The 57,671-nt window shown below is 41.6% G+C and carries 52 protein-coding genes and 1 other annotated feature (1 of these 53 running past the window's edge); of the genes, 9 read left to right on the forward strand and 43 right to left on the reverse strand.

What is annotated here, in order from left to right:
- Window positions 1–494: 494 nt before the first annotated feature.
- The 17 genes from ACWJAF_RS08115 to ACWJAF_RS08195 all read right to left on the reverse strand — a co-directional run bounded on the left by ACWJAF_RS08115 (window position 495) and on the right by ACWJAF_RS08195 (window position 16,400).
- Complete coding sequence (locus ACWJAF_RS08115; RefSeq protein ID WP_448863171.1) at window positions 495–695, reverse strand: hypothetical protein; 201 nt, start codon at window positions 693–695, stop codon at window positions 495–497.
- A gap of 48 nt (window positions 696–743) precedes the next feature.
- A complete protein-coding gene (locus ACWJAF_RS08120; protein WP_448863172.1) occupies window positions 744–1,670 on the reverse strand; it encodes a CvpA family protein in 927 nt (308 codons plus the stop codon).
- A 9-nt stretch (window positions 1,671–1,679) separates the two neighbouring features.
- Window positions 1,680–2,930 (reverse strand): DUF5711 family protein, encoded by a 1,251-nt coding sequence (locus ACWJAF_RS08125; RefSeq protein WP_448863173.1) that lies wholly within the window; start codon window positions 2,928–2,930, stop codon window positions 1,680–1,682.
- A gap of 80 nt (window positions 2,931–3,010) precedes the next feature.
- Window positions 3,011–4,072, reverse strand: a complete 1,062-nt coding sequence (locus tag ACWJAF_RS08130) for a LysM peptidoglycan-binding domain-containing protein (RefSeq protein WP_448863174.1) — start codon at window positions 4,070–4,072, stop codon at window positions 3,011–3,013.
- A gap of 162 nt (window positions 4,073–4,234) precedes the next feature.
- Window positions 4,235–4,303 (reverse strand): DUF6783 domain-containing protein, encoded by a 69-nt coding sequence (locus ACWJAF_RS08135; RefSeq protein ID WP_448863230.1) that lies wholly within the window; start codon window positions 4,301–4,303, stop codon window positions 4,235–4,237.
- Between the two features lie 52 nt (window positions 4,304–4,355).
- Window positions 4,356–5,099 carry a DeoR/GlpR family DNA-binding transcription regulator gene (locus ACWJAF_RS08140; protein ID WP_448863175.1) on the reverse strand — a complete coding sequence of 248 codons (744 nt, stop codon included), beginning with the start codon at window positions 5,097–5,099 and terminating at the stop codon, window positions 4,356–4,358.
- A gap of 8 nt (window positions 5,100–5,107) precedes the next feature.
- The gene (locus tag ACWJAF_RS08145; protein WP_296030119.1) at window positions 5,108–5,365 is read right to left on the reverse strand and encodes an HPr family phosphocarrier protein; all 258 of its coding nucleotides are present in this window, start codon (window positions 5,363–5,365) and stop codon (window positions 5,108–5,110) included.
- Between the two features lie 170 nt (window positions 5,366–5,535).
- The gene (locus ACWJAF_RS08150; RefSeq protein WP_448863176.1) at window positions 5,536–7,461 is read right to left on the reverse strand and encodes a PTS fructose transporter subunit IIABC; all 1,926 of its coding nucleotides are present in this window, start codon (window positions 7,459–7,461) and stop codon (window positions 5,536–5,538) included.
- A gap of 46 nt (window positions 7,462–7,507) precedes the next feature.
- Window positions 7,508–8,413 (reverse strand): 1-phosphofructokinase, encoded by a 906-nt coding sequence (pfkB, locus tag ACWJAF_RS08155; RefSeq protein ID WP_448863177.1) that lies wholly within the window; start codon window positions 8,411–8,413, stop codon window positions 7,508–7,510.
- A 375-nt stretch (window positions 8,414–8,788) separates the two neighbouring features.
- Entirely contained in the window at window positions 8,789–9,730 is a 942-nt protein-coding gene (locus ACWJAF_RS08160) for a transketolase family protein (RefSeq protein WP_296092420.1), read from the reverse strand.
- Window positions 9,718–10,554 carry a transketolase gene (locus ACWJAF_RS08165; protein WP_296030128.1) on the reverse strand — a complete coding sequence of 279 codons (837 nt, stop codon included), beginning with the start codon at window positions 10,552–10,554 and terminating at the stop codon, window positions 9,718–9,720. Before ACWJAF_RS08165 ends, ACWJAF_RS08160 begins: the two co-directional genes overlap by 13 nt.
- Before the next feature lie 39 nt (window positions 10,555–10,593).
- Window positions 10,594–11,247: a fructose-6-phosphate aldolase gene (gene fsa / locus ACWJAF_RS08170; protein ID WP_296030131.1), complete on the reverse strand. Its 654-nt coding sequence runs from the start codon at window positions 11,245–11,247 to the stop codon at window positions 10,594–10,596.
- Between the two features lie 293 nt (window positions 11,248–11,540).
- Window positions 11,541–12,641 (reverse strand): LacI family DNA-binding transcriptional regulator, encoded by a 1,101-nt coding sequence (locus ACWJAF_RS08175; protein WP_448863178.1) that lies wholly within the window; start codon window positions 12,639–12,641, stop codon window positions 11,541–11,543.
- 91 nt (window positions 12,642–12,732) lie between these two features.
- Window positions 12,733–13,329 carry a recombination mediator RecR gene (recR, locus tag ACWJAF_RS08180; RefSeq protein ID WP_296030136.1) on the reverse strand — a complete coding sequence of 199 codons (597 nt, stop codon included), beginning with the start codon at window positions 13,327–13,329 and terminating at the stop codon, window positions 12,733–12,735.
- 16 nt (window positions 13,330–13,345) lie between these two features.
- On the reverse strand, window positions 13,346–13,699 hold the full coding sequence (locus ACWJAF_RS08185; protein ID WP_296030138.1) for a YbaB/EbfC family nucleoid-associated protein: 354 nt from the start codon (window positions 13,697–13,699) through the stop codon (window positions 13,346–13,348).
- Window positions 13,700–13,711: 12 nt separating this feature from the next.
- Complete coding sequence (gene dnaX, locus ACWJAF_RS08190; RefSeq protein ID WP_448863179.1) at window positions 13,712–15,283, reverse strand: DNA polymerase III subunit gamma/tau; 1,572 nt, start codon at window positions 15,281–15,283, stop codon at window positions 13,712–13,714.
- Window positions 15,284–15,323: 40 nt separating this feature from the next.
- Entirely contained in the window at window positions 15,324–16,400 is a 1,077-nt protein-coding gene (locus tag ACWJAF_RS08195; protein WP_296030143.1) for a 6-phosphofructokinase, read from the reverse strand.
- Between the two features lie 267 nt (window positions 16,401–16,667).
- On the opposite strand from ACWJAF_RS08195, the gene map reads away from it, so the two are divergent.
- The gene (gene map, locus ACWJAF_RS08200) at window positions 16,668–17,477 is read left to right on the forward strand and encodes a type I methionyl aminopeptidase (protein ID WP_296030146.1); all 810 of its coding nucleotides are present in this window, start codon (window positions 16,668–16,670) and stop codon (window positions 17,475–17,477) included.
- A gap of 186 nt (window positions 17,478–17,663) precedes the next feature.
- Here map and ACWJAF_RS08205 read toward each other — a convergent pair whose 3' ends face one another.
- The 14 genes from ACWJAF_RS08205 to proS all read right to left on the reverse strand — a co-directional run bounded on the left by ACWJAF_RS08205 (window position 17,664) and on the right by proS (window position 31,990).
- Window positions 17,664–19,733: an alpha amylase N-terminal ig-like domain-containing protein gene (locus tag ACWJAF_RS08205; protein WP_448863180.1), complete on the reverse strand. Its 2,070-nt coding sequence runs from the start codon at window positions 19,731–19,733 to the stop codon at window positions 17,664–17,666.
- Window positions 19,734–19,781: 48 nt separating this feature from the next.
- Window positions 19,782–21,626 carry an ATP-dependent zinc metalloprotease FtsH gene (ftsH, locus tag ACWJAF_RS08210; RefSeq protein ID WP_296030151.1) on the reverse strand — a complete coding sequence of 615 codons (1,845 nt, stop codon included), beginning with the start codon at window positions 21,624–21,626 and terminating at the stop codon, window positions 19,782–19,784.
- A 27-nt stretch (window positions 21,627–21,653) separates the two neighbouring features.
- A complete protein-coding gene (gene hpt, locus ACWJAF_RS08215) occupies window positions 21,654–22,181 on the reverse strand; it encodes a hypoxanthine phosphoribosyltransferase (protein ID WP_448863181.1) in 528 nt (175 codons plus the stop codon).
- Complete coding sequence (gene tilS, locus ACWJAF_RS08220) at window positions 22,165–23,532, reverse strand: tRNA lysidine(34) synthetase TilS (RefSeq protein ID WP_448863182.1); 1,368 nt, start codon at window positions 23,530–23,532, stop codon at window positions 22,165–22,167. Before tilS ends, hpt begins: the two co-directional genes overlap by 17 nt.
- Before the next feature lie 107 nt (window positions 23,533–23,639).
- On the reverse strand, window positions 23,640–25,043 hold the full coding sequence (locus ACWJAF_RS08225; RefSeq protein WP_296030159.1) for a SpoIIE family protein phosphatase: 1,404 nt from the start codon (window positions 25,041–25,043) through the stop codon (window positions 23,640–23,642).
- 152 nt (window positions 25,044–25,195) lie between these two features.
- The gene (locus ACWJAF_RS08230; RefSeq protein ID WP_296030162.1) at window positions 25,196–25,519 is read right to left on the reverse strand and encodes a septum formation initiator family protein; all 324 of its coding nucleotides are present in this window, start codon (window positions 25,517–25,519) and stop codon (window positions 25,196–25,198) included.
- A 119-nt stretch (window positions 25,520–25,638) separates the two neighbouring features.
- The gene (yabQ, locus tag ACWJAF_RS08235) at window positions 25,639–25,929 is read right to left on the reverse strand and encodes a spore cortex biosynthesis protein YabQ (protein ID WP_448863184.1); all 291 of its coding nucleotides are present in this window, start codon (window positions 25,927–25,929) and stop codon (window positions 25,639–25,641) included.
- 32 nt (window positions 25,930–25,961) lie between these two features.
- Window positions 25,962–26,252 carry a sporulation protein YabP gene (yabP, locus tag ACWJAF_RS08240; protein ID WP_296030166.1) on the reverse strand — a complete coding sequence of 97 codons (291 nt, stop codon included), beginning with the start codon at window positions 26,250–26,252 and terminating at the stop codon, window positions 25,962–25,964.
- A 66-nt stretch (window positions 26,253–26,318) separates the two neighbouring features.
- The gene (locus ACWJAF_RS08245) at window positions 26,319–26,558 is read right to left on the reverse strand and encodes an RNA-binding S4 domain-containing protein (RefSeq protein ID WP_448863185.1); all 240 of its coding nucleotides are present in this window, start codon (window positions 26,556–26,558) and stop codon (window positions 26,319–26,321) included.
- A 99-nt stretch (window positions 26,559–26,657) separates the two neighbouring features.
- The gene (locus ACWJAF_RS08250; RefSeq protein ID WP_296030172.1) at window positions 26,658–26,933 is read right to left on the reverse strand and encodes an HU family DNA-binding protein; all 276 of its coding nucleotides are present in this window, start codon (window positions 26,931–26,933) and stop codon (window positions 26,658–26,660) included.
- Between the two features lie 178 nt (window positions 26,934–27,111).
- Window positions 27,112–28,125 carry a CotS family spore coat protein gene (locus ACWJAF_RS08255; protein ID WP_448863186.1) on the reverse strand — a complete coding sequence of 338 codons (1,014 nt, stop codon included), beginning with the start codon at window positions 28,123–28,125 and terminating at the stop codon, window positions 27,112–27,114.
- A 110-nt stretch (window positions 28,126–28,235) separates the two neighbouring features.
- Window positions 28,236–29,582, reverse strand: coding sequence for a CCA tRNA nucleotidyltransferase (locus tag ACWJAF_RS08260; RefSeq protein ID WP_296030178.1), 1,347 nt, complete (start codon window positions 29,580–29,582; stop codon window positions 28,236–28,238).
- A gap of 110 nt (window positions 29,583–29,692) precedes the next feature.
- Window positions 29,693–30,463 carry a transposase gene (locus ACWJAF_RS08265; protein ID WP_296030181.1) on the reverse strand — a complete coding sequence of 257 codons (771 nt, stop codon included), beginning with the start codon at window positions 30,461–30,463 and terminating at the stop codon, window positions 29,693–29,695.
- Between the two features lie 87 nt (window positions 30,464–30,550).
- The gene (gene proS / locus ACWJAF_RS08270) at window positions 30,551–31,990 is read right to left on the reverse strand and encodes a proline--tRNA ligase (RefSeq protein ID WP_448863187.1); all 1,440 of its coding nucleotides are present in this window, start codon (window positions 31,988–31,990) and stop codon (window positions 30,551–30,553) included.
- A gap of 154 nt (window positions 31,991–32,144) precedes the next feature.
- Window positions 32,145–32,355 (reverse strand) — a binding site (T-box leader).
- A 292-nt stretch (window positions 32,356–32,647) separates the two neighbouring features.
- Between proS and ACWJAF_RS08275 the strand changes: the two genes are divergently transcribed.
- Complete coding sequence (locus ACWJAF_RS08275; RefSeq protein WP_448863188.1) at window positions 32,648–33,430, forward strand: RluA family pseudouridine synthase; 783 nt, start codon at window positions 32,648–32,650, stop codon at window positions 33,428–33,430.
- A 345-nt stretch (window positions 33,431–33,775) separates the two neighbouring features.
- Here ACWJAF_RS08275 and spoVG read toward each other — a convergent pair whose 3' ends face one another.
- From spoVG to ACWJAF_RS08290, 3 genes are read right to left on the reverse strand one after another with little or no spacing between them, the layout of a single operon-like run.
- The gene (spoVG, locus tag ACWJAF_RS08280) at window positions 33,776–34,051 is read right to left on the reverse strand and encodes a septation regulator SpoVG (protein ID WP_296030196.1); all 276 of its coding nucleotides are present in this window, start codon (window positions 34,049–34,051) and stop codon (window positions 33,776–33,778) included.
- A 45-nt stretch (window positions 34,052–34,096) separates the two neighbouring features.
- Entirely contained in the window at window positions 34,097–35,215 is a 1,119-nt protein-coding gene (gene glgD / locus ACWJAF_RS08285; RefSeq protein WP_296030198.1) for a glucose-1-phosphate adenylyltransferase subunit GlgD, read from the reverse strand.
- Complete coding sequence (locus tag ACWJAF_RS08290) at window positions 35,212–36,486, reverse strand: glucose-1-phosphate adenylyltransferase (RefSeq protein ID WP_448863190.1); 1,275 nt, start codon at window positions 36,484–36,486, stop codon at window positions 35,212–35,214. Before ACWJAF_RS08290 ends, glgD begins: the two co-directional genes overlap by 4 nt.
- A gap of 292 nt (window positions 36,487–36,778) precedes the next feature.
- Between ACWJAF_RS08290 and murC the strand changes: the two genes are divergently transcribed.
- From murC to ACWJAF_RS08310, 4 genes are all read left to right on the forward strand, one after another.
- The gene (gene murC, locus ACWJAF_RS08295) at window positions 36,779–38,158 is read left to right on the forward strand and encodes a UDP-N-acetylmuramate--L-alanine ligase (protein WP_296030201.1); all 1,380 of its coding nucleotides are present in this window, start codon (window positions 36,779–36,781) and stop codon (window positions 38,156–38,158) included.
- A 137-nt stretch (window positions 38,159–38,295) separates the two neighbouring features.
- Window positions 38,296–39,417, forward strand: a complete 1,122-nt coding sequence (locus ACWJAF_RS08300; RefSeq protein WP_448863191.1) for a DnaD domain protein — start codon at window positions 38,296–38,298, stop codon at window positions 39,415–39,417.
- A 92-nt stretch (window positions 39,418–39,509) separates the two neighbouring features.
- Window positions 39,510–40,523, forward strand: a complete 1,014-nt coding sequence (locus ACWJAF_RS08305) for an ATP-binding protein (RefSeq protein WP_296030208.1) — start codon at window positions 39,510–39,512, stop codon at window positions 40,521–40,523.
- The gene (locus ACWJAF_RS08310; protein WP_448863192.1) at window positions 40,510–41,694 is read left to right on the forward strand and encodes a ribose-phosphate pyrophosphokinase; all 1,185 of its coding nucleotides are present in this window, start codon (window positions 40,510–40,512) and stop codon (window positions 41,692–41,694) included. Before ACWJAF_RS08305 ends, ACWJAF_RS08310 begins: the two co-directional genes overlap by 14 nt.
- Window positions 41,695–41,864: 170 nt before the next feature.
- On the opposite strand, the gene ACWJAF_RS08315 is transcribed toward ACWJAF_RS08310, so the two are convergent.
- From ACWJAF_RS08315 to asnS, 5 genes are all read right to left on the reverse strand, one after another.
- Window positions 41,865–43,421, reverse strand: a complete 1,557-nt coding sequence (locus ACWJAF_RS08315; RefSeq protein WP_448863193.1) for an ATP-binding protein — start codon at window positions 43,419–43,421, stop codon at window positions 41,865–41,867.
- A gap of 2 nt (window positions 43,422–43,423) precedes the next feature.
- Entirely contained in the window at window positions 43,424–44,479 is a 1,056-nt protein-coding gene (locus ACWJAF_RS08320; protein WP_448863194.1) for a metallophosphoesterase family protein, read from the reverse strand.
- Window positions 44,415–45,629 carry a sensor histidine kinase gene (locus ACWJAF_RS08325; protein ID WP_296030213.1) on the reverse strand — a complete coding sequence of 405 codons (1,215 nt, stop codon included), beginning with the start codon at window positions 45,627–45,629 and terminating at the stop codon, window positions 44,415–44,417. The genes ACWJAF_RS08320 and ACWJAF_RS08325 overlap by 65 nt, the downstream gene beginning before the upstream one ends.
- The gene (vanR, locus tag ACWJAF_RS08330; RefSeq protein WP_296030215.1) at window positions 45,619–46,308 is read right to left on the reverse strand and encodes a VanR-ABDEGLN family response regulator transcription factor; all 690 of its coding nucleotides are present in this window, start codon (window positions 46,306–46,308) and stop codon (window positions 45,619–45,621) included. Before vanR ends, ACWJAF_RS08325 begins: the two co-directional genes overlap by 11 nt.
- A 77-nt stretch (window positions 46,309–46,385) precedes the next feature.
- A complete protein-coding gene (gene asnS / locus ACWJAF_RS08335) occupies window positions 46,386–47,777 on the reverse strand; it encodes an asparagine--tRNA ligase (RefSeq protein WP_296030216.1) in 1,392 nt (463 codons plus the stop codon).
- A 127-nt stretch (window positions 47,778–47,904) separates the two neighbouring features.
- On the opposite strand from asnS, the gene ACWJAF_RS08340 reads away from it, so the two are divergent.
- Window positions 47,905–49,128, forward strand: a complete 1,224-nt coding sequence (locus tag ACWJAF_RS08340; RefSeq protein WP_296030218.1) for a 6-phosphofructokinase — start codon at window positions 47,905–47,907, stop codon at window positions 49,126–49,128.
- A gap of 270 nt (window positions 49,129–49,398) precedes the next feature.
- Complete coding sequence (locus ACWJAF_RS08345; protein ID WP_296030219.1) at window positions 49,399–49,887, forward strand: QueT transporter family protein; 489 nt, start codon at window positions 49,399–49,401, stop codon at window positions 49,885–49,887.
- 218 nt (window positions 49,888–50,105) lie between these two features.
- On the opposite strand, the gene ACWJAF_RS08350 is transcribed toward ACWJAF_RS08345, so the two are convergent.
- From ACWJAF_RS08350 to ACWJAF_RS08365, 4 genes are all read right to left on the reverse strand, one after another.
- Window positions 50,106–52,547 carry a hypothetical protein gene (locus ACWJAF_RS08350; protein WP_448863196.1) on the reverse strand — a complete coding sequence of 814 codons (2,442 nt, stop codon included), beginning with the start codon at window positions 52,545–52,547 and terminating at the stop codon, window positions 50,106–50,108.
- A gap of 16 nt (window positions 52,548–52,563) precedes the next feature.
- Complete coding sequence (locus tag ACWJAF_RS08355) at window positions 52,564–53,736, reverse strand: class I SAM-dependent methyltransferase (protein ID WP_448863197.1); 1,173 nt, start codon at window positions 53,734–53,736, stop codon at window positions 52,564–52,566.
- 190 nt (window positions 53,737–53,926) lie between these two features.
- Window positions 53,927–56,551, reverse strand: a complete 2,625-nt coding sequence (locus ACWJAF_RS08360; protein ID WP_448863198.1) for a histidine kinase dimerization/phospho-acceptor domain-containing protein — start codon at window positions 56,549–56,551, stop codon at window positions 53,927–53,929.
- A gap of 30 nt (window positions 56,552–56,581) precedes the next feature.
- Window positions 56,582–57,277, reverse strand: a complete 696-nt coding sequence (locus tag ACWJAF_RS08365) for a response regulator transcription factor (RefSeq protein ID WP_296030227.1) — start codon at window positions 57,275–57,277, stop codon at window positions 56,582–56,584.
- Window positions 57,278–57,543: 266 nt separating this feature from the next.
- Between ACWJAF_RS08365 and ACWJAF_RS08370 the strand changes: the two genes are divergently transcribed.
- A protein-coding gene (locus ACWJAF_RS08370) for a sporulation initiation factor Spo0A C-terminal domain-containing protein (protein WP_296030230.1) crosses the window boundary here: on the forward strand, window positions 57,544–57,671 show its 5' portion. Its footprint extends 241 nt past the window's final position; the window shows 128 of its 369 coding nt (coding positions 1–128); it begins with the start codon at window positions 57,544–57,546; the stop codon falls past the right edge of the window.

Here is a 57,671-nt window from a genome sequence, read left to right on the forward strand (position 1 = left end):
CTTTAACACGAATCCAAAATCAAGTTCGTTCCAGTTCAAGAAAACTACTAGCTTTCTTATCCCCTTTACTGTTTTAAGGTTCGACATCTAAATGTCTGTTCTGAATAATTCTCTTTGGAATTTTCAGGGTTGTTGTCTATTGTTTAATTATCAAGGTTCTTTTTTTGTTTCGCCGTTTAAAATCAGCTTATTTAGTTTATCATATTCATTGATGTTTGTCAAGAACTTTTTAAACTTTTTTTCGATCAGCTTTTCAACCGATCATCGCTATCTTTGTTTCAAACATTCGTTTGCCTCAGCGACAGCTTATTTAGAATATCATACTCAGTTGTGTTTGTCAACTGTTATTTTATTCTTTTTTCAAAATTGTTTTTCATCTATTTTGAAAGATGTATGTTGCCGTCTTCTGCGTTGACTCTGTTGCCTCACGGCCTTGTCTCTCGCGACAGCTAGATTAATATATCACAACAGCGCGCAAATTGTCAATATTATTTTTATATTTTCTGCAATTTAGACATCTTTGACAATTCATCTTGTATTTTCTCTTTTTTCACATCATTTTGCACAATACAGGAAACTGGCGATGATATTTTCTCTCGCATACTTTGACATCTGCGGAATCCACCACCGACAGCTGCTTTCAAATGCATAGCGATTCGATACATAGAACCTGTCACTGGCAATTTCTCTTTCATACTATAGTAACGTAAAAAAGCCAGGACTCCCATCCTGACTTTTTTACATTACATACTTACCGCAATCTTCATAAGCGGATTGTAATCATATATTAATTTCAACCAGGTATTATCCTGTATCATTGCATAGACGCTCCGTCCTATTGTTGTTGTATAGAGCAGCGTAAAGATTATGAATATCACCCACACAATGATCAGCGCAATCACAATACCAAGTCCTGCTCCTGCGATACGGTTGAGACATCCCAGCACCGGAAGTTCTGTTACAACATCCAGGGCAAATATAATCGCCCTTAAGATTAACGTCACTATAATAAATGTAATAAGAAAGGCTATTACATTCACAATCATACGGGCCAGGTATGCACCTACATACTGTGTAAATGTCGTAACACCCAGTTCTTTATACATTGCTTCTGTATTATTTTTTAACAGCAATGTCTTAAAAATTTCCGGAATATCGGCTGACTTTATTGCTGTTTCCTGTAGTTCTTTCGGAATATCTACATTTTCGATTACTTTTTCGATTTCACTGCTGTCTCCACTTGTCAGACCATCCAGTATATTTTCTGATATTCCATATTTTGCAAGATCAGCGCTGCTGATCTTACCATTTACGATATCTGCAACCGAGATTCCCAACTTACTCAGTGTATCTTCATCAATCCCGGCTGCTTTTAATACCTTTTTCACCGCTTCTTCTGTCAGGCCGCTGCTATTTTGCGAACTTTCTTCACCAGTTATAGCCGAAGCTGCTGCATCTGCTATCCCGCTGGCCACTTTTTCTGTGATCACATCATCTATCGGCGTATATTTTTCAATCACCTGCGCAACATACGGCGTTGCAAAAAATACGACAACCACTGTTATCACTGTTGCAAGCAGGGATACAATAAGCTTTACTGCTCCTTTTACCATTCCCGCTATCACGCATATCAGAAAAATAACCCCCACAGATATTTCCAACCAATTCATAGAATCTCCTTATTTTACAAGCCGGACTTTTTCCATGCCATTTGCACTCATTATAATATACCGGTTCACTCCTTCGACTGGGAATATCTCCAATATATTACTGTCCGTCTCGCCCTTAAACTTTTGTATACCATTTTTCATATATATGTTGCAATTCTTTCCGTCATACATGATTACCTGATTATTACAGATTTTCACATGCTTATAATCACCTTTAAAATCTTTTGACAATACGACTTTTCCGGTTTTGTCATACAGCCGGAGTTCGTACCCACTTTTCCCCTGATTTTTCAGGATCAGCCCCACATATTTTTCACTGTGAAATACATTTTTTATTTCTTTATCAAGCTTGATATTTGCAACCTGTTCCGGGGTGTCTTTTCCTTCATATATAACAACGCGGTTATCTCCAACCGCTGCCGATGTCTCTGCATTCATGAAAAATCCACTTGCCAGGATGGTATCTTTATAATTTTCTGCTGTTACCTGATGATCCGTTTTTCCTTCTCCCGCATCACCAAAATTATAATAATGCAGCCTTGATACAATCTGCCCCTTTTGTGTATAGAGATACAATACCTGCATAAGGTTGCCGTCTGCAGACAACGCAATATCTATCGGATAGCCGGTTCCTGCCAGTGTCGTCTTATGCTCTACCAGTACATTTCCCTTAATGTCATAACACATAATCTTCATGGCAGATTCGTTTTTTAATATCGCACTTACGATTCCCTGTTCTGATACGCTGATGCGTTCAACTGGCATCGTAGTGTGTACTTCTCCCTTTAATCCCTCTTCTTGAAAGATCAGTATGTCATTTCCATCTTTATCTGCCACAGCCACGGACTTGTTATTTACATCCAGCATCGGATTCTTGATCTGGTAGGATTGATTCCAGACTTCTTTTCCCGTCTGGTCCATATATGCAATTCCGTCTTTGCTGTATTTTATCACTCCGTCTAGAAACTGAACATATGAATTATCAGAAGCTCCTTTTCCGGGATACGTATCACTTACCCTCACTTTTGTATAGGTCTGAAGGCTCACCAGCAGATATGTCATCACAGATACGATTACAATGATAATACATACGATTGCAATTCTCTGCTGCCTTTTCCTGCTTTGCCGGATCAGTTCTGCACGTATCTCTCTTTCTGTTACTTCGACTTCTGCCTGTCCATACAGTCTGCCTGCTCTTTTATCTGTCAGATCTTCCGATTCTCTTACAACATGGAGGTTTCTGTTCTTCCGCTGTTTCATTCATCGGTCTTCCTTTCAATGTTCCTTTCTTGCACCACCTCCCGGAGGTACTATGTACCTTAGTATACCATATTTCCCTTTTATGGGAGTAATAATTTTTGCCCGATATAAATCAGGTTCCCGTCAGACAATCCATTCATTTTGCAAATAGCTTTTACATGCGTTGTATCTCCATATAATTTCTTACTGATTCCAGCCAGCGTCTCACCTTTTTGTACGACATAGTAATCCTGATCGCTAAGCTGTGCTTCTGCCTTGTCTGATGTCTTTGTTGCCTCGCTCTTTTTTACAGCTTCCGAGGCACTCTTTTCATTTTCCTGTGTTTTATCTACCGTTGCAGTCTCTGTTGTTCCTTTTTTCTGACCATTTTCGACGGTCTTCGACAAGTTTTCAACCGACGTCTGCATCGCCTTCATTTTCCCGAAATTATTTACCGTCGTGATTCCGGCCGCAAAGACGACCAGCACCAATAGTGCACTCGTGATATAAGCGATTCCTGGTCTTCTGCCCTGCTGGCTTCTGTTCTCCATCTTCTCTTTTACTGCACTACGAAAATCCTTTGCAGCTCGATCTTCAACCACCTCACTGGGTGTCACACCATTTGCCCTCCGGTTATTGATCATATAATTTTGCATCTGCGGATTCTTTTCATAGTAAATGTAATGACCGCCCATCTGCATCAGCTCTCCGAATTTATAGGCATAGAATATCTCTTCCGGCTCCCTTGCATTTTTCCACAAAAACAGGCTCATTTCACTTGCGAATTCTTTTTCCTGGATCCTTTTCACTTCCCGGTTACGGCTAAGCGGGCTTCCATCTTCTACAATCCCCCATCCCACAACCTCACACTCCGGGAAAAATTCCTTTACCTCTTCTCTTGCGGCAGTTAAGACTTCTTCCGTAATTTCCAGCGTTGTTCCTTTTATCTGTAATTCTTTTAACTGTACAGCTCCTGATACGAATACTGCTTTCTCATCTCCAAGATCAAGCATCTCTCCGGCAAGAATGATGCCTGCCGGCTGGTCTTTTGCTTTTTCTTTTAGCTGGTTCAAATAGGTATCCACATAATCCTCTACATAGACTTTTGGAGTATCACTTACATTCCCTATCTGTCTGACGTTTTTCGGAAGTTGTCTTTCCATTATACACTCACCTCATTTTAAATATTCTGACTGCCAGTGGCAGGTTCTGTAGGTTATCATAGCATGAGGTTTTTGCATATTTTATCGGTTGGTGGAGCTTGTCTTAATAATATATTGCTATTTTCTGTCTTTCTTCGACAAGATGAATCATCTTCAGAAACATCAGACTCTGGAACGTGTCTGAAAAATCATTCCTGCAAGATACATGTCACACTCTAGAGTATAAAAAATAGAGACACCTTTTACAGCATCTCTATCTTTATCTGTTCAGATATATGATAATCTATTCTATAACAATAATATTATCACAGTCCTGATATCCTTCTGTCTGAAGATCCGTAATAACCTTCGCTCCTGTAAAAGGTGCAAATGTTACTGAACTTACCTCTCCAAATTTCGAATGATCACACAATATATACTTGTCCTGGCATTGTCCCAGTGCTGCCTTTTTCACCATCGCTTCATTCGCATCCGGTGTTGTGAATCCTGCTTTCTTAGTTATGCCATTTGTTCCAAAGAATCCTTTGGTAAAATGATACTTCCGAAGTGTCTCTATCGCTTCACTTCCAACTACTGCTTCTGTGGAACTTTTCAGCTCGCCTCCTACCAGATGGACTTTTACGCCCTCTGCCGCCAGCGTCTGTGCATGCACAACCGCATTTGTCACAACTGTTGCGTCTTTGTCTTTTAAGAATTCCAGCATATATCCGGTCGTAGTTCCTGCATCCAGATATATGAATTCACCCTGCCTGATCATCTCAGATGCATATGCAGCAATCCGCTGCTTTTCTGATACATGAACAGTTATTTTCTGCGCCACTGTTGGTTCCTGAGGCGTTACCACATGATCCGATGCAATTGCACCTCCAAATACTTTTACCAGTTTTCCCGCATTATGAAGCGCCGTGATATCTCTCCGCACAGTTGACTCCGATGTATTCAGAAGTTCTTTGACTTCCGTCACGGTTATGCTGCCTTCTTTTTCAAGAAGCTTCAATATCTGTTCATAACGCTGTTCTGTAAGCATACTGCCTCCTACAGGTTCTCCTGCATGAATTTGCTTACTGCTTCACAAGCTGCTTCTTCATCTGCACCTTCGAATGTAAATGTTACTTCGTGACCTTTCTTTGCTCCAAGTCCCATCAGGCCAAAGATTTTCTTGCAGTCAGCTTTTTTTCCTTCTTTTTCGATCATTACTGTAGACTCGAAAGATTTAGCAAGTTTTACTAATTCTCCTGCCGGACGAGCGTGGATTCCTTCATTGTCTGTGATTACATACTTAAATTCTTTCATTTTACTTACCTCCATAAAATATTCATTTTGTGATTTTCATTCTATTCATTTTTTCGCAGTCTGTCAATATCCCTATAGACAAACTGCTTTGTATGATTCTTGTTACTATTCACTTTGCAGCAAAACCGTTTGCTGTTTTGCTGCATAAGCAAGTCAGCTATAAATGATTTTTACGCTGCTTTTTTCTTCAGTACACCGAGTAATACTGCTGAAATTACAGTTCCTACTACCAGTGCCACCAGATACATCAATGCATTTCCAACTACCGGGAATACGAAGATTCCACCGTGTGGTGCCATCAGTGTACATCCAAATGCCATGGATAATGCGCCGGCTACTGCTGAACCTGCGATGCAGGATGGAAGTACACGGATTGGATCTGCTGCCGCAAACGGGATCGCACCTTCTGTAATAAATGCAAGTCCCATAATAAAGTTTGTTGGTCCTGCTTCTCTTTCGGATTTTGTAAATTTGTCTTTGAATAACAGTGTTGCAAGTGCGATTGCACATGGAGGAGTCATTCCTCCGATCATTACTGCTGCCATGATATCATAGTTACCTGCTGCAATTGCTGCTGTTCCAAATACATAAGCTGCTTTGTTGAACGGGCCACCCATATCAATTGCCATCATTCCACCAAGGATCAGGCCAAGAACGATCTTACTTGAACCACCCATTCCTGTCAGTCCACTATTGAGTGCTGTATTAATCCCACCCATGATCGGCTCTATTACGAATGTCATAAGCAGTCCCATGGATAAAATACCAACTACAGGATAAATCAGTACCGGAGCAATCTTTTCAATTGCTTCCGGAAGTTTTTCACATAATTTTCTAAGAAGGAGAATCAGATATCCGGATACGAATCCTGCAACAAGTGCTCCGAGGAATCCTGATTTTCCATTGTATGCCATCAATCCGCCTACAAAACCTACGGCCAGTGCCGGTCTGTCTCCGATTGCCTCACCGATATATCCGGCCAGAACCGGGAGCATCAGTCCGAATGCGATACCACCGATCGTCTTAAGCTGTTCTGCCACCGGTGTAATTGTACCAAAGTTTGCTCTGTCCGCAGGTGCAAGTGCATTCATATCTACGCAAAGTCCGTCAATCAAGAATGCCAGTGCAATCAGAATACCGCCGCCTACTACGAACGGAAGCATATGGGATACCCCATTCATAAGCTGTGTATAGATCTGATGGCCTACACCACCGGATTTGCTGCTTTTACTTTCCTGTGCTGCGCCGCCATTTGCTGCATGATATACCGGAACATCTCCACTGATCACGCGGTCTACCAGCTCTCCGGCTTTGCTGATACCATCGGATACCTGACAGATAACTACTTTCTTTCCATCAAAACGGTCCATTGGCACCTGTGCATCCGCTGCTACAATGATTCCGTCTGCTTCTTCGATTTCTTTTGCAGTCAGTACATTTTTCGCCCCACCGGATCCTCTTGTCTCAACTTTTACTGCACAGTCTTTGGCTTTTGCTGCTTTTTCGATTCCTTCAGCTGCCATATAAGTATGTGCGATTCCTGTCGGGCAGGATGTAACTGCAAGAATCTTTACTTTTCCTTTTGCTTCTTCTACAACTTCTGATCCTTCTCCGGCAAGTCTTTCATCAATACTTGCTTCTTTTTCATCTGCCTCATTGATGATTGACATAAATTCTTCGACGGATGATGCATTTCTTAATGACTCTGTAAATTCTTCATTCATAAGAAGAACTGATAATTTACTTAATACATCCAGATGAATGTTGTCTTCTGTATTCGGTGCTGCGATCAGGAACATCAGCGTTACCGGCTCGCCGTCCAGCGAATCGAACTCCACTCCGTCTTTTACTACCATTGCTGCAAGCCCTGGCTTTGTGACCGCATCACATTTTCCATGTGGAATGGCAATTCCTTCTCCGATTCCTGTAGTACTTTCTTCTTCTCTTGCATATACCTGTTTTCTATACGCTTCTTTGTCATTAATCTTCTCACTTTTTACCATGAGATCAACGATCTGGTCAAGTGCCTCGCTCTTGCTTTTTGGCGCCCCGTCCAGAGAAATACTTCTTGCATCCAGCAAATCTGTGATTCTCATACTATTTTCCCTCCTGATTTATAATGTATCATTCTCTTTTTATGTCTTACACCAGCTGCTTATATACTTCTTCGACTTCCTGCTTTGTTGCAAGATATTCAGAAAATGCACTTGCGCTTCCCGTTGCAACTCCCATATGAAATGCATGTTCGTAATCTTCTTTTTCCATCCATCCGGTCATGAATCCGGCTACCATGGAGTCTCCTGCTCCTACACCATTTACCAATGTTCCCTTTGGCGCCGGTGCACTGTAGATTTCTCCGTTTTCTGCGATCAGAACTGCTCCTTCTCCTGCCATGGAGATCAGTACATTTCTTGCACCCTTTTCCTGAAGTTTCTTTCCATAAGGAACAACTTCTTCTCTTGTAGAAAGTGTTACTCCAAAGATCTCTCCTAATTCATGATTATTCGGTTTGACGAGAAATGGATGATACTCCAGCACATTCATCAGTAGATCTTTTGTTGCATCCACTACGATCATCACACCTTTCTCTTTCAGCTCTCTCATGATTCTGCTGTAGATGTCATCAGGCATCGACGCCGGAATGCTTCCAGCCAGGAAAAGCACATCGCCTTCTTTCATTGTGTTCAGGCGGGCCATGAGTTCTTCTACTTTTTCTTTTGGAATCTCCGGTCCGCTTCCGTTGATTTCTGTTCCGTCGATTGACTTTAACTTTAAGTTAATTCTTGATATTCCATTTTCAATCTGTATGAAGTCAGAACTAATTCCGTCCTCTTCCAGTCTTCTTTCAATCTCTTTTCCGGTAAAACCAGCCATAAATCCAAGTGCTGTACTCTCAATTCCGAGATTCTTAAGTACTATAGAAACGTTGATTCCTTTTCCGCCCGGAAGCATAAGTTCTGAGCTTGTACGGTTCGTAAGTCCGAGTTTAAAATCTTCCACTGAAACGATGTAATCCAGTGATGGATTAAACGTTACTGTATAAATCATATCTCTTACCCCTTTCAACTTGTTGAGATCATTATAACGTCAAATTCGGTCAATTTCAATCACATTAGTTCACAAATATTTTGGCTGATTTTGGTTGAATTTGCACAAAGAACTTATTTTTCATAAAAGGGGACGGGGGATTTTTAAAAATCCCCCGTCCCCTTTTCATTCTTTTTCATTTTTAATCAATTTCGTTCATCCTATGCTCTCATCTGCCAGCAGCACTTCCTGTCAGAGGCACATTTTCTTGCATGCTTTGGCATCTACAGGACCTGCCACTGGCAGCTCCTTACGAATGCATGGCAATATAAAAAGACTGCCGCCTTCACGAAATCTCTTTCGTCAAAGCGACAGCCTTTCACTATCCATTTTATATTATTTTACAAATTCTTTTACTTTTGCATAGATACTGTCTGCATCAAGGCCATATTTCTTAATCAGTTCTACAGCCGGGCCAGACTCGCCAAATGTATCATTTACACCAATCTTCATAACTTTTGCTGGTGCTTTTTCTGCAACTACATCACATACAGCACTTCCAAGTCCGCCGATAATAGAATGTTCTTCTACTGTCACAATCTTTCCTGTCTTAGCTGCTGCTGCAACAACTGCTGCTTCATCCAGTGGTTTGATTGTATGCATGTTGATAACTTCTGCACTGATTCCGTCTGCTGCAAGCTTCTCAGCTGCTGCGAGGGATTCAGATACTTCAAGACCTGTTGCGATGATTGTCACATCTGTACCTTCACGAAGTGTGATGGCTTTTCCGATCTCGAATTTGTAATCATCATTATCATTGATAACCGGAACTGCAAGTCTTCCGAAACGGAGATATACAGGACCTACATGCTCATAAGCTGCCTTTACAGCTGCTTTTGCTTCTACATCATCAGAAGGATTGATTACGATCATTCCAGGGATAGTTCTCATAAGTGCGATATCTTCGTTACACTGATGTGTAGCTCCGTCTTCTCCAACAGAGATACCAGCATGTGTAGCTCCGATCTTAACATTTAATTTTGGATATCCAACTGAGTTACGAACCTGCTCAAATGCACGTCCTGCTGCGAACATAGCAAATGAACTTGCAAATGGGACTTTTCCTGTTGCTGCAATACCAGCTGCAACTCCGATCATGTTACACTCAGCGATTCCACAGTCAATGTGACGTTCTGGGAAAGCTTTTTTGAACATTCCTGTCTTGGTAGCTTCTGCAAGGTCAGCGTCTAATACTACCAGATCTTCGTGTTCTTTTCCTAATTCTACTAAAGCATTACCGTAGCTTTCTCTTGTTGCGATTTTCTTTACTTCTGACATAATGCTTCACCTGCTTTCTCTAATTCTTCCATTGCCTGTGCATACTGCTCATCATTAGGAGCTTTTCCATGCCATCCAGCCTGGTCTTCCATGAAGGAAACTCCTTTTCCTTTGATTGTCTTTGCAATAATTGCAGTTGGCATTCCCTTTGTCTCACGAGCCTCTTTGAAAGCTGCTTCGATCTGATCAAAGTCATTTCCATCGATATTGATTACGTGGAAGTTAAATGCCTCGAATTTTTTATCGATTGGGTATGGAGAGTTAACATCTGTAATCTTTCCATCAATCTGAAGGTTATTATTATCAACGATTACTACCAGGTTGTCCAGTTTTCTATGTCCTGCTAACATAGAAGCTTCCCAAACCTGTCCTTCCTGAATCTCTCCATCTCCAAGAAGTGTATATACTCTGTAATCATCATTTGAAAGCTTGGCAGAAATAGCCATTCCTACTGCAGCAGAGATTCCCTGTCCAAGAGATCCACTTGACATATCAACACCTGGAATGTGTTTCATATCTGGATGTCCCTGAAGGTATGATCCAACTTTACGAAGAGTTGTCAGATCCTCAACCGGGAAGAATCCTCTGTTAGCCAGTGTAGAATAATATCCTGGTGCTGTGTGTCCTTTTGATAATACAAAACGGTCACGATCTGCTTTCTTAGGATCCTTAGGATCGATATTCATCTCTTCAAAATACAGATATGTATAAATGTCTGCTGCTGACAGTGATCCACCCGGATGTCCGGATTTTGCGCTGTGAACTGCAGTAACGATACCCTTACGGACCTCGTTGGCTGTCTTCATAAGCTCTAATTTGTTCATGTTGTTCCTCCTGAATCATTTATATGATAGCGTTACTTCTTATTCTCCGAATACTGCTTTGTAATCAGCCTGGAATTTTGCGATTCCTGCATCTGTCAGAGGATGATGTGTCATCTGCTCGATTACTTTGTAAGGTACTGTTGCGATATCAGCTCCTGCTAAAGCACAGTCTGTTACATGAATTGGGTTACGTACACTTGCTGCGATGATCTCTGTATCGATTCCTGCAACTTCGAAGATTTGAGCGATCTCTGAGATTAAGTCTACTCCTCTTGTAGAGATGTCATCCAGACGTCCAAGGAATGGAGATACGAATGATGCACCAGCTCTTGCTGCAAGAAGTGCCTGGTTTGCATTAAAGATCAGAGTTACATTTGTCTTAATTCCCTCTGCTGAAAGAACTTTTACTGCTTTTAATCCTTCTACTGTCATAGGAATCTTAACTACCATGTTAGGATGGATCTTAGCGATTTCTCTACCTTCTGCGATCATTCCTTCTGCATCTGTTGTTGTTGCTTTTACTTCTCCACTGATTGGTCCATCTACGATAGATGCGATCTCAGCAATAACTTCTTCAAATACTTTTCCTTCTTTTGCGATCAGAGATGGGTTGGTTGTTACTCCGCAGATAACTCCCATATCGTTTGCTTTCTTAATATCTTCTACATTCGCTGTGTCAATGAAAAATTTCATGTCGTTCTTCCTCCTTAAATTTGGTGATTTTTGCTCACCATTCCCTTGTTATCGTTTGATTGAATTATACTCTACAAGCGGAGGTCTGGTCAATAGCCTCTGTTTTTTATTAATAATTTTTCTTATTAATAATTGCGAATTATTAATAATTTTTTTGGATTTTTTTGTGAACAAGTTCACAATATCTCCTCATTTTCACTAAATAATTCACGTATTTTAGAGCACTTCCCTATTTTTCATAATCTGTATATGATATAAGCACATTTTTATTACTAATAATTTTTCAAAATAAATTAATTTTTCTTTTTTCGCGTCGTTCTTGCATACGTTGTCGTGCCCCGGACGATCAGCTGCGGCTCATATTCTACATGATATGTACTGATCGGCACAGTGTCCGCGTTCGTCGAATGATGTGTCGCTATCTTCTTCATTATAATATCACATGCATCCCTGCCTTTGAAAGTGACAAAATGCTCAATTGTAGTCAGATTCATCGTATGCATCCGTGCAAATAGTGTATTATCACATCCCATAACGGATATTTCCGCCGGAACTTTTATCTTTGCCTCATGAAGTGCATCCATAACACCAAATGCGATCATGTCATTCAGTCCCACAATTGCCGTCACATCCGGCGCTTCTTTTAAGACTTCTTTTGTCAGTTCATAACCAATCTTATATTCCGAATCGATATCTGCCACATCCAGATCGATCTCTTCTTTTGCCGCCTTGATGATAACATGATCCCGCAAACCGGCTTTATCATATTCTTTTAAAAATCCTTCTACACGTTTGGAACGCTGCTTCTGTCTTGCAGTAAGCGGCGGTGCAATGTATGCAACTTTCCGGTGTCCAAGTCCGAGCAAATGTTTTGCCATAACTCTTCCAAGCTTTGAATTATCCAGCTCCACTGCATCTACATTCATTTTCTCATTCTGGTTATTCACAATCGCTACCGGAATCTGTTCTGCCAGTTCTCCAACCAGATCCATAAAACAATGACTTGGATTACAGGTATAGATGATCCCCAGCGGCCTCAGATGCCACATCATCTTAAGATAACGCTCTTCCATCCGGAGATCTCTCTGCGTATTGCATACAAAAAGTCCGTATCCCTGATCTTTTGCATGTGCTTCTATCCCCTGCAATAACATGACATAGTATGGATTGGTCAGGTTCGGGCAGAAGACTACCAGTAATTTTTCTCTCTTGGTATCTTTCCTGGTTTTCCGCTTTGGTGGAACGTATCCCAGTTCTTTTGCCGCATTTTCAACTTTTTCTATCGTATCTTTCGAAAATGATACGTCGTATTTTTTATTCAGGATCATGGATACGGTAGACTGTGACACACCTGCTGCATGTGCTATGTCTGTTGATGTAACTTTTTTCTTCATAACTTTCACCTCCCTGGAGATAAAATCTTTCGCGGGGGACGGGGGATTTTTAAAAAAACTCCGTCCCCGGTGGGTCAAAAAAGGGACAGGGCTACAGCTCTGTCCTTCCTTCCAACGCTCTTAAAAGCGTCACTTCATCAATGTACTCCAGATCTCCTCCGACCGGAACACCGCTTGCAATCCTGCTTACTTTGATTCCCGTCGGTTTGATCAGCTTACTGATATACATTGCCGTCGTCTCTCCCTCCAGACTGGAGTTCGTTGCGATGATGACTTCTTTGACATCTCCCTGCAGACGTTCGATCAGTTCTTTTAACTTGATATCCTCCGGACCGATTCCAAGCATCGGTGAGATAGCTCCGTGCAGTACGTGATACACCCCGTTATATTTTCCGGTTTTTTCATATGCCGCCAGATCTCTGGTATTTTCCACTACCATAATCGTCTCGTGATCCCGCTTACTATTGCTGCAGATTGGGCATAAATCCTGATCGGTAAGTGTATAGCATTCTTTACAATACCGGATATTTTCCCTGGCTTCCACCATTGTCGATGCAAGTCTCTTTACATCATCCACCGGCATATGGATCAGATGAAATGCAAGTCTTGCCGCAGATTTCGCCCCAATTCCCGGAAGACACGACAGTTCTTCTATCAGTTTGCTCATCTGGTTGCTATAATAGTCCATATGTTCAGGCTCCCCGTTAGAATAATCCCGGCATTCCGCTGCCCATTCCGCCAGTCAGTCTAGACATTGCAGATGTTGTCTCTGAATCCACTTTTTCAAGTGCTTCGTTAACTGCTGCTACCAGTAAGTCTTCCAGCATCTCTACATCATCAGGATCTACAACTTCTTCATCTAATTTTACTTTCAGAACTTTCTTGCTTCCGGATACAGTTACCTCAACAGCTCCGCCACCTGCAGTTGCGCTGAATTCTTTTGTCTCCATTTCCTTTGCCTGTTCTTCCATCTGACGCTGCATCTTCTGTGCCTGCTTCATCAGATTTGCCATATTTCCCGGCATTCCGCCACCTGGGAATCCTCCTCTTTTTGCCATTATAATTTCCTCCTATTCATCTTCTACTGTTATTTCCATATTAATAATATTTTCCAGATCTACAAAATGATCCTCGAACCTGCGCCCGGCTTCCATCTGCCGGACATCAATCTCTACTTTTTTTCCGATTTTCTGCTCGATCAGTGTCTGGATTTCTTCTTTGTGCTCCGGTGTTGCTACCGCACTTGCACTAAGCTCATCCGGCAGTACAACCAGAAGTCTGTTCCCTTCCCCCGCACTTAATCTTGCCTTCTTAAGATAAGTACGAAGAAGCGGGGAAGCTTCATTGATAATCATCCGGAAATCTTTTGCCACTGCTTTTACATCTTCATTCAGTGCCTGCGGTAGTTCCGGTTTTGGCTTCGGCGCACTTCTTTCCTGTGGTCCGGCTTCATATACAATCCGTTCTCTTACAGGCGCCTCGAAAGCACCTTCTTCCAGCTGCTTTTCAATTGCGCGGATACGATCCAGCAATGCATCACGATTCTGATCCATAGCCGGACGGCACAATTTGATCAGCGTCACTTCCAGAAGCACTCTCTTTTGGGTCGCATACTTCAACTGATTTGTCAGATCTGAAAATATGCGGATGTAACGGATCAGCGTGTCGCTGTCGATCATCTGTGCTTCTTCTTTTAACAGTGCCAGGTTTTCTGTCGATACATCCAGCACGTCTTCCATGTTATCGGAACTCTTTACCAGCAATAGGTTACGCAGGTACCAGGTAAAATCTGCCGCAAGCTGCGACAGCTCCCTTCCCTGCATCACCAGTTCATCGACCGTCTCGATCACCTGATGCACATCCATAGCAAGGAGCTGCCTTAACAGTCTGCTAAACACCTCTGTATCAACAGCTCCAAGTACTTCCAGCACATGGTCATACGTCAGAGTCTCATTCATATAGAATGCTGCACACTGATCCAGAAGACTTAAGGAATCTCTCATAGAACCATCCGCCATCTTCGCGATGTAACGGACCGCTTTATCTTCCACATCCCAGCCTTCTTTATCGATCAGTTCCCGCAGCCTTGCTGCAATCGTCTCAATGGAAATTCTTTTAAAATCATATCTCTGACAACGGCTTAAGATTGTAATCGGAATCTTATGTGCTTCCGTTGTCGCAAGAATAAATATAACATATTCCGGCGGTTCTTCCAAGGTTTTCAACAATGCATTAAACGCTCCTATAGAAAGCATATGCACCTCGTCGATGATATACACTTTGTATTTTCCCTCAGTCGGACGATACGTTACCTCTTCGCGGATCTCACGGATGTTATCTACACCGTTATTCGATGCTGCATCAATCTCTATTACATTCATGGAAGTTCCTGCAGCGATCGATCTGCACATCGCACATTCCCCGCATGGACTTCCATCTACCGGATGCTCGCAGTTGACCGCCTTTGCAAATATCTTTGCAACCGTTGTTTTTCCAGTTCCCCTGGTTCCACAAAAAAGATATGCATGCCCGATCCTGTCTGCGTTGATCTGATTCTTTAAAGTTCTGACAATTGCATCCTGTCCCTTTACGTCTTCGAATTCATCCGGACGGAACTTTCGGTACAATGCCGTATATGACATATTTTACACTCCTTGTCTTAACGCAGATTCCTCTGATGTCTTATTTATCGCCAAAGCTGATACCAATTGTTCTGGCCTCTTCGATGATTGACGATTTTGGATCTACGTATTTTAATTTTCCGGCAACTTCAGACAGTGGTACACGGATGATATCCTGATTCTTTGTACCCACCATACATCCATAATCCTCTTCCAGAATCGCTCTTGCTGCTTCTGCTCCAAGTCTTGTTGCAAGCACTCTGTCATATGCACACGGAGAGCCACCTCTTTGTGTATGTCCCGGAACAGTAATTCTTACTTCTTTATCCGTTTTCTTCTGGATTCTCTCTGCAAGTTCGTATGCAACGGAAGGATATTTCTTCTTTGCCTTTTTCTCTTTTAATTCTTTTTTGGAAAGCGCTGCATCTTCTTTGGAGATTGCTCCTTCTGCAACCGCAATAATGGTAAATCTCTTGCCTGCTTTTCCTCGTTTTTCAATTGCCTCTACCACTGCATCAATATCATACGGCATCTCCGGAAGCAGGATAATATCTGCTCCTCCTGCAATTCCTGCATGCAATGTTACCCAGCCGACTTTGTGTCCCATAACCTCTACAATAAATACACGGCTGTGTGATGTAGCAGTTGTATGAATCCTGTCAATTGTATCTGTTGCGATATCTACCGCACTCTGAAAACCAAATGTCATGTCCGTTCCCCAGAGATCATTATCAATCGTCTTAGGAAGTGTTACTACATTCAGTCCTTCTTCTCTTAACATGTTTGCTGATTTGTGTGTACCGTTACCGCCAAGGATCACCAGACAATCCAGATTCAGCTTATGGTACGTATGCTTCATCGCCTCTACTTTATCAAGGCCATCCTCGCCCGGAACGCGCATTAATTTGAACGGCTGTCTGGATGTCCCCAGAATCGTTCCGCCAAGTGTCAATATTCCTGAAAAATCTTTCGAAGTCAGCATCTGAAAATTCGAATAAATCAGTCCTTTATATCCATCCTGGAATCCATAAATCTCCACATCGTCACGTTTTGAAAAAAGTCCTTTTACTACACCCCGCATAGCTGCGTTCAGTGCCTGACAATCACCACCACTTGTAAGCATTCCAATTCTTAACATATACCTGCTCCTTTCTATGTTGCATGTGTATAAGTTTATCGTTACAGTGAACAATAATAGTTTACCCATTTTCTGTATACAATACCAGTAAAATTATAACTTATTTTTTGATACGGCACAATATGGGACAGGGGAATTTTCATTGGGGACGGGGGATTCTTAAAAAACCCCCGTCCCCAAACCATAATTGACAAAAATTCCCCTGTCCGTTTTTCCAAAACGTGCTATAATATTTGTGGAAAATTTGTGTAGAAAGCAGGTATTATTGTGGATAAGTTAGATATAAAATTATGGACACTTGCATCCAAAGGCCAGATTGTTCCTGACCGCTCATTATTAAAAACACCAGAACAGATCGAAGCAATCAAAAAAAGTGCAGAGCTTAACACTGCTGTTCTTGATCATGTAGCCGCTCACATTCACGCAGGTATGAGTACTGCTGAGATTGATAAGCTTGTATATGATTTTACAACCGAGCACGGTGGTATCCCGGCTCCACTGAACTATGAAGGATTTCCGAAAAGCGTATGCACTTCCATCAACAACGTGATCTGCCATGGTATTCCAAGTGAAAATGAGATCATTATCGATGGGGATATCATCAATGTAGATGTATCGACTATTCTGAACGGATATTTTTCAGATGCTTCCCGTATGTTCATGATCGGCAATGTATCTCCGGAGGCTGAGCGCATCGTACGTGTCACAAAAGAGTGTGTAGAGCTTGGATTAAAAGCAGCCAAACCATGGGGACACCTTGGAGACATTGCTTATGCGATCAATACACACGCAAAAGAAAATGGTTACTCTGTCGTAGAAGAAATCGGTGGACACGGAATTGGTCTTGAATTCCACGAAGAACCGTTCGTAAGTTATGTAACTCCAAAGGGAAGCGAGATGGTTCTGGTTCCTGGTATGATGTTCACAATTGAACCTATGATCAACCAGGGAACGCCTGAATTCTATGTTGACGCTGATAATGGCTGGACCGTTTATACAGATGACGATGGCCTTTCTGCCCAGATCGAATATATGGTTCTGGTTACAGAGCATGGTGTAGAAGTTCTTACAAAATAATCCGAAAGCGCTCCTTTCGGATGCCTGACGAATGCAAGAGAACTTGCCAGCGGCAACTTCTCACGCACACTTTTATATACAAAAAAGATTACCGGACGAAAAACGAATTCCGGTAATCTTTTTTATTTTTCAATCGATTCACAGCTTTCCGGTATCTCCGGAGCTGATTATCATTCATATTTCACTTTATAAAATATACAGCCAGTCATGATCTTCATCATTTCTCATACCAAGTATCAGTGCAGAATGCGGACCCATGTTAGCAACCACTTCGCCGTCTTCTACAATGTACTCTTCGTACTCTGTCGTGTATCCTTCTTTGTAAGAATACAGAAGACGTTTCATACGGCATTTTGCCGGAATCTCAGCTTCCCATACCGGAACCTTTACTTCCGTACGTTCACTTCCGTTATTGATCACAACCACTACACGGTCATGTTCTTTGAATCTTGCATAAGATAAGATATTTTCCTCTCCTCCAAGGATCTTAAGCGAACCTGTCCGAAGCGCCGGATGTTCTTTGTGGATACGGATTGCATCTTTGTGGAATGCGATCAGTTCTTTATCTTCATGGCCCCACGGATAAGTTCTTCTGTTATCCGGATCCGTGAATCCACAGACACCGGCTTCATCACCATAATATACCGTCGGAGCTCCTACCCATGTCATCTGCATAACAACGGCTTCTCTCATAACCGCCTTGTTCACATATGCGTTCGCAGCCTCTGATCCGAGATGTTCCACACGTCCCACCATATGATTGGTTCTTGTCAGGAATCGCGAGTGATCATGGTTCGAAAGTTCATTCATCGCAACCTGCAGAGACGGTGTCAGCATATTCGACATATGATGTGCCATCGATCCGATAAAATTATCAACATTGCCAAGAAGTTCTTCTCTTGCTTCATCGCTGTGCTTTTCCATGCCCGTAAGGAACCAGGTCACCGGCTCCATGAATGCATCATAGTTCATAACCGTATCCCACTCATCACCGCGCAGCCAGTCACTTGGATCACCGTAATGTTCTGCAAGGATCAGTGCATTTGGATTGGCATGTTTTACTGCTCTTCGGAAATCTTTCCAGAAGTTGTGGTTGTAAGAATTACTGCGTCCCAGGTCTGCTGCCACATCCAGACGCCATCCGTCTACATTATACGGCGGGGATACCCATTTTCGTCCGATGTAGAGAATATAATTTTCCAGTTTTACCGAATCTTCGTAATTCAGCTTCGGCAGTGTATCATGCCCCCACCATCCGTCGTAATTGCCGTTGTACGGCCAGTCCTGCGGGTTCTCTTTGAAGAACCGGAAGTAACTTCTATATGGGCTGTCCGCCGATACATATGCACCCGGCTCATAATCTTTCTCACCTTCATAGATTCTCTCACGGTCCATCCATTTGTTAAAGGAACCACAATGATTGAAGACTCCATCCAGAATAATCTTCATACCACGGCGGTGCAATTCTTCTACCAGCTTAATGAACAACTGATTACTTGCTTCCAGATTCTTAAGTCCGGTTGTACGTTTTTTGTACATCGTTGCCTGACTGTTATCAGTCACGCCCTGCGGAAGTACTTCTCCTCCATCATCTACGATTTTTCCATAATGCGGATCAATATAATCATAATCCTGTATATCATACTTGTGATTTGACGGCGACACAAATAATGGATTAAAGTACAGGACTTCCACACCAAGATCCTGCAGGTAGTCCAGTTTGTCGATAACTCCCTGTAAGTCTCCTCCGTAGAATTCCCTCACACCCATATTGGCCGGATATTTATCCCAGTTTGTTACTTTCTGTGAATAATCCCCGATGTAAAAATATTCATTCGTCTCTACATCATTGGACTTATCCCCGTTATAAAAGCGGTCTGTAAATATCTGATACATAACCGCTCCTTTTGCCCAGTCCGGTGTGGAAAATCCCGGTACTACAACAAAGTCATAGTACTCAAGGATCTCACGTGATACTCCGCACCGTCCATAATAATATTTTTCTTTTCCAGACTGTACTTCAAAACAATATCTGAAAGGATCTGTTCCCAGACGTGTCTCATAGATGTAATAATCAAACTCTCCCTGTGTGCGTTCTTTTTCCATTATCTGTGTGCCAGTTGATGTCACAAGCCCTACTCTGTCTACATCATCCTTCGCCGTTCTGAACCGGAATGTTACCAGTTCGTTTTCCTTCGGTTCCGGGGGGTATACATACCCTTCTGTTCCATCGCAAAATAAAGCTGCTTTATTCATATAACTAACACCTCTCTCATTTTTTGCCCCCGGAAGGGAGCGTTTCTTCTAGTCTTCCGATACATCTTCCGGGAACAGCGCTTCAAATTCTTCTCTGGAAATCTTCTCTTTTTCCAGCAGAAGATCTGCGCATGCATGCAGTACATCATCATATTTTCTAATAATATGCCGTGCTCTGTCATAACATTCATCAATAATTCTTTTTACTTCCTGGTCAATGACTGTGGCTACACCTTCACCATAACCTCTTGCCGTATGTGCCAGGTCTCTTCCGATAAACACCTCATTATTGTCATCATCATAGTTGATAAGTCCAACTGCTTCTGACATACCAAACTTCGTAACCATGGATTTTGCAAGTCCGGTTGCCTGTTTGATATCCTGGGATGCTCCGGTCGTAATATCATCAAACACTTCCTCTTCGGCTACACGTCCGCCAAGCGATACCGTAATATCCTGAAGCATTTTTCCTTTTGTATTAAACATTTCGTCTTTTTCCGGAAGCGGCATTGTATATCCACCTGCACTTCCTGTCGGAATGATAGATACACTGTACACAGGTCCTACATCCGGAAGCACATGGAATAAAATTGCGTGTCCTGCTTCGTGGAATGCCGTGATCCGTCTTTCTTTTTCGGAAATCACACGACTCTTCTTCTCTGCACCAATTCCGACTTTTACAAATGCTTTCTTAATATCATCCTGTTTTAAGAAAACTCTGTTATCTTTTGCCGCAAGAATTGCCGCCTCATTCAGAAGGTTCTCAAGATCCGCTCCTGTGAATCCTGCTGTTGTCTGTGCAATCTGCTGAAGATCAATCTCTTCACTTAATGGTTTACCTTTTGCATGAACCTTAAGGATCTCTTCACGGCCTTTGATATCCGGTCTTCCAACCATAACTTTACGGTCGAATCGTCCCGGACGTAAGATCGCCGGATCGAGGATATCTACACGGTTCGTTGCTGCCATTACGATGATTCCTTCGTTAACACCGAATCCATCCATCTCTACCAGTAACTGATTGAGTGTCTGCTCTCGTTCATCATGGCCACCGCCCATTCCGGTTCCACGGCGTCTTGCAACTGCATCAATCTCATCGATGAAGATGATACATGGTGCGTTCTTCTTCGCTTCCTCGAACAGGTCTCTGACACGTGATGCTCCGACACCGACAAACATTTCCACAAAGTCAGATCCGGAAATCGTAAAGAACGGAACTCCTGCTTCGCCGGCTACTGCTTTTGCAAGCAAAGTTTTACCGGTTCCCGGAGGGCCTACTAGCAGAACTCCTTTTGGAATTCTTGCACCGACCTGGATATATTTCTTCGGAGATTTTAAGAAATCAACGATCTCTTCCAGCTCTTCTTTTTCTTCCTCCAGGCCTGCCACCTGTTCAAATGTAACTTTCTTATCACGGTCTGTGCTCAGTCTTGCACGGCTCTTTCCAAAGTTCATAGCCTTTGTATTCGCCCCGCCTCCCTGACGGTTCATAAGACCAAAGATCAGAAATACTCCAAGCAGCGTAAGGATAACCGGGAGAAATGTTGTAGCCGCCCAGCTATCCTGTGGAATATCCGGCATAGTATAGTCCACATTCTGGTCTTTCAGATAATCCTGAATCTCATTTACATCAGAGACATACAGATATCTTATATTATCTGAACTGTCGTCTCCTTTTAACTCAATCTCAAGCCGTCCTGTCGGAACGCTCTTATTCTGATTCACTTCAACCGATTCAATCTTATCTTTCTGAACCAGCTGTTGAAATTCCTTCCAGGAGATTTCTTTTTCCCGTTGATCAAACTGATTGGTGAACCACAGTGCAGCAAATAAAAATACCACAAACACCAGAAGTACCGCTCCATTCAGTCCTCTCGCTTTCTTATTATTCAATTTTCAGGCTCCTTTCTTGTAACGCGCCTATTCTACACCTTCTACCACTCCGATGAATGGAAGATTTCTGTATCTTTGCGCATAGTCAAGACCATATCCCACTACGAATTCATCCGGGATATTGAATCCGACATAATCTACTTTCACGTCTTTTACTCGTCTTTCCGGTTTATCAAGTAATGTACAAAGCTTCATGCTCTTTGGATTTCTCTTAGATAAAATGTCCATCAGATAATACAGTGTTCTTCCAGAGTCGATAATATCCTCTACGATCAATACATCTTTTCCTTCCAGGCTTTCATCCAGGTCTTTTGCGATCTTAACTACACCGTTTGACTTGGTTCCGTCACCGTAACTGCTGACGCTCATGAAGTCCATAGATACCGGCACTGTAATTCTCTTAGCCAGTTCACACATAAAGAACACGCCGCCCTTTAATACACAGATCAGATGTACCTGTTTTCCGGCATAGTCTTTGCTGATCTGCTCTCCAAGCTCTTTGATTCTCTTTGCAACATCCTCTTCTGGGACCAATACTTTAACATTCTCTGCCATCTTTTTCTCCTCCGCCTAATTTTATTTCCAGAATTCTTCTGGTTTTATCTGTAACCTGATATGCCTGATTCTGCCTGTATCCAATGATCCAGAGTATGTGGCTGCCATCTGCTGCCAGCCAGATCTTCTCTCTGTCTTCCCGGGGAACCTTTACATTTGTAAAATACTTTTTCAGGCTCTGCGTCCCACCGTTTTTATCAATTGTGATATAGTCTCCAGGCTGTTTATGTCTTATTTTTACAGTATTTTCAATTATATCATAGTCAAACCATTTCGTGTAGGCTTTTTTAGGAAATGCACGGGTTCCTGGTGTTCTTTCGAATACCCGCATCACCGTCTTTTGTTCTTCTCCTCCATCTTCCGGCATTCCCCGGCATATTCTGACACCTTCATAGCACCTCTTTGCACGAACTTCATATGGGAGCATGATCTGCCGTCCCGTCTGCCGTCCGAATAATTCCATTACCATTCTTACATGCACCTGTTCGATATCTTTCCTGTGTCCCGCCACCTCGCAGAGCACCTCATGTATCAGAAATGACCGCACCGTCTCATGCACTTTAAGAAATTCCTGTTCCAGTATCATTACTTCTGCATACCCCGGACCATTCCGACTCTTCGTACAGACCTTCCTGCACCGGCTTACTTCCGATTCTACAAACGTAAGAACCGAACGCATCAGTTCTGTCGTCTCCGCAATGTGTTCAACCGCCTGTGTGTTGATTTCTTCTTCCAGATATGGAATGACATGATTCCGGATACGATTTCTTGTATAATGATCCTCCAGATTGGTCTCATCTGTACAATACAAGATTCCCTGTTCTTCCAGATACGATTCAATCTCATTGCGCCTTACGCAAAGCAGCGGTCTTATATAAGGACCTTCAACCGGGCTGATCCCGCAGATCCCCCGGAGACCACACCCCCTGCTCAGATTCCATAATAATGTCTCCGCATTATCATTCTGATGATGTGCCAGCGCAATCCTGGTTCCCTGCTTTTCCTTTCTCACCCGTTCAAATACAGCTCTTCTTACATTTCTTCCCGCTTCTTCGACGGTCAGCTTCTGTTCCGCCGCATAAGCTTTTACATCTTCATGTGCCACATACAGTTCAACGCCATATTCTTCACACAATCTTTTTACATATCTCTCATCTGCATCTGCGCTTTCTCCACGCAGACCGTGATGTACATGCACCGCTGTCAATGTCAGATTATATACTTTTTTCAGCCTGATAAGCATGAAAAGAAGGCATACCGAGTCAGCTCCTCCTGATACGCCCACAATCACATGATCCTTTTCCTGCAACATATGATATTTTTCTACATATGCCTTTATACGTTGATACATTTTTTTATCCTTCTATATTCTTTCCATCAGAGCATGTCTGAAAATGCTTTTTGAACACGCTCTAAAATCTGGTATCTCCTTAAATATATATAATTTCACCTTGAAAGTCAAATTCTCCAGATCCCGATCACCATTATTGTCATGTCATCTAACGGCATTTCCCCCGAGCATTTCAGCACTTCTCCCAATATATTCCGGGCAAATTCTTTGGGATTGACACTTTCTTCGTTCCTGATAAATTCTATCATCTTCTCTTCCTGGTCTCCCACCGGCAATGCATCCATCACACCATCCGTCACCATAATAACAAAATCTCCGGACTCCAGATCCATCCTCTCTTTGTCGATCTCTATATTCTGGATCACGCCAATCGGGAGTGTTGTGGACTTTACCGTTCCGACTTCTTCTCCTTTTTTTATAAATGTTGTACATGCCCCGGCTTTTACAAACTCGCAACTTCCCTGATACAGATCAAACAGACAGACATCCATGGTACAGAATTTTACCTCTTCTCTTCCGATCACAAGGGCCGTATTCATAAGCTGCAGTGCTGTATCTGCCGGAAATCCAGCTTCCAGAAGTTCTTCTAACATCTCTACCACCATTGTACTGTCACGGAACGCTTCTTCTCCCGATCCCATTCCATCCGAAAGCGCCACTCCCTTTTTTCCGCCCGGAAGATCTTTCATAAGAAATGTATCTCCGGATATCTGGCTGCAGTCTTTTCCGATTCTGGCAACTCCCTGCAGCGTCTGGAAAACTGCTCCTTCTATGCATGCAACCGTCCCGTATTCTTCACCCACGACCAGACGCTCCCCCTGTCTTGGGATCATGGATTTTCCGAGACATTTTCCTACCAAATGTGCAACATCTTTTGCAAATACAACTCTTCCTTTTGTCGCCTTTAATGTCAGATGCACTTCGTATCGTCCCTGTGATGTCATATAAAAGACTGCAAAGAGAAGTTTCATATCTTCTTTTTTCAGTGCGGCTTTTATTCTTTTTTCCAGATAATCATCCTGGAAAATACCGGCATCCAGTTCCCTCGTTGTATACTGGATCATCTTCGCAAAGCTTGTCAGCTGTCTTGCATACCCTTCTCTTGCCTGGATCATCCTGTGGTTCCAGAACAGGATCTGTTTTGCATTTTCGAATAGTTCCAGACTCTCTCTTAAGAATCTTGGTGCCATCTGGCACTGCCTCTTCAAGCGCCTTTTTAATTCTATATTCAACTCCGCACCATATTCTTCTGCCGTACACAGAATCTCATACATCATCTGATATGTCCTCGCCCTACGGTCGCCGAGGCACTCCCTTTTCCAGTCACATCCGGTACATACCTTATCCGTTACCTTTTCGAACATCTCATCCAGTTCTTCTTTTGATAACGTCCCTTTATATTTTTCCATATTCAGAAATGTTCTGGACAAATGCTCCAAAGAAGATGCAAATTTGTCCATCTGTATAACGTATGGATTCACAAATACTTCCTGATCTTTTATCTCTTCCATCTTTTCATCTCCTTTTTTCATAATGTACAGGGAATCTGCCACTCGCAGCTCATTACGGATGCTTTGGCAACTGGCCAGCTTCTCTTGCATACTTTGGCTTCAAAAAAAGAAAAAAGCTTCAGGAATCTTTCCTGAAGCTTATCTTTTGTCTGCTATTTTGCTTTGAAAATAATCTCGTTGTCATATACAAGTCCTAACTTGTTCTTTGCAACATCTTCTATGTACTTGTCTGTTCCGACATATTTGTCTAATTCATCAATCTCTTTTGTGCGTTCTTTCTCCGCCTTGATCTGCTGTTTCAATTCTGTCTGCTGTGCCAGGTATTCTTTATTCTTTTCTTTGATCGCCATACCTTTCACTGTTACTACGACTGCTAACAACAGAACAACTGCACAAATCGCCAGCACACTCTGCATATGGTTCTGATAACGCCTGCGCTGCCGTTTTTTGCGGTTTCTCTGTTTTGTATCATTCATTGTTTTATTCACCTTATTTTTGCATTCTGCCCGTTCACTCATCTGGTCATTACTTCCATTCTATCTTCTTTACTGTCCTTTTTCAAGTGCTTCCGCCAAAATGCCGTTTCTCCTGTATACTATTTTCTATAAATCTTTTCCATATGAACGATAATGACAGACATGGCTGTTACCCCAGCCGCAAGTCCTAACATGATATACCAGCGTATCTCACCGTTACTTATATGATATATCTGAACAAATAAAAAAACTGCTGTTCCAATCCAGTAAAACAGATCTTCCAGCTCTATCACCCAGTGCGTATGATGTACAATCTCCCTGAAACAGCTCAGGCACCGATACATAAGCCGCACAATTCCACCGGACAAAACTGCGGTCAGGAATACTATGATCTCCCTTTGGATTCCCATCTTCTCCCTGCTTTCTGTGTGATCGTAAAAAGCTAGCGAAACAGCTTTCCAAACAGGCTTTCTGCCTGTTTTCCCGGCGTATGGATCTCTGAATATGCCACACTGTCTATATTTCCCGACAAATCAATCTCACCTTTTTCCAGATTTACCCGGTTCACATGTAGATCCGTCCCTTTTACCATCAGCATCCCCTGTTCTGTCTCCAGGAGAATTTCGTTCAGGTTAAAGGACAGCACATCCAGAACGCCTGTTACCAGACCGTTTTTTCTATTGTTCAACACTAATTTATGATTTTTTGATACTGCCGTCTGCTCCACAATCATCACAACCTTTCTTAATAATCATATGAAAGGCTGCCGGCTTTTATACCTGATGTGGCATACATCCTGTTAAATATACTTGAACAGTTCTCCGGCTTCTTCTTTTTTTGTCGTCTCTTTTATTCCAAGAACTTCTACTTTAACAATCCTTGTTCCAAACTGGATCTCTATGATATCTCCGGCTTTTACCTTTACAGATGCCTTTGCCGGTTTCCCATTGACCAGCACTCTTCCTGCATCGCATGCCTCGTTTGCTACGGTGCGGCGTTTGATCAGTCTTGATACCTTTAAAAATTTGTCTAATCTCATGTCTTCCCTCTTCCATCCGGTTCTTCAGTATCCGATGGCATACTTGATAAAAAAACGGAGAGCGTACAGACACTCTCCGGTATAATCATCTATAAAATACTACTCGTTGATAGCATCCTTTAAAGCTTTACCAGCTTTGAATTTTGGTGCGTTGCAAGCAGCGATCTTCATTGTCTCGCCTGTCTGAGGATTTCTTCCTTCTCTCTCAGCTCTCTTACTTACTTCAAAAGTACCAAATCCAACAACCTGTACTTTGTGCTCTTTCTTCAGTTCGTCTGTTACAACATCGATGAATGCTTTTAAAGCTTTCTCAGAATCTTTTTTAGATAACTCTGCCTGGTCAGCAATTGCTGCGATCAGTTCTGTTTTGTTCATGGATATATTCCTCCTCTTGTTTACGTTTAGAATTCAATTATTTCATTCTTTCATTAATGTAAAGCTACCTTTCATACCCGTCATATGAAATGCCTTTACGTACTGTTATACCTGTTTTCGTACAGAATGTCAAGGTAAATCCTTTGTTTTCCTTGTATTTTCAAGGTTTTCCGAGGTTTTAAATGGTAAATCCAAACACTTCTTTTAAGAAGTATTTTTTATCCTCTTCCTGCCTGACTGCGGTCTGTAGTTTTTCTATATTTTTTACCGCTACCCATGCTTTATTCGTATTATAGTAAGAATTCGCTATTTTCCAGAATTTTTCAGGATAGATCAGTCTCACTTTCAGATATGCCATCTCCTCCTGTGTAAGTGGAAGAATCGCAGAATAGGCATTCAGCATTCCATCACCGACTCTTATCTTCCATCCATTTTTTTCCATGACCTTGCGAAGAAAATAATACAGATCCTCTATCTGAATATCCCGTCTGCATTTTTCAAAATTGGTCGTTGCTATTTTGCCATGCAGAAATAATACATTATGATAATTATATTCTCCATGTATCATGCTGCACCGCTCCATACTATCCCGGTATAATTTTTCATAACCAGACTCCAGAAGAGCCTCCTGTGCCGCCTCCGCCCATTCATACATCTCATCAAAATGCCTCAAAAATGCAAGCTCGAATTCTCCCTTTCTGACAACCTTTCTGGAAAACTGACGGATCTTTTTTAATTCCCGGTTATGCCGCTGATATTTTCCTGACAGTTCAGGTCCCGCTGCCGGCTCATTTTCCATCTTATGCCGCATAAGAATATGTAGTTTTGCCAGATTTCCAGACGCCTCAAACACTTCTGCGTTCTTTTTTACTTCACATTCCCTTGCCGCAAACCACCGTTTCAGGATATACTTTTCTCCACTTTCCAGAGAAGACAGATACGTCCCGTTTTTATTCCGGACTGGATAATCAATCTGCGTATACCCCTGTTCAATGAGATATTCGTACAATTCACCAATTGCAGGGAACCGCTTTTCAGATATATTCACCTGTTTTAAAAGGCACAAGCCTTTATCCGTATCACACAAAACAGCACCCCTGACTTTGCGGGTGCTGTTTACTTCTATATCATACTGCTCCAATATTTTTTGTTCAAAATCCTGCATCTGTATTCCCCGCACTTTACATTCCATATTCTGTTTAAATGTATGTGCCAGATGATGGGAATATTCGGTTTTTCTCTATTATTTGCAGCTTCTTTCACTCATGACTGCATCCATAATGTTACTGTTTACACGGAATCTTACTGTTTTTTTGCGCCTTTTTGCCAGATATCAAGCAGGCACTCTTTTTCATTCAGTTCCGGATTTTCTATTACGACTTCCAATAACTTCTGAAGTGTTTCCCCAATCTCTTTCCCCGGTTTCATTCCTGCCTGTATCAGATCCCGTCCGGTTACTGCAAGCTCTTTTAACGATACACACTGCCCTTTTTTTATAATCTCTGCATATAATTCTTCCACTTCTGTCAGATTCTTTAGTTTTTCTTCTCTCTGATAAGTACTCTGCGCCATTACATCTGCTCTTCGTACTTCCAGATAATATGGGAATATATCTTCCCCAATCTGGTTCATGGCTCTTCTTACATTCTTTGCCTTAGCCGGCATGCGGTAATCGTGATTCAGGACAAGTCTTGTCACTTTATGCAGGGTATCATTGTCGAATTTCAGTCTTTTTAATACTGTTTTTGCAATCTCTTCACTGCCGAGTGCATGCATCTTAAAATGCGCCACGCCTTCTGCATCCATCGTCTTATAACCCGGTTTTCCCATATCATGCAGCAGCATAGTCAGTCTTAATATCTTATCATTTCGCACGTTCATCATCGCATGGATCGTGTGTTCCCCTACTGTATACATGTGGTGCGGTGTCTCCTGTGCCGTCTCCATCATTCGGTCAAACTCCGGAAGGAATATCTTCGTAATTCCAAGCTCATATGCCGTTCTTATCAGTTCCGGCCGGTCAGAAGTCAGCATCTTTACCAGTTCTACCTGGATTCTCTCTGCACTGATATTCGCAAGCGTCGGCGCAAGAAGGCGCATTCCTTCTTTTGTCTCTTCTTCCAGATCAAATCCCAGCTGCGCTGCAAATCTGACTCCTCTTAAAATCCTGAGTGCATCTTCTGAAAATCTTTCTTTCGCATTGCCGACACAGCGGATTATATGCTTTTTCAGATCTTCCATTCCGCCAAATATATCTACAAGCCCGTCACGCTCATTATATGCCATGGCATTGATCGTAAAGTCTCTTCTTAGCAGATCTTCTTTTAGGTTTCTGGTAAATGTTACTTCTTTCGGGTGTCTGCTGTCTTCGTATTTTCCATCTATTCTATATGTGGTAACCTCATATCCTTCATGGTTCAGAAGTACTGTAATCGTTCCATGCTCGATGCCGGTATCAAATGTTTTGTCGAATAAGCCCTTCGTCTCTTCCGGCATCGCAGACGTCGTAATATCCCAGTCTCCCGGTACTCTCCCAAGGAAGGAATCTCTGACACATCCGCCTACTGCATAGGCCTCAAACCCCTGTGCCTGTAATGTATGTATGATAAATTTTACATTTTCTGGTAATTCTATACTAAAATTATTCACCGTAATTCCTCCGTTTATCTACAATATATTTATCATATCATATTTTTCCTGGGGACGGGGTTTTTTTAAAAAACCTCCGTCCCAAATTAAAAATGCCCTGTCCCTTATTATTATTTTCTCTTATCGTTTCCTATTTCATTTCTTATTTTCTTTGCCTTCTTTAGTGAAATATTCAAACATTGCTTTATAATATTATCTAACAAATTTCGCACATTAATATCGTCCAAAATTTCTTCTCCTTTCATCTGAAAATCTTTTTGCATTTGTTCAAATATAATTTCTGCTTTCGTCTTTTGTTGCGTATACACTTCTTCTGGCGTATCAATAAATAACATGTATTTATCCGTTTCTTCTTTATGAAATTCATAAAATTCTTTCTTATTGAATTTTTCTTTAATCATCTTTATCGTAGTATCATCTATAATAATTTCTACAGATTTTTCTTTATAATATTCACCCATGCTACTATATTTATAGCCATCTATTGTTTTGCATATATTCGCCTTAATTGGATTCCTATGTATATAACGAAGACAATTCCAAAAATAACTTTCCGTTTCTATACATTGACTTTTATATCTTCCTTCGAATACATAGCCTTTTCTTTGATGAAATTGATTATAATAAATTGCGTAAGCAGCTAAGATTTTAGCCATAAAAGAAGCTAATTCTTCCAAATCAGCCTTTATAAGTAAATGAAAATGATTCGACATAATACAATATGCGTAGATTTGCACATCATATTCTTCTTTATACTTTTTTAATAGATTCTGAAATCTAGTTTTCCCTCGGTTGCTATTAAATATAGGAAGTTTATTTATACCACGGTTTGTTACATGATAAATTCCTGTACTGCTCTTTTCCCTTGGTTTTCTTGGCAAATTATTTTTCCTCTCCCTTCAAAAAGGGACAGGGCATTTTTAATTTGGGACGGAGGTTTTTTAAAAAAACTCCGTCCCTTTTTTAATTTAGTATGATTTACCCCAGTAAGCCATATGTTTTGCAGGTTTTCCACACCAGATACACTTATCGGAAATGAATTCTTCATCTTCGATCAGACATCTTGTAGCAGCTCCGCCTGTGTTGTATTTTACTTCTCCTTCACATTCCGGATCTCCACACCAGCATGCTTTTACAAATCCACGGTTGGCTTTGAACTTCTCAACCATCTCATCCATTGTTGTAGCTGTATCGATATGACTGTTCAGGAATTCCTCTGCTCTGTTGTACATATCCTGCTGCTCCTGCTCTAAGATCTCGCGGAGTTTTACTGCGATCTCATCGAGAGATACAACGATCTTCTCACGGTTGTCACGACGTACCACAACAACCTGGTTCTTCTCAATATCCTTTGGTCCGATCTCGATACGTGTCGGGATACCAAGGATCTCCTGCTCAGAGAATTTCCATCCTGTACTCTTATCAGAATCATCAATTTTAACTCTGTATCCTGCTTTTTTCAGTTCATCAAGCAGTGCGTAAGATCTGTCAAGTACCCCCTCTTTATGCTGAGCGATTGGAATGATTCTACATTCAACCGGTGCTACATGTGGCGGCAGTACCAGTCCGTCATCATCACCATGAACCATGATCAGGGCTCCGATACTTCTTGTAGACCATCCCCATGATGTCTCGTATGCACTGTGCAGTTCGTTGTTCTTATCTACATATTTGATTCCAAATGCATCTGGGAAAGCACTTCCGAAGAAGTGGCTTGTTGCAGACTGCAGTGCTTTTCCGTCGTGCATCAGCGCTTCGATCGTGTATGTGTCTTCCGCTCCGGCAAATTTCTCATGCTCTGCCTTTCTTCCAGCTACGAATGGAATAGCCATTGTCTCTTTGTAGCAGTCTTTATAAACTTCCCACATCTGGATTGTTCTTTCTTCTGCCTCTTCATATGTTGCATGAAGTGTGTGGCCTTCCTGCCATAAGAATTCTCTTGAACGAAGGAAAGGTCTTGTTGTCTTCTCCCAACGAAGAACAGAGTTCCACTGGTTCCATACCTTTGGAAGATCTCTGTATGATTTTACTGTTTTTGACCAAAGATCACAGAATAATGTCTCTGATGTAGGGCGTACACATAATCTTTCCTGCAGTCTTTCCATTCCACCGTGTGTTACCCATGCTACTTCCGGTGCAAATCCTTCTACGTGATCTGCTTCTTTTTCAAGCAGTGACTCTGGAACCAGCATTGGCAGATATACGTTTTCAACTCCTGTTTCTTTAAAACGTCTGTCCAGGTCTGACTGGATCAGTTCCCAGATTGCATAACCGTTTGGTAAATAGTTCATGCATCCTTTTACGCTTGAATAATCACAAAGATTTGCCTCACGTACAACGTCTGTGTACCACTGTGCGAAATCTTCATCACGAGATGTAATGTTTTTGACTAATTTTTCCTTTGCCATGTTTCTCTTCTCCTTTTCATTTTGGTGAAATCCTTATTCCACGTTATTTTTTTGCCGGGAGCTATAAAACCTGGATTTTTTATATATTCTACTGCCAACCTCCTCTTGCGGATGTCTGTGCAATAAAAAAACGCCGGGCCTTTCGACTCCCCGAAAAAGGGACCGAAAAGCTCGGCGGTACCACCCTAGTTAACTGCGACCCTTTCGCAGCTCTCTTCATTGGCCATTAACGCTGGCTGACACGCTGCATTTTCATGCAGTGGCTCCAAGACCGGTTCTATGTGATTAACAGCAGATATCTCACACCATCTGATATCCTCTCTGCGGCTGGTTTCGCATATACTAATTCTCTTCATCACCATAAAATCATTATAAAAATGTTGAATTGTCAATTATTTTAATCCAAGAGGTAGGTTTTGTCAAGAGATTACTTCTATCCAAGTTTTCCACTCAACCGATCTCCGTTTTCCAGAACATTTGCATTCTGCAGCTAAAATTGCATATTTCAGTTATTGCAGCATCATATGATTTTCTCTTTTCTCCCCAACTTCTTGCAGTTTTTTTCTCTCCATGATTTAATAATATAACATAATGTAAATTACAAACTTTACTTTTAACGTTCACATCATAACATTGATTTTAACAAAGGAGAAGTATATGGCTACTTTAAATATATTATATGAAGATCCATACATTCTGGTCTGCATCAAACCACATGGCATCGCTACCCAGAGCAAAAGCATCCGCTATCCGGACATGGTCAGTCTGATCAAGAATCATCTTGCCAAGAATTCAACTGATTCCGCAAAATCCGGTACACACGGCAAATCTTCCGGCGAACCGTATCTCGCTGTCATCCACAGGCTGGACCAGCCCGTTGCCGGTATTCTTGTCTTCGCCAAGACACCTGCCGCTGCCAAAGATCTCAATAAGCAGCTTCAGAATCAGGGATTCGGGAAATATTACCGGGCACTTGTTACAAATACACCTGCACAGGATGAAGGCACATTAGAAAATTATATGGTAAAAGACGCAAGAACGAATACATCCAGAATCTGCTCTTCAAAAGAAAATGGTGCAAAAATTGCAAGACTTCATTATCATACCGTTCCACTTTGCAATTGGTTATTTACGGCACCAGACAACGCCAAAATCAATCACATTTCGAACACTAACCTGCAATCGGATGGCTCCGCCTCAAAAAACACGGATTTTCATGGCTCAGAGCTGGAAGTTCATCTGGATACCGGCCGCCACCATCAGATCCGTGTACAGCTTTCCTCCATCGGCTCTCCGATTGTTGGAGATACAAAATACAATCCGGATCTTGCCGACACAAAAGGATGGCAGACAATCCGGTTATGTGCTTATAAACTGGATTTTAAGCATCCGGTTACGCACAAACCGATGCATTTTCAATTAGACGCTGATCCCAGCTAACTTATGATATCAGCCTGGAATTTTACAGTACCTGACACTAATAGTTCCTTATACAGAGAACTTGCCACTGGCAACTTCTCTTGCATGCTTTGGCATACAGCGAACCTGCCACTGGCAGCTTCGCTTGCATACTTTGGTATAAAAATGTGGTCCGGCTTTGTTGGACACACCGACCACAAAAAGGAGTGAACCTTTCGATCAATGTCATCTTAACTTATTGACATTGACCTCTCGATTCACTCCTTTTTTGCCGATACATATACCATATAACAACGGAGAACTCTTCACAGCGCATATAGCCTATGTGCTTCGTTCTGTTCCCCCGATATATCCACTCGATACACTCTATGCTTCTGCTGCATCCTCAGCTAACGCTTCTTCATATTTCTCGAGGATAATATTCTGAATGCGCTCTCTTGTTCCTGAATTGATTGGATGTGCAATATCTCTATATTCTCCATCTAATGCTTTTTTGCTTGGCATTGCGATGAAAAGACCTTTCTCTCCTTCAATTACCTTAATATCATGTACCACAAATTCCTCATCCATGGTAATAGAAACGACAGCTTTAAGCTTGCCCTCCTTTGCTACTTTTCGTACTCTTACATCTGTAATCTGCATGTTTTTCTAGCCCCTTTCTTCTAGCCTTTGCACTGATCTTTTTTCTTAAAGTGCATACCTCTCATTTTTTTCTACCACTACTTTCACGCCATCTTCACCAACATAGCGTGTATTTGCTCTAATTGTATCCCGGCTTTCAACAATACAGTTTTCAATGTATACATTGTCCCCAAGATAGACATCATTCAAAATGATGGAATTTTTAATGACACAATTGTTCCCCACGAATGTCTTCTTGAAAAGAATCGAATTCTCAACTGTTCCATTAATAATGCTTCCGCTTGCCACAAGGCTGTTTTTAACCATCGCGCCCGGATTGTATTTTGCCGGCGGCAGGTCACTTACCTTGGAATAGATACTTGGCTGCTGACGGAAGAAGTAATTCCGGACTTCCGGTTTCAGGAAATCCATATTTGTCTGATAATAAGCATCCACGGTTGATATGTTGCTCCAGTAGTCTTTTATTTTATAACCGTAGATCTTCTTCAGATTCTTATATCTGATCAGAATATCGGTCACAAAATCATGTCTGTCATCCTCTGCGCAGTGTTCGATCAGGTCGATCAGCTGGCGTCTTCTGATTACATAGATACCAGTCGATACAATCTGTGACTGTGCCACCATCGGCTTTTCTTCAAACTCTTCAATACGCATGGAATCATTCATCTTGATCGTTCCAAAGCGGCTCGCATCTTCGTTCGGACCAAGTTCTTTGCAAACGACTGTAATATCTGCTTTTTTCTCAATATGATATTCCAGTACTTTGTTATAATCCATCTTATATACGGCATCACCTGATGTAATGATTACATAAGGTTCATGACATCTCTTTAAGAAATCCAGATTCTGATAGATCGCATCTGCTGTTCCACGATACCAGTATCCGTTTTCTGCTGTGATTGTTGGCGTAAATACGAACAATCCACCCTGTTTTCTACCGAAATCCCACCATTTGGATGAATTCAGGTGTTCATTTAACGAACGGGCATTATACTGCGTCAGAACTGCAACCTTCTGAATATGAGAGTTAGACATGTTACTGAGCGCAAAGTCAATGGCTCTGTAACTTCCTGCGATCGGCATCGCTGCCACTGCTCTTTTATGCGTCAGTTCACGCATCTTATTGCTGTTACCACCTGCTAAAATAATACCTACTGCTCTCATACTCGCTCACCTGCCTTTATCAATGTTTCTCCACTTTCCAGTATTCCATTCGGGTAATCATCTTTGGATGTCACACCACTGATAGCAGTATTCTTTCCAATCTGCACACCACCTGGTATCACAGATTTTTCACCGACTGCAACAAGTCCAAATGAGTAGATCGCCGGTTTTAACTTATTCGGCACATCACTACCAATACCAAATGTAACATTGTCACCAACCTCACAGCTCTCGGCAATGATAGACTTGTCCACAACACAGTTCTTTCCAATTCTTGCATCCTTCATAATGATCGAATCGCGAACCACTGTTCCCTCACCGATAATTACTCCGGAACCAATGATACTGTTATGTACCTCACCGTAAACTTCCGCTCCGTTACAGATAATGCTTCTGTCGATCACGGACTGTGCTGAAATATACTGTGGCGGAAGGATCTCACTGTTAGTATAGATCTTCCAGAATTCTTCATAAAGATTAAACTCCGGTATGATATCTATAAGCTCCATATTCGCTTCCCAATATGAGCCAAGTGTTCCTACATCTTTCCAATATCCATTGTATTCATATGCAAATAATCTCTCACCTTTGTCATGACAATATGGAATAATATGTTTTCCAAAGTCACATCCCGGCTCGTCCTTTAATGTCTCAAGCGCCTCTTTTAACGCTTTCCACGAGAAAATGTAGATTCCCATAGATGCCAGATTGCTCTTAGGCTCTGCAGGTTTTTCCTGGAATTCCTGAATTCTTCCGTCTTCGTCTGCGATTACGATTCCAAAACGGCTGGCTTCTTCCATTGGTACCGGCATCGCTGCGATTGTCACGTCTGCATTATTAGCCTTATGATAATCAAGCATCACCTCATAATCCATCTTGTAAATGTGGTCACCTGATAAGATCAGTACGTAGTCCGGATCAAACTGTTCCATATAATCCAGATTCTGATAAATTGCATTAGCAGTACCCGAATACCATTCACTGCTTCCGCTTCTTTCATATGGTGGAAGAACCGTTACTCCTCCGTAATTACGATCAAGATCCCAAGGAATACCGATTCCAATGTGTGCGTTCAGTCTCAGTGGCTGATACTGCGTCAATACTCCGACTGTATCAATTCCAGAATTAATGCAGTTGCTGAGCGGGAAGTCAATAATGCGATATTTACCTCCAAATGCAACGGCTGGCTTTGCAACTTTTGCTGTGAGAACTCCAAGTCTGCTGCCTTGTCCTCCTGCCAGCAACATTGCTATCATTTCTTTCTTTCTCATGTCATCACCCCTTCTCAGTAGTCTTGCTTTTTTTATTATATCATATTTCTCCCTATGTAGCTAACAAATTTTACAGTTTTCTTTTGATTTTCGCAAACTTTTTGTTAAATTATTACAAAAACTTACGACTTGGATTTTTTTTGATAAATGTTTATAATAATGATGAGAGTATGAAAAATAAATTTTAAGACTTACATCATAATAATATGAAGAACATGAAGTTTTTATGACTGGATATTTACTTATTTTATATTTTTACCTATATTTAAATTAACAAAAAGGATGGTTTATTATGTATAAAATTAATTTTGAAAAACCTGTACACGTACATTTTATCGGAATCGGCGGTATCAGTATGAGTGGTCTCGCCGAGATCCTTTTAAAAGAAGGATTTACAATCTCCGGTTCAGATAATAAAGAGTCTGCCCTGACAGATCACCTGGAAAAACTTGGCGCAAAGGTATTCTACGGCCAGAAAGCTTCGAACATCATTCCTGGCATTGATGTCGTTGTATACACAGCCGCAATCCATCCGGATAACGAAGAATTCGCCGAAGCTGTAAACCAGAATCTTCCAATGCTGACCCGTGCCGAACTGCTTGGACAGTTAATGACCAACTATGATGTCCCGATCGCAATCTCCGGTACACACGGAAAGACAACAACAACCTCTATGCTTTCACACATTTTACTTGCCGCAGATCTTGATCCTACTATCTCTGTCGGTGGTATCTTAAAAGCAATCGGTGGCAATATCCGTGTCGGTGATTCTGAATATTTTGTAACAGAAGCCTGTGAATATACCAATAGCTTCCTGCATTTCTTCCCTAAGATCGGGGTTATATTGAATATTGACGAAGATCACCTGGACTTCTTTAAGGATCTGGATGATATCCGCCATTCTTTCCATCGTTTTGCGAAATTACTTCCAAAAGACGGAACACTGGTGATCAACGATAATATTCCTCATCTTGAAGAGATCACTGCAGATCTTGACTGCCGTGTAATCCGCTACGGTAACGACAGTTCTCTTGATTACAGTGCTACAAACATCCTTCACGACAAGAAAGGAGAAGCATCTTTTGACCTTGTAAAATCCGGCGAATTCATCGACCGAATCTCCTTATCTGTCAATGGAGACCACAATGTATCCAACGCATTATCAGCAATCGCCGTTGCTGATCTGCTTGATGTTCCTTTTACACAGATCAAAGAAGGCCTGAAATCCTTCCATGGTACAGACCGTCGTTTTGAATACAAGGGTGAGGTAAATGGATTTACCATCATCGATGATTATGCACATCATCCGACAGAAATCAAAGCAACTTTAACTGCTGCAAAAGAATATCCACATAATGAAGTATGGTGCATCTTCCAGCCACATACTTACACCCGTACCAAGGCATTATTCCCTGAGTTCGTAGATGCCCTGACACATGCAGACCATGTGATCCTGGCTGATATCTACGCAGCCCGCGAAACCGATACACTGGGTATGTCTTCCGAGATGATTGCAGACGAATTGAAGAAAAAAGGTTGTGATGCATACTATTTTCCGACCTTTGATGCGATTGAAAACTTCTGTCTGGAGCACTGCCAGAAAGGTGATGTGTTGATAACTATGGGAGCCGGAGACGTTGTAAACATTGGGGAAAACCTGCTTAAACGTTAGTTATCCACATTTTCCACATGATTTTATCCACAAAAAAGTCGGATTTTGGCTCAGAAATTTCTTTTGTCCCCGCCGTCCCGGTGCTATAATGTGTCTACGATGAAAGAGAAGTATGCTCGGAGAGGACGGGGAATTTTATGAAAGAATTAAAGCTTACAAAATATATTCAGCCAAATGCTACCATATTAGATAATGAATTTATCGACCACTATATGGTCAGGGCTAACGGAGAATATGTGAAAGTATATCTGCTTCTTCTCCGTCATATGAACCCGTCAGGCGGATCTCTTTCTGTATCTGAACTGGCCGATGTTCTTGACTGTACAGAAAAAGACATTATGCGTGCATTAAGATACTGGAAAAATGAAGGACTTCTGGATTATCAGGATGATACTCCGGATGATCCATCTTCCAAAAACAATATGGACATATCCCAGTCTTCAGAACTGCGTGATGTAAAAGCTGATTACACGGCATCACAGGCTGCTGTTTCCGATCATTCCGGATCCGTTATAAAGAATACCAGAATATCAGAGAACTCTCCTGCTGCTTCTACAACCAATATCCAGCAGTATCGCAACCGCAAAGAACGTGCGGATTTTAAAGAATTACTGTTTGTTGCAGAACAATACCTTGGCAAAACACTCTCTGCAACCGAGATTGACCAGATTACTTATTTTTATGACACACTTGGTATGTCTACCGAATTAATCGAGTATCTGATTGAATATTGTGTAGAAAACGGACATAAAAGTATCCATTACATTAATAAGGTGGCCTTATCATGGCATGAAGAAAACATTACAACTGTGAATCTTGCCAAGTCAAGTGCTTTTCTTTATAATAAGAACTGCTATTGTGTCCTGAATGCATACGGAATCAAAGGACGGAGTCCTGCTGCTTCTGAGATTGCATACATCCGCAAGTGGACGGATGAATATGGTTTCGCACTTGAGGTAATCCTTGAAGCATGCGACCGCACAATGAATGCAATCCATCAGCCAAGCTTTGACTATACAGATTCTATACTGAAGCGCTGGAAGGCAAAAAATGTCCGCCAGTTAAAGGATGTGGATGCTGTAGACGCAGACTACAGACGCGAAAGAGAGCGTGCGAAAGAACTCGCAAAAGAACGCAGAAAGCAACAGACAGCTACTCCTGCTGCAAAGCAGAACACTAAGAACAACAATAAGTTCAATAATTTTGACGGCCGTTCCTATGATATGAACGATCTGGAACGCCGCCTGGTTCAACAATAAAATATACATATCAGATTTGATGATGCGGATGCAAAAGAATCTGTCACCGGCAGTTTCTCTTGCACACTCAGGTATGAAGGAGTTTCCATAACATGGCACTTTCCAATTCCCAGTACGATCATTTAATGCGTGCTTACGAACAACAACAACTGGATAATGAGTTTCAACTCAGAAAACGCTATGAGCGGGCTTACTCTCTCATTCCTGAATTAGAGGAAATGGATCATTCCATCTCCTCTTTAAGTGTTAAAAAGGCAAGACTTCTTCTGGACGGCGACAAGAATGCTCTTTCTTCATTAAAAGAAGAGATTGAAAGCCTGTCTGCCCGGAAACCGGCTTTATTAAAAGCTCATGGTCTTCCTGCCAATTATCTTGAAATGCACTACCGGTGTCCTGACTGTAAAGACACCGGCTATATTGGTACACAAAAATGTCACTGTTTCAAAAAAGCGATTGTGGATTACCTGTATACACAATCCAATCTCAAAGATATCCTTGACAAAGAGAACTTTTCTACCTGTTCTCTGTCGTACTATTCCAGAAATCACATTGATCCCCTTACCGGACGGTCATCTCTGGAATCTATGGAGACGGCATTAAAGGTCTGTCATAACTTCGTGAATACATTTTCTGATGAATTTCATAACATACTGTTATATGGAGATACCGGAGTAGGTAAAACTTTCCTTTCTCATTGTATTGCGAAAGAGCTGATGGACTCTGCATATTCTGTTATATACTTTACAGCCGCCGGACTTTTTGATATCCTTGCTGAGAACACATTTGGTAAAAAGCAGAACACCGATGCAGATGTCTTCGAGCATATCTATGACTGTGATCTGCTTATTATTGATGATCTGGGAACGGAACTGCCAAATTCGTTCACCATATCACAGCTGTTCATTTGTCTGAATGAACGCATATTAAGGCAAAAATCAACTATAATATCTACCAACCTGGCATTGGAAGATATTAAATCAATCTACTCGGAACGGACGTTTTCACGTATTAGCAGTAATTATACGATTCTTCGGATTACTGGTGATGATATCCGTATCCAAAAAAAATTATTAAACCTGGGAGGTACTAATGATGTTACGCCGTAACGATCGTAATCTTGAAAATATACCAGTAGGAGCTCTTGGAATTATCGCTCTTGATGGTTGCACAGAGATGGGAGCTAAAGTAAATGACTATCTCGTAAAATGGAGAAAAGAAGATGGACACATTCACAAGGATGATGTCGCTTTCACAGGCTATGAGAAGGATACTTACTTAATCGATGCAAAGGTTCCACGTTTTGGTTCAGGTGAAGCCAAAGGTATCATCAATGAATCTGTTCGTGGTAAAGACCTTTACCTGATGGTCGATGTATGTAACTACAGCCTGACCTATTCCCTGACAGGAAATGTGAACCACATGTCTCCTGACGATCATTATCAGAACTTAAAACGTATTATTGCAGCAGTCGGTGGAAAAGGACGTCGTATCAACGTCCTTATGCCATTCTTATACGAAAGCCGTCAGCACAAGAGAAGCAGCCGAGAATCCTTGGACTGCGCACTTGCCCTGCAGGAACTTGTCCGCATGGGTGTTGACAATATCATTACTTTCGATGCACACGATCCGCGTGTACAGAATGCAATTCCTTTAAGTGGATTTGAAACAATCCGCCCAACTTACCAGTTTATCAAAGGTCTTCTCCGTACTTTTAAAGACCTTCAGATCGACAGCGACCACATGATGGCAATCAGCCCTGACGAAGGTGCTACAGGACGTGCAATCTACCTTGCAAACGTACTGAACCTTGATATGGGTATGTTCTACAAACGTCGTGACTTCTCAAGAGTTGTAGACGGACGTAACCCGATTGTTGCTCATGAATTCCTTGGATCTTCTGTTGAAGGAAAAGATGTGATCATCCTTGATGACATGATTTCTTCCGGTGACAGTATGTTAGACGTTGCACGTCAGTTAAAACAGCGCAAAGCAAGACGTATCTTCTGTGCTGCTACATTTGGTCTGTTCACAAACGGACTTGAAAAATTCGATCAGGCTTATGAAGAAGGTATCCTGGATGCCGTTCTGACAACCAACCTGATCTATCAGACACCAGAACTTCTGGAACGTCCTTACTACATTAACTGTGATATGAGTAAATATATCGCACTCGTTATCGATACTCTGAATCATGACGGATCTATCAGCAGTATCCTGAATCCAATTGAAAGAATTCAGAACGTAGTAGATAAGTATAAAAACGGGGAAGAGATTTAAAAACTATACAGTCCCTCTTCTCGGACAGAGTATGTCAGAAAAATGCTGTCGTATTTTCTTACGACAGCATTTCTATTATTATTTTTAAGCTTTTTCATTTACTTTCTGTAAAAATTATGGTTCCATTTTACACTGTGTTTAAACATATATTTCCTGGCTTTTCACCCATATTATAATTCAACCTTGTGATAAGTAATTCCAGATTTTTTTAATACTTGTTCTTCTCTTGTCTGACAGGTAAAGAGCAATACCTGTTTTTTGTGATTCTTCAGCCATCTAAGCGTCTGTTCCATTCTGTTCTCATCATAATAGGCAAATGTATCATCCAGAATTACAGGCATCTCCTCTTCACACAAAAGTTCTCCTACCGCCATTCTAAGCGCCAGATAAATCTGCTCTACAGTTCCCCTGCTCACCTGATGAAGTTCCATTCTCTTTTCCCTTGTCAGAACCGCTATATGCAGCTGCTCATCTGCCACGATTTTCTGATATTTTCCATCTGTTATTTCACACAGGATCGCCGATGCTTTCTCATTCAGATCTCTTTTCAGATATCCCTGCATCTCTTCTGACAATGCTTCCAGATGCTCTGCTGCCATCTGTACTGCCTGCCTTTTTATCTCACATTCCCTGGATCGTACACTGACTTCATCAAGCTCTGCAAGCTGCTCGCCAAGGTTCTCGTATGCAACCTGTTTTTCTTTTAATTCTGATGCAATGTGTGCTCTTTCCCAGCGTAGCTTTTCAAGCGGTATCTTCTCTTCTTCCGGTGTAATCTCTTCCAGTATGATCTCCGGCTCGGTCTTTACCTGTTTCTTTCCGACTTTCATACGGTTCCATATATACGTTCCGCTTGCCAGAAACAGGATGATCGCAATCAGATAATTCCACGGTTTTGAAAACAGGATAACTGCTATTATAATCACCAGCACAAATACCAGAATCTCCATCGGATGAATTCTCCATTTTTCAGGTCTGATCTCATCCATGAAGCCTTTTGCGCTTTCTTCTTCCTGCCTGCGTTTCCGTTCTTTTTCTGTACGGTATGCAAGTTCTTCTTCTATCGTCTCAAGTTCCTCTTCCAGATGATGTACATCTCTCCATACAAATGAAACTTCCTGCTCCAGCTGCTCTCTTTTTTGTCGTTTTTCCTGCAGGTCTTTTCGTATTTCCTGCTCCAGCACTTTCTTTCTGTTATTCAGCTGTTCTAATGCACCGCTTAAGTTGATCTCTCCATTGCCAGATGTATAATAGTTGGTTGCATAATTCTTTAATTCTGCAGCAATTCCTGCACCCATCTCAGCATTTCTCTGGCTCATGGATACCGTGTTATCATAACAGTCTGCATCCATTCCGCCAAGCAGCATCTCAAGATCTCCATCCTCAACAGACAAAACTTCTCCGTCTTCTTCGCAGATAAGCTCTGCCTTTTTGGAATATTTATCAAAATTACGCTCTATGCGGAACGTTTTTCCCCCACTGGAAAACTGGAGTACGCCCGCATAATAATTCGAATTCTCCCATGGCTCATAGGTACTGTATGTATCATTGACCGCCGCTCTCCCGCGTCCTCTTTCCATGCCAAAGAGCATACCCTTAATGAACGTATGGATCGTCGATTTTCCCGATTCATTTTCCCCGTAGATCAGATTGATCCCGTCTTCCAGTTCTATCTGACGGTTATGAAATTTTCCATAATTTTTTAATATCAATTCACGAATCTGCATGTCTAGCCTCTTCTTGTCTCCATCAATGCCTGTACGCCTTCACACAGTGCCTGGTACTCGATACTGTCCTGCGGATATCCTTTCAGGCTTTCGATGTACTGTCCAAGAATATTCCCTTTATTTTCATTACTTAGCTTTTCAAAATCATATGCCGGTTTTGTATGATCCACAATCTCTACTACATTTCCACATGGATCCATCTGCTCCAGATCATACCAGATATCCGGATCCCTGAATCCTGTCAATGTGATCTTGTACATGTTTTGTCTGCCATTTTCCTCAATCATCCGCACCAGTTCCTGCTTCAGATTATGTCCGGTCATTGCTCTGTGCACCTGCACGTCTTTGTGAATATATTCTCTGGACGCGTGACAGACAAAACGGATCTGACAGCCTTTTTCACTGATTCTGCCTTCTATATACCCATGTGTCCCGGTATCATTGATATCGATCGGCTCCAAAGCTCCCGCATATGCCATGTGGTTTTCCACTAATTCCTGTGGTTTGTGAATGTGTCCCATGGCAACATAATCATAACCAAGTGACTGTATCTGGTTCACTTTCATCGGAATATGCCTGTCATCCCCACCATGAGCCAGCAAAATCTCATATTTCTGTCTGTGTTCCGGACGCGCAGAATCATATACCGGATCCATAATTTCCTTACTGTAATAGCTGCATCCATATACGGCTGTCTGGATATTTCCAATTTCTACACAAGTCAGATTTTCATCTTTTATCATGTGCACATGTGGTGACCATGAAAATGTTCTGTAATATGAATTCTTCTTGATATAGTCATGGTTACCTGCAATCATCACTACTTCTGTCTGCTCCAGCATATCCAGTACGGAGTTCATCTCTTTTAATTCCCGAAGCAGCGGCTGTCTGTGGAATATATCTCCCGCGATCAGAAGAAGATCCATCTTTTTCTGATTACAGATATCTATAATATCCCGGAAGCTGTCCCAGATCTCTCTTTCTCTTCCGGCACTATACGCACTTCCGGCGTCCGGTTTTGCCCCTAAATGTAAGTCTGCGATGTGTATGAACTTCATCCGTTGTTCCTTCCTTTTTCTCCGTCTTTTCTTTCGATGGCAGTGTCACAATAAACTGGGTACGGTTATCATCACTTCTGGCCATGATCCTGCCTCCATGTAATTCTGCAATCTGCTTTGCGATTGCAAGTCCAAGTCCCGCACCTCCGGTTCCGGTAGAACGCGAACCATCCACCCGGTAGAATTTTTCAAAAATTGTCTGCAGCATATCTCCAGGTATCTTATCCCCTGCATTGGTAAATACAATCTCTATCTCATCATTTTTCATCCTTGCTTCAATCCGGATCACTGTATTTTCATAACAGTACGCAATTGCATTTCTTAATATATTGTCAAATACTCTTGCCAGCTTGTCCGGGTCGCCATAGATCTGCAGATCTTCTTCTACATCTACCTCGCAGCTTAGCTTTTTCTCCTGTAAAACTCCGTATAATTCATCTGCCAGCTGTTCCAACATCATTGTAAGGTCTATTTCCACCGGCTCCAGTTCTATATTCTGCAGATTATACCTGGTAATATCAAAGAATTCATTAATGAGCTCTCCAAGTCTTATCGACTTTTCCAGCGCGATATGGGTATAATTCATCCGCTCTTCTTCCGGCATATCCGGATGATCTTCTAACATCGTCAGATATGCCACAATAGAAGTCAGTGGCGTCTTAAGATCATGCGCAAGGAATAAAACCAGGTCATTCTTCTTTTTTTCACCCTCTATCGCTTCCAGCTCCTGCCGTTTTAATGTGGCTTTGATCTCATTTAGACGGATCTCAATCGGTTTTAATTCTGTGATCAGATGGATCGGTTCTGTCGATTCGGATATGATATTTTCGATTCCATGATCGATCTGGTCCAGATATTTTGTCATCTTAGACAGTGCCACATAAAAAAACAGCGCAAAAAGTATCAGATAACCAATAACCATATAAAAGGTCTTGTTATCCCCGATCAATTGCCAGTATAATCTGACCGCCGTCTCCTCCTTTATATTGAAGAACACCAGAACTTCAACAAAGATCCTGGCAAAGCTGTCATTATAGATTCCGTCGATGACGAATTTCAGCAGGATTCCGCCTACCAGAACTGTCAGTGCCGTTACTAATACTGTCTGCAAAAGAAGACTGAACTTTAACTTCCGATAATTATTCTTCAACCTTGTATCCAACTCCCCACACCGTCTTGATAAAATCAGACTTGCCTGTTGGTGCGCTCATCTTCTCACGCAGATGACGGATATGCACCATTACTGTGTTGTTACTGTTCTTATAATATTTTTCATGCCATACCTTTTCGAACAGCTCTTCCGAGCTGATCACTTTTCCCCTGTTCTCACACAGAAGCCATAAAATGTCAAATTCTATCGGCGTCAGTGTAAGCGGGACTTCATTGTATACACACTCATGAGAGTTCCTGTTAAGAAGCAATCCTCCAAAATCAATTACTTCGCCTTCCTCCCTGGTTCCCTCGTTATACTGGGTGTATCTTCTGAGCTGGGCCTTCACACGCGCTACCAGCTCCAGTGGATTGAACGGTTTTGGAATATAATCATCCGCCCCAAGTGTCAGACCCGTGATCTTATCCATATATTCCGTCTTCGCTGTCAGCATAATTACCGGAAATGTATACTTCTGCCGGATCTGTTTTAAAATCTGAAAACCATCAATATCTGGAAGCATGATATCTAAAATAGCAAGATCGATCTTGGTGCTGTATATACAGTCCAATGCGTCCTGTCCATTATAAAACTTGTACACTTTATACTGATCATTCTGAAGATAAAGTTCTACTACATCAGCAATCTCTTTTTCATCATCTACTACTAATATATTCATACTGTCCTCCAGTCTATATGGGGACGGGGGATTTTTAAAAATCCCCCGTCCCCTTTTATGCCTTTTATAACTTATTATTACAGTTCGCAGTTATTTACTGTTCTTGGGAATGGAATTACGTCACGGATATTACCCATTCCTGTCAGATACATTACACATCTTTCGAATCCAAGTCCGAATCCGGCATGTCTTGTAGAACCATATTTACGAAGATCCATGTAGAACTTGTAATCTTCTTCTTTCAGTCCAAGCTCATCCATTCTTGCTTTCAGCTTGTCGTAATCGTCCTCTCTCTGGCTTCCTCCGATGATCTCACCGATTCCAGGTACCAGACAGTCTACTGCTGCTACTGTCTTGCCGTCTTCGTTCAGCTTCATGTAGAATGCTTTGATTTCCTTTGGATAGTCTGTTACGAATACAGGGCGTTTGAACACTTCTTCTGTCAGGTATCTTTCGTGCTCTGTCTGAAGATCTGTTCCCCATGTTACTTTGTATTCGAATTTATCGTTATGTTTTTCCAGAAGTTCTACTGCTTCTGTGTATGTCACTCTTGCGAAATCAGAAGATACTACATTGTGCAGTCTCTCCAGAAGTCCTTTGTCTACAAACGAATTGAAGAAGTTCATCTCTTCCGGTGCATTTTCCAGTACGTAGTTGATGACATATTTTAACATTGCTTCTGCAACATACATATCATCGTCCAGGTCTGCGAATGCCATCTCAGGCTCGATCATCCAGAACTCTGCTGCATGACGTGTTGTGTTAGAGTTCTCAGCACGGAATGTTGGTCCGAATGTGTAAATGTTACGGAATGCCTGTGCATATGTCTCTCCGTTTAACTGTCCACTTACAGTAAGACTTGTCTCTTTTCCGAAGAAGTCTTTGGAGTAATCTACGCTTCCGTCTTCGTTCTTCGGCACATTATTCAGATCCATGGTTGTTACCTGGAACATCTCTCCTGCACCCTCACAGTCACTTCCTGTGATCAATGGTGTATGCACATATACGAATCCTCTCTCCTGGAAGAACTTATGAATCGCATATGCTGTCAGGGAACGTATGCGGAATACTGCCTGGAATGTATTGGTTCTAGGTCTTAAGTGTGCGATTGTTCTTAAGTATTCGAAGCTGTGGCGCTTTTTCTGAAGCGGATAATCCGGTGCAGAAGCTCCCTCTACTTCTACTGTATCTGCCTGAATCTCAAATGGCTGTTTTGCCTGTGGTGTTGCAACCAGTGTACCTGTTACGATCACTGCTGCTCCTACATTCAGTTTTGAGATCTCTGCAAAGTTGTCCATCTTATCATGATATACAACCTGTAACGGCTCAAAGAATGTTCCGTCATTCACTACGATAAATCCAAATGCCTTAGATCCACGGATACTTCTCACCCAGCCTCCGATTGTTACCTTCTGATCTATATAAGCTTCACTATTTTTATATAATTCTCTGATTGTTGTTAAATCCATACCAACTATTCTCCTTTTTGCAAACTCACATATATTCCTATTATACCATATCGTTCTGATTTATGTTATACTATATTTATTCAATTTATCATGAAAGAATATTAATAAAAAGTTAGGAGATCACTATATGAAGAATTTATTAGTCGCACAATCCGGAGGACCAACATCGGCAATCAACGCTACTCTTGCCGGCGTGATCGAAAACGCGCTTTCCAGTCCATCTGTAGACAAGATTTATGGTTCCATCAATGGAATCCAGGGTGTATTAAATGAAAATCTGGTTGATTTGAAGACTAAGATCCACAATGTATCTGATCTGGATCTTCTTTGTCAGACCCCTGCTTCGGCACTTGGATCCTGCCGCGTTAAATTAAAAGATCCAGCTGTATGCGCAGATGAATACGAGACCATCATCTCTGTTCTGCGCAAACACAATATCGACTGCTTTATCTACATCGGTGGTAATGATTCCATGGATACCGTAGATAAACTTTCCAAATATCTGAACGATAAAGGTATCTCTGACATCACAGTTGTCGGTGCACCGAAGACAATCGATAACGACCTGTGCGGAACAGATCACTGCCCCGGCTTTGGTTCTGCCGCAAAATATATCGGAACTACATTTGCCGAGCTGGAACGTGACTGCCACGTGTATGCTACAAAGGCTGTAACGATTGTTGAAGTTATGGGACGTGACGCCGGATGGCTCACTGCCGCTTCCTGTCTTGCCCGTGCAAATGGAGCAAAAGGTCCTGATTTTATCTATCTTTGCGAAGTACCATTTAGTATTGATGGGTTCCTTCAGGATGTTAAAGCAAAGCTTGAAGAACAGGATGCTGTTATCATCGCTGTCAGCGAAGGTGTAAAGAACAAAGACGGCCGCTACATTTCCGAGGAAGTACAGAGCTCTGCTGTCGATTCTTTTGGCCACAGCTATATTGCCGGTGCCGCAAAAGTACTCGAAGATGCTGTCAGAAATGAGATCGGATGCAAGGTCCGCTCCATTGAACTTAACCTGATGCAACGCTGTGCCGCACATCTCGCAAGCGCAACGGATATCCAGGAGTCCAGAATGCTTGGAAAGTCTGCATGCCAGTATGCTCTTGAAGGTGCTACCGGTATGATGGCTGCTGTAATCCGTACTTCCGATGCTCCATATGTAACAGAATTCAAAGCTCTTCCGGTATGCGATATCGCCAACGCGATCAAGAGCGTACCTGCGGATTATATCAATGATGCAGGAAATGATGTGACTCAGAAGATGGTCGATTACCTGACTCCGTTGATTCAGGGTGAGATGAATACCATTTATGAAAATGGGATTCCGAAATATATTTACTTATATTAAACTTAAGCCCTCCAACAAAAAGGGAATAGACCCCCCAGAGTTGCCACTCTGGGGGTTTTGATGTTTTATTGCCTTGCTTTTCTTTCTTTTCCATGCTATACTATCACCCGTTACAAAACCCGAAAAAATCAAGGTCTTACAAGGGTTTCGCCGATTCCCGGCGTAAAGAGAATGATAGAAATGACATCCACCGGATATCTTTCCTATCCGCTACGGCGCGTGTGTTCGTGACCTTCCACACGTAAAACAAAACTAAAGGAGTATTGAAAAATGAAAAACAAAAATCTTAGTTTCATGACCCAGGCAGCCATGATCGCTGCTATCTATGTGGTGCTGACTTACATCTTTGCACCATTTTCTTTTGGAGAAGTACAGGTTCGTATCTCCGAGGCACTCACGATTTTACCAATATTTACACCCGCTGCTATTCCGGGGCTTTTCGTCGGATGTCTGATTGGTAATATTCTGGGCGGTGCGATTCTTCCAGATATTGTATTTGGTAGTATTGCTACATTGATCGGAGCATTTTTTACATGGAAACTGCGCGAGCAGAAGCCGGTTACCGCAACACTTCCACCGATCATTTCCAATATTGTCATTGTTCCATTCGTGCTTCGTTACGGATATGGGGTGACACTTCCGATTCCGTTCATGATGCTGACGGTTGGTATTGGCGAGGTCATTTCCTGCACTGTTCTTGGACTGATCGTATATGGGGCGTTGAAAAAATATCAGCATACATTATTCCGTGCTGTATAAAATACAAGGGAACTGTCAGTGGCAGTTCCTTTTTGTATTCAAAAAAGAAGGGAGTCTTGCAAAATAACTGAATTTCAGTTATAAAGCAAAACTCCCTTTTTATTTTTTTAATTCCCAGCTGCATCAACCAGATGAAGATAAAATATATCTCACTGCTATTGCGTACATCTGCCAGGATTTCTACCGAATATTTCTTTCGAACACAACATTTGCATTACTTATCCGATATACGTATTACCGCTTCCCTGTGTCGTCTGATCCATCTGTTCATATGGCATACTGTGTTTAACATCTTCGTTCACATTTTCATAAATCACACTTGTCTCGGTGTATCCGACCAGTATCACTGCATTCTGCGCATCTGTCATTGCGATGACCGGACGGCCCTGGTTGATAATATAGAGAATCTCTTCTGTCGTACATCCGGTCAGGTCATACGCCTTTCCGTCACTGACTTCCCTGATGATATCGATTGGTTTTTCCTGGTTTCTCAACCGCTCTTTGATCGCATTGATCTGATCATCTTTATCCGTGATCGAATATTGCAGATTACGGTTTCCTCTCTCCCATACATAATTCTGGGATGAATCTGTCACGACTCCGTTATAATCATTCGCCTTCTTGATGGCATCTCCCGCTTTGGTATATACACCTTGCATCTCTCCATGTCCGTAAACATAATATTTTTCCGGTGCTTCTTTATCTGAAAATGTAATAGTCTGCGGAGTTTCAAATAATACCTGCTTTGGATTCAGCACCTTTGGTTCCTTATCTGAGATTCCATCATCATATGTCAGTCTTACCTGTGTTCCCTTAAGTTCTGTAGCATATGTCTCAAGCGTAATATTACTTTCATTCTTCTGTGCATTGTTGGTGATATAATCCGGCAGTGTTCCGGTATAAGTATCATTTTCCTTTACTGCACGCTCCAGCGTGATCATATCTTCTTCAAATGATGCATTTAAAATATAAATCCCATCTCTCTGATACTCTTTGATCACTTTTCCTTTTTTACTTCGGATCTCCAGCTTGTACATTGGAACGGTCGTCTCTCCAGATACAGTCTTGCCAAGATCATCGGTCTTTGCCGTACCATATACAAAATCACCGCGGATGAATCCAAGTGGACGTATGCATTCTCCTGCTCCACACTGAACGGTTTGCTTCTTTCCTGTATCAACATTCAGAATGATAATTCTCGTTGCTGTTCCAACTTCTCCATTCGCCTGATATGCAATCATACTGCCATCTTTTGAGACCACATACTGCTGTGCATCCAGACCTCTTACAAGTACCGATTTTTCATCCTGCTCTACATCATACTGATATAATGTTCCATCAACCATGGTATATAACATATCTGTACCCGCATCATAATAAGACATTTCTCCCAGTTCGTTTATCGCATTGGCATAGGATTTATTCGTTGAGATAAATACCTTCTCTTCTACTGAGTTCTTCTCAATATCGAAGTAATAAACTGCAACCCCTACTTCTCCCTCATGTTCACCCCGGTTCATATAACCAGATACCATAAAGCTTGTATTTCCCTTTGCATCTATACTCAGAAGTTTGATCTTATGATTTGCCACCAGATTTCTCACATCCGTGTTCTCCGAATCCGCAAACCCGAATACCATGGATAACTCATCCGAGTCTTTATTGTAGCACCAGAGTTCATTGGCCTCTACAAATACCACAATGGATCCATCCTTGTTCACCAGATACGGAAGATCTGATGATGCAATTCCAAGAATGACTCCTTTTTCATTCAGCACCTTTTGAGATGCATCAAAGATCTGATCCATGGTCCGGTCGTAATCCAGCAGATAAGCTTTCTGTGCATCTGCAATGTAACGTACGCGGAAGAACTCTTTCACTGCATAGCGGTCTGTTTCATTTTCTTCCCCTGTACATCTGACTCTGTACTGAAGCTGTACGGAAATACAGGTACTGTTCATTTCTTTAATATTCCAACGTTCCCCGTTTTCCACCTGCGGTTTCAGGCTTCCCCATGTCACATGTTCATAATCGGAATTAATCGTCACATGCTGAAATGTCGTGTTGTCCGCATCTTCTGTTGGTTCCAGTGCTGCGCCAACTCCTGCATTTTCCACTTTTCCAAGTGCATTCTCGTGATAGTTACTGATATAATTCAGACATTCTGCAGCATTCGCACTTTGTCCATCTGCAATTCTTGTATAATAATAGACCGGATCTGCTCCTTTTCGGTTCAGGCGGATTTCAAGAACCCGTTCTTCATCCATTACATTTTCACCGCTCAGATCAAGTTCGAACTCTCTTCCTATCTTCTGGATCTTCTGGCTCGCTATTTCGCTTGTTCCATCCAGCGAATATACCTTATAACTTCCTCCTGTAAATTTATTGCCGAACGATTCTACTTTTACATCCAGCTTCTGGTCTGAAACCGGTGTGATCGTGTCATGCATAGAAGATACATCCATACGTTTTGCATATCCTGATAATGTATTAATGTTAAATCCTCCATACGAAAACGAAATCTGTGGAAATGTTGCAGCCCCCATATCAGCTGTCATATTGTCATTTCCTTTATTCGTCAAATAGCTGAATATAAATACTGCGATGATAAACACCACAACTAAAATTCCTGCATTTTTCAAACGTTTTTTTAATGTCATCTATACTCCCTCTTTATTAATCTTCGTCCGGCTTTTCTTCTACTGCATAGCCATCCAGCAGTCTGCCCAAAGTCGGTGTCACTCTAAGTGCCGCTTCACATCTGCGGATCGCATCGTCTCCTTGTCCCTTTTTCTTTTTATTTTTCACTGCCCGGATCAGGATATTCTTTGGCGTATGCTCCATATCTATGAATTCCAGAATCTGCGCCGTATATCCTTCCCGTTCCAGATATTCTGCCCTTAACCCGTCTGTGATCAGGGCCGCCATACGTTCTTTTAAGAGACCGTACTTTAATATTGGTTCCAGTACTTCATTTTTAATCTGCCGGTTCAGTTCATGCTGGCAGCATGGCACAGATAAGATTACCTTTGCATCCCATCCAACAGCTTTTGCCAGCGCATAATCCGTGGCGGTATCGCAGGCATGCAATGTCACCACCATGTCTACTTTATTCACACCTGTATAGTCTGCGATGTCTCCTTCTAAGAACTTTAACTTCTCATATCCATATTTTTCACTTAATTCATTGCAGTGACGGATGACGTCTTTTTTCAGATCCAGACCTATAATTCTTATGTCATATGATTTTAGTTCATGCAGATAATAATACATGGCAAATGTCAGGTAAGATTTCCCACATCCAAAGTCCAGGATCGTAAGCTCTCTGTCCTTATCAAGTTCCGGCAGAATGTCTTCGATAAACTCAAGAAAACGGTTGATCTGACGGAATTTATCGAATTTGGCATGCACGATCTTTCCTTCCTGTGTCATAACCCCGAGATCCTGCAGAAATGGTACCGGAATTCCTTCCTCCAGCACATATTTTTTCTTTCTGTCATGACTCATATTGATCTTTTTTCTGTCACCTTTTTTTAGTTTGTTTTTTATCGTAACTTTCCCTTTTTTACTTATCAGAACACTGTAACTGCATCCTTGTGTATCAAGCTGCATCTGTTTCATATTTTCCATATGTTCCAGCAGTTTTTCACAGGCTTTTTCTACCTCCATATTTTCATGAAATGCCTGGTTATTTTGAAAAGATTCTAACTGAAAAAGCAGTGTATCCTTCTTTAAAATGGGTCTTACTTTTACTTTTTGTATTGCATCTTTATTCCTTGGATTGCTTAATGTTGCAGAAATAAAGTCTATATTTAGATTTTCCTGTAATAATTTTCTTAATTCATCCATAATACTATATTGTAATGTTTTTTAGACAAGAGCGCAAGTGGAGTATTCGTCATTTTTACCAATAAATGTGGGGTTTTTTCAGGAATATAAACAATTGCAAATTATCACAGTGGGGACGGAGGTTTTTTAAAAAGGGACGGGGGTAAATGCAATTAGGGACGGAGGTTTTTTTAAAATCCCCCGTCCCCTTTTAGACTTCACTTGGAAATGTAATTGTCACTTTGAATAGATCTCCATCCAGATACAGCTCGAATTTTCCTCCCTGCATCTCTGTCAGAGACTGCGCAATAGAAAGTCCAAGACCGCTTCCTTCTGTGCTTCTTGATACATCCCCTCTGATGAAACGCTCTGTCAGTTCGTCTGCCGGGATATTCAGCGGCTGTTCTGATATATTTTTCAGACTGAAATATGCTTTTCCGTTTTCTTTCCAGAGATCCGCATACACACGGGTTCCTTTCATTGCATACTTTGCCGCATTATTATAAATATTGGACAGTACTCTCCAGAGTCTCCTTCCGTCCGCCTGGATTATAACTTCTTCCTTTGGAAGATTCAGTACCTCTTTAAGCTCTCTTGCCATGAATTTTTCCGCAAATTCCCCACTCGTCTGCTGGATCATTTCCACCAGATTAATGTTCATGAATTCCAGTGTGATATTTCCGGAGCTTACTTTTGAAGCTTCCACTACATCTTCTGTCAATGTCTTAAGGCGCTGTGATTTCTGCTCCAGTACTTCTATATATCTTTGAATCTTCGGATCTTCAAAATTCTCCTGTTTTAACAGATCTACATAATTTATGATCGATGTAAGCGGTGTCTTAATATCATGCGATACATTTGTGATCAGATCTGTCTTCAGACGTTCACTTTTCATGTTCTTTGCCAGCGCCGTATCCAGACCTTCCCCGATTGAATTGATCTGTTCTGCCATCTCAAGCTGTTCTTCTTTCAACCCCTGTATCGGTATCTGATAATCAACTTCACCTCCGGCAATCCTGTCAATTCCAGTCTTGATCTGCCCGATTCCTTTTGCCCGTTCTACCAGATAGATGAACACTGCCACATCCAGACCAAAGAGAAGTACTGTCATTGGATTTGCAGGCAAAATGGTATCATTTACAGCCCAGTATATGAACAGATAACAGCTCCAGTGTAATATAAAAAACACCGCAAATCCTATAATTGTCTTCCACAGGAAACGTATATTTCTGTATATATCTCTCAGAAATACCAGGCCCCATCTGAGAATGCTGTTCTTCCATACAGTTTTGGCCTTTATCCGCCGTACCAGGCTCAGATATCCCCACAGAAACATCGCACAGGTAAATGCCGCCAGCAGACATCCCACCAACAATTCCGGTAGATACTGCGTGCTATTATTCACTGCCGGTACCATAAATCTTAATCTATCGGTATCCGTCTCTGTCAGAAAGTCAAATCTGGTACCCAGAACCGCCGGTACCGCCCATATCATAATTACAAGCAGCGCTGCCAGCTCTGTCTTCATACGATCGAATCCGTTCATATGGATTTCTTCATTTTCCGGAACTTTTCCGGCACCGATCGTCAGCATGATAAGAACTGCAAAGTACGCAGCCAGAGCTCCCACTCCAAGGATTCCTATCATCTTTGTCTTTGTACCGTATTTTGCAAATATATGATTCTGTTCATAAAAATTATCCTTTACCGGATAGGATGTATCTACTGCTGCCGCATAGATATAATTCTTGGCATCCACATAATAAGGCATCGATGATTTCCACTCCTGCGCCTGGGAATCTTCTTTATTTATCTTTTTAATATTACTTTCATAACCCGAAAGCTGGGGATGTATAATCATATATTTTCCGGATTTTTTGAGTGCTTTTAGATTTTCCGCATAATCAGCAAAATTACTGTATGCTTTCTTGTTCGTATACACGACATTTTTATCCAGGTCTATATACATATATGTAAGATTCGTATTTCCTTCTTTATAGGTATCCTGATTCACCATATGCGAATCAATATCGTAATATATATTTCCGACTGCGCTTTCAATCTTTTCGTATACTTCATTTAACTTTCCGTTCCATTGTTCTGAATTATTCACAAGCTCAAGAACGGTCTGCCCGCTTGCCGTCTTATATTCACCAAGGAGTCTTACACCATCATAATTCCAACAGTTAATGTAAACAATTTTTCCTTCCTTATCCTGAAGTCCGCGGAATTTTAATTCATTGCTTCCACCTTCTTCATCATATTTACCCTGCTTTAATTCTGCCAGTATTTCATCTGCGGAACTATCACCGGTTACAACAAATGATAACTCTCCCCGGTCAATCATAGCTTTGAATTCCTGATATTTATAATAGTGATACGTTCCCTGTGAACGCTTGCATACGATAATCCCGTCTTTATTCTTAAGTTTCTGTAATTCCGAGTCGTAATCATCCGTGGTTGAGATCAGTTTTCCCCATTCATAGAGATCATTCAGCCGGTAGGATAATCCGCTTGTATCTTTTCCCGATATCGTTCCATTATCTACATAACCCGGCACATCTACGACTTTATCCGCATCGTATGTTCCATTTTTCCCATACAGACTCAGATATCGGACTTCTTCGAGCACATTTTCATTCGCCAGCTCTACTTCTTTTGAGAAACTATCTGAGTTCTCATATACTTTTGCCGAATCAAGTGCAAATAATTCCTGTGTCAGAATTGGGTAACGGCTCACCCATAAGCAGCAGATTGCTATCAGTATGGCAAGGATATGCGCCGCTATCACTAAAATGACCTTCGCCGGCCAAGTACGGTACCACTTGTATTTCATCGTGTCTCCTTTCTACTGTCAGAACTTTTCTTACATTTTTTCAATCTTATAGCCAACGCCCCATACCACTTTCAGATAGCGCGGCTCTTTTGGATTGATCTCTATCTTTTCCCTGATATGACGGATATGTACTGCCACCGTATTATCCACCCCGATTGCATCCTCGTTCCAGATATTTTCATATATCTGATCAATGGAAAATACCTTTCCCTGATTCTTCATCAGCAGTAACAGGATATTATATTCTATCGGTGTCAGCTTCACCGGCTCGCCGTCTACGGTCACTTCCTTCTGATCATCGTTAATCATCAGTCCGCCAACCGTATAGATTGCCTGATTTTCCTGTGTCACAGAACTTCCAAGCTGTGTATAGCGTCTTAACTGGGACTTCACTCTTGCAGTCAGCTCTAATGGGTTGAACGGCTTCGTAACATAATCATCTGCACCCACATTTAACCCCAGTATCTTATCTGCGTCTTCTGATTTTGCAGATAAGATGATGATTGGCATATTTTCATTTTCCCTGATCTTTAATGTGGTTCTTATTCCGTCCAGCTTTGGCATCATTACATCTATGATCAAAAGATCTACTTTTTCACTTTTCATTACCTTCAGCACTTCTTCTCCATCATATGCTTTCAGGATCCGGTACCCTTCCTGCGATAAATAGATTTCTATCGCTTCTACAATTTCTTTATCATCATCACATACCAGTATGTTATACATTTCTTTTTTCTCTCCTTTAAGATACATTCAGACATTCTCTAATATCACTATACAAGAATAACAGGTATTTTTTAAGGTCTGATACGATAAATTCTTAAGATATTCTGAAAATGATTAGATTTTGCCCAAATATGAAATTCCATTTTTTTCGGATTTTGGAGTTTTATATTATATTACAAGGTAATTTTTCTAAATATATATTTTCTTATTCTTTCCTGTAGTCTGCGTAAATATCAAACTAATAAACCAGAAGGAAGAGGAATACTATGAATACTATGAATACAATGCATGAACCAGAAATAGAATATCTAATCCGCTCTCTCGGAATTGGCGCTACATACAGAGGCTTTGGATATCTAATATACGGAACAAAACTTTGTCTTTCTGACGACAA

It is taken from the genome of Dorea sp., assembly GCF_977044405.1.

What these genes read in the sequence shown, in the direction of transcription:
- ACWJAF_RS08115 (WP_448863171.1), bottom strand. Translation starts at nt 695, where the DNA reads ATGAAAGAGAAATTGCCAGTGACAGGTTCTATGTATCGAATCGCTATG.
- ACWJAF_RS08120 (WP_448863172.1), bottom strand. Translation starts at nt 1,670, where the DNA reads ATGAATTGGTTGGAAATATCTGTGGGGGTTATTTTTCTGATATGCGTG.
- ACWJAF_RS08125 (WP_448863173.1), bottom strand. Translation starts at nt 2,930, where the DNA reads ATGAAACAGCGGAAGAACAGAAACCTCCATGTTGTAAGAGAATCGGAA.
- ACWJAF_RS08130 (WP_448863174.1), bottom strand. Translation starts at nt 4,072, where the DNA reads ATGGAAAGACAACTTCCGAAAAACGTCAGACAGATAGGGAATGTAAGT.
- ACWJAF_RS08140 (WP_448863175.1), bottom strand. Translation starts at nt 5,099, where the DNA reads ATGCTTACAGAACAGCGTTATGAACAGATATTGAAGCTTCTTGAAAAA.
- ACWJAF_RS08145 (WP_296030119.1), bottom strand. Translation starts at nt 5,365, where the DNA reads ATGAAAGAATTTAAGTATGTAATCACAGACAATGAAGGAATCCACGCT.
- ACWJAF_RS08150 (WP_448863176.1), bottom strand. Translation starts at nt 7,461, where the DNA reads ATGAGAATCACAGATTTGCTGGATGCAAGAAGTATTTCTCTGGACGGG.
- pfkB (WP_448863177.1), bottom strand. Translation starts at nt 8,413, where the DNA reads ATGATTTATACAGTAACGTTTAATCCATCACTGGATTACATCGTTTCA.
- ACWJAF_RS08160 (WP_296092420.1), bottom strand. Translation starts at nt 9,730, where the DNA reads ATGTCAGAAGTAAAGAAAATCGCAACAAGAGAAAGCTACGGTAATGCT.
- ACWJAF_RS08165 (WP_296030128.1), bottom strand. Translation starts at nt 10,554, where the DNA reads ATGAACAAATTAGAGCTTATGAAGACAGCCAACGAGGTCCGTAAGGGT.
- fsa (WP_296030131.1), bottom strand. Translation starts at nt 11,247, where the DNA reads ATGAAATTTTTCATTGACACAGCGAATGTAGAAGATATTAAGAAAGCA.
- ACWJAF_RS08175 (WP_448863178.1), bottom strand. Translation starts at nt 12,641, where the DNA reads ATGAAGAAAAAAGTTACATCAACAGACATAGCACATGCAGCAGGTGTG.
- recR (WP_296030136.1), bottom strand. Translation starts at nt 13,329, where the DNA reads ATGGACTATTATAGCAACCAGATGAGCAAACTGATAGAAGAACTGTCG.
- ACWJAF_RS08185 (WP_296030138.1), bottom strand. Translation starts at nt 13,699, where the DNA reads ATGGCAAAAAGAGGAGGATTCCCAGGTGGCGGAATGCCGGGAAATATG.
- dnaX (WP_448863179.1), bottom strand. Translation starts at nt 15,283, where the DNA reads ATGTCATATACGGCATTGTACCGAAAGTTCCGTCCGGATGAATTCGAA.
- ACWJAF_RS08195 (WP_296030143.1), bottom strand. Translation starts at nt 16,400, where the DNA reads ATGTTAAGAATTGGAATGCTTACAAGTGGTGGTGATTGTCAGGCACTG.
- ACWJAF_RS08205 (WP_448863180.1), bottom strand. Translation starts at nt 19,733, where the DNA reads ATGAATAAAGCAGCTTTATTTTGCGATGGAACAGAAGGGTATGTATAC.
- hpt (WP_448863181.1), bottom strand. Translation starts at nt 22,181, where the DNA reads ATGGCAGAGAATGTTAAAGTATTGGTCCCAGAAGAGGATGTTGCAAAG.
- tilS (WP_448863182.1), bottom strand. Translation starts at nt 23,532, where the DNA reads ATGTATCAACGTATAAAGGCATATGTAGAAAAATATCATATGTTGCAG.
- ACWJAF_RS08225 (WP_296030159.1), bottom strand. Translation starts at nt 25,043, where the DNA reads ATGGAAGAGATAAAAGATCAGGAAGTATTTGTGAATCCATACGTTATA.
- ACWJAF_RS08230 (WP_296030162.1), bottom strand. Translation starts at nt 25,519, where the DNA reads ATGAATGATACAAAACAGAGAAACCGCAAAAAACGGCAGCGCAGGCGT.
- yabQ (WP_448863184.1), bottom strand. Translation starts at nt 25,929, where the DNA reads ATGGGAATCCAAAGGGAGATCATAGTATTCCTGACCGCAGTTTTGTCC.
- yabP (WP_296030166.1), bottom strand. Translation starts at nt 26,252, where the DNA reads ATGATTGTGGAGCAGACGGCAGTATCAAAAAATCATAAATTAGTGTTG.
- ACWJAF_RS08245 (WP_448863185.1), bottom strand. Translation starts at nt 26,558, where the DNA reads ATGAGATTAGACAAATTTTTAAAGGTATCAAGACTGATCAAACGCCGC.
- ACWJAF_RS08250 (WP_296030172.1), bottom strand. Translation starts at nt 26,933, where the DNA reads ATGAACAAAACAGAACTGATCGCAGCAATTGCTGACCAGGCAGAGTTA.
- ACWJAF_RS08255 (WP_448863186.1), bottom strand. Translation starts at nt 28,125, where the DNA reads ATGGAATGTAAAGTGCGGGGAATACAGATGCAGGATTTTGAACAAAAA.
- proS (WP_448863187.1), bottom strand. Translation starts at nt 31,990, where the DNA reads ATGGCAAAGGAAAAATTAGTCAAAAACATTACATCTCGTGATGAAGAT.
- ACWJAF_RS08275 (WP_448863188.1), top strand. Translation starts at nt 32,648, where the DNA reads ATGGCTACTTTAAATATATTATATGAAGATCCATACATTCTGGTCTGC.
- spoVG (WP_296030196.1), bottom strand. Translation starts at nt 34,051, where the DNA reads ATGCAGATTACAGATGTAAGAGTACGAAAAGTAGCAAAGGAGGGCAAG.
- glgD (WP_296030198.1), bottom strand. Translation starts at nt 35,215, where the DNA reads ATGAGAGCAGTAGGTATTATTTTAGCAGGTGGTAACAGCAATAAGATG.
- ACWJAF_RS08290 (WP_448863190.1), bottom strand. Translation starts at nt 36,486, where the DNA reads ATGAGAAAGAAAGAAATGATAGCAATGTTGCTGGCAGGAGGACAAGGC.
- murC (WP_296030201.1), top strand. Translation starts at nt 36,779, where the DNA reads ATGTATAAAATTAATTTTGAAAAACCTGTACACGTACATTTTATCGGA.
- ACWJAF_RS08300 (WP_448863191.1), top strand. Translation starts at nt 38,296, where the DNA reads ATGAAAGAATTAAAGCTTACAAAATATATTCAGCCAAATGCTACCATA.
- ACWJAF_RS08305 (WP_296030208.1), top strand. Translation starts at nt 39,510, where the DNA reads ATGGCACTTTCCAATTCCCAGTACGATCATTTAATGCGTGCTTACGAA.
- ACWJAF_RS08310 (WP_448863192.1), top strand. Translation starts at nt 40,510, where the DNA reads ATGTTACGCCGTAACGATCGTAATCTTGAAAATATACCAGTAGGAGCT.
- ACWJAF_RS08315 (WP_448863193.1), bottom strand. Translation starts at nt 43,421, where the DNA reads ATGCAGATTCGTGAATTGATATTAAAAAATTATGGAAAATTTCATAAC.
- ACWJAF_RS08320 (WP_448863194.1), bottom strand. Translation starts at nt 44,479, where the DNA reads ATGAAGTTCATACACATCGCAGACTTACATTTAGGGGCAAAACCGGAC.
- vanR (WP_296030215.1), bottom strand. Translation starts at nt 46,308, where the DNA reads ATGAATATATTAGTAGTAGATGATGAAAAAGAGATTGCTGATGTAGTA.
- asnS (WP_296030216.1), bottom strand. Translation starts at nt 47,777, where the DNA reads ATGGATTTAACAACAATCAGAGAATTATATAAAAATAGTGAAGCTTAT.
- ACWJAF_RS08340 (WP_296030218.1), top strand. Translation starts at nt 47,905, where the DNA reads ATGAAGAATTTATTAGTCGCACAATCCGGAGGACCAACATCGGCAATC.
- ACWJAF_RS08345 (WP_296030219.1), top strand. Translation starts at nt 49,399, where the DNA reads ATGAAAAACAAAAATCTTAGTTTCATGACCCAGGCAGCCATGATCGCT.
- ACWJAF_RS08350 (WP_448863196.1), bottom strand. Translation starts at nt 52,547, where the DNA reads ATGACATTAAAAAAACGTTTGAAAAATGCAGGAATTTTAGTTGTGGTG.
- ACWJAF_RS08355 (WP_448863197.1), bottom strand. Translation starts at nt 53,736, where the DNA reads ATGGATGAATTAAGAAAATTATTACAGGAAAATCTAAATATAGACTTT.
- ACWJAF_RS08360 (WP_448863198.1), bottom strand. Translation starts at nt 56,551, where the DNA reads ATGAAATACAAGTGGTACCGTACTTGGCCGGCGAAGGTCATTTTAGTG.
- ACWJAF_RS08365 (WP_296030227.1), bottom strand. Translation starts at nt 57,277, where the DNA reads ATGTATAACATACTGGTATGTGATGATGATAAAGAAATTGTAGAAGCG.